Source organism: Blastococcus sp. TF02-09, assembly GCF_003319105.1.
Lineage (GTDB): Bacteria > Actinomycetota > Actinomycetes > Mycobacteriales > Geodermatophilaceae > Blastococcus.
This window is the reverse complement of sequence record NZ_QOHH01000005.1, coordinates 225,974-282,978: the sequence shown is the minus strand read 5'-3', so window position 1 is coordinate 282,978 and position 57,005 is coordinate 225,974. Positions and strand designations below refer to the sequence as shown.

General features: G+C 73.9%; 51 protein-coding genes and 1 tRNA gene (2 of these 52 running past the window's edge). 22 read left to right on the top strand and 30 right to left on the bottom strand.

What is annotated here, in order from left to right:
• From fliN to DQ239_RS10150, 10 genes are all read left to right on the top strand, one after another.
• Positions 1-685, top strand: the 3' portion of a protein-coding gene (fliN, locus tag DQ239_RS10195; RefSeq protein ID WP_113834283.1) for a flagellar motor switch protein FliN. The gene continues 47 nt to the left of window position 1, outside the view; only the last 685 of its 732 coding nucleotides appear in the window; its start codon lies beyond the left edge, outside the window; its stop codon occupies positions 683-685.
• 82 nt (positions 686-767) lie between these two features.
• Complete coding sequence (locus tag DQ239_RS10190) at positions 768-1,265, top strand: flagellar biosynthetic protein FliO (RefSeq protein ID WP_113834339.1); 498 nt, start codon at positions 768-770, stop codon at positions 1,263-1,265.
• Positions 1,262-2,080 (top strand): flagellar type III secretion system pore protein FliP, encoded by an 819-nt coding sequence (fliP, locus tag DQ239_RS10185; protein WP_113834282.1) that lies wholly within the window; start codon positions 1,262-1,264, stop codon positions 2,078-2,080. The genes DQ239_RS10190 and fliP overlap by 4 nt, the downstream gene beginning before the upstream one ends.
• A gap of 3 nt (positions 2,081-2,083) precedes the next feature.
• Positions 2,084-2,359, top strand: coding sequence for a flagellar biosynthesis protein FliQ (gene fliQ / locus DQ239_RS10180; RefSeq protein WP_091764650.1), 276 nt, complete (start codon positions 2,084-2,086; stop codon positions 2,357-2,359).
• Positions 2,360-2,362: 3 nt separating this feature from the next.
• Positions 2,363-3,127 (top strand): flagellar biosynthetic protein FliR, encoded by a 765-nt coding sequence (gene fliR, locus DQ239_RS10175; RefSeq protein WP_113834281.1) that lies wholly within the window; start codon positions 2,363-2,365, stop codon positions 3,125-3,127.
• Between the two features lie 16 nt (positions 3,128-3,143).
• Entirely contained in the window at positions 3,144-4,295 is a 1,152-nt protein-coding gene (locus DQ239_RS10170; RefSeq protein WP_113834280.1) for an EscU/YscU/HrcU family type III secretion system export apparatus switch protein, read from the top strand.
• A 91-nt stretch (positions 4,296-4,386) separates the two neighbouring features.
• Positions 4,387-6,432, top strand: a complete 2,046-nt coding sequence (gene flhA, locus DQ239_RS10165) for a flagellar biosynthesis protein FlhA (RefSeq protein ID WP_113834279.1) — start codon at positions 4,387-4,389, stop codon at positions 6,430-6,432.
• Complete coding sequence (locus DQ239_RS10160) at positions 6,419-9,208, top strand: hypothetical protein (RefSeq protein WP_147252068.1); 2,790 nt, start codon at positions 6,419-6,421, stop codon at positions 9,206-9,208. Before flhA ends, DQ239_RS10160 begins: the two co-directional genes overlap by 14 nt.
• Positions 9,205-9,453 (top strand): hypothetical protein, encoded by a 249-nt coding sequence (locus DQ239_RS10155; protein ID WP_113834277.1) that lies wholly within the window; start codon positions 9,205-9,207, stop codon positions 9,451-9,453. The genes DQ239_RS10160 and DQ239_RS10155 overlap by 4 nt, the downstream gene beginning before the upstream one ends.
• A 177-nt stretch (positions 9,454-9,630) precedes the next feature.
• Positions 9,631-10,560, top strand: a complete 930-nt coding sequence (locus tag DQ239_RS10150) for a type IV toxin-antitoxin system AbiEi family antitoxin domain-containing protein (protein ID WP_113834276.1) — start codon at positions 9,631-9,633, stop codon at positions 10,558-10,560.
• Positions 10,561-10,638: 78 nt separating this feature from the next.
• Here the strand turns inward: DQ239_RS10150 and DQ239_RS10145 are convergent, their stop codons facing one another.
• From DQ239_RS10145 to DQ239_RS10130, 4 genes are all read right to left on the bottom strand, one after another.
• Positions 10,639-11,934: a PhoH family protein gene (locus DQ239_RS10145; protein ID WP_113834275.1), complete on the bottom strand. Its 1,296-nt coding sequence runs from the start codon at positions 11,932-11,934 to the stop codon at positions 10,639-10,641.
• A 271-nt stretch (positions 11,935-12,205) separates the two neighbouring features.
• Complete coding sequence (locus DQ239_RS10140; RefSeq protein WP_113834274.1) at positions 12,206-12,562, bottom strand: hypothetical protein; 357 nt, start codon at positions 12,560-12,562, stop codon at positions 12,206-12,208.
• 5 nt (positions 12,563-12,567) lie between these two features.
• Entirely contained in the window at positions 12,568-13,785 is a 1,218-nt protein-coding gene (locus tag DQ239_RS10135) for a DUF885 domain-containing protein (protein WP_113834273.1), read from the bottom strand.
• A 23-nt stretch (positions 13,786-13,808) separates the two neighbouring features.
• On the bottom strand, positions 13,809-14,582 hold the full coding sequence (locus tag DQ239_RS10130) for an isoprenyl transferase (protein ID WP_255411211.1): 774 nt from the start codon (positions 14,580-14,582) through the stop codon (positions 13,809-13,811).
• 121 nt (positions 14,583-14,703) lie between these two features.
• Here DQ239_RS10130 and DQ239_RS10125 point away from each other — a divergent pair, with 121 nt between their 5' ends.
• Positions 14,704-15,519, top strand: a complete 816-nt coding sequence (locus DQ239_RS10125; RefSeq protein WP_113834272.1) for a hemolysin III family protein — start codon at positions 14,704-14,706, stop codon at positions 15,517-15,519.
• A 10-nt stretch (positions 15,520-15,529) separates the two neighbouring features.
• Here DQ239_RS10125 and DQ239_RS10120 read toward each other — a convergent pair whose 3' ends face one another.
• From DQ239_RS10120 to DQ239_RS10100, 5 genes are all read right to left on the bottom strand, one after another.
• A complete protein-coding gene (locus tag DQ239_RS10120; protein ID WP_113834271.1) occupies positions 15,530-16,546 on the bottom strand; it encodes a hypothetical protein in 1,017 nt (338 codons plus the stop codon).
• A complete protein-coding gene (locus DQ239_RS10115) occupies positions 16,543-16,878 on the bottom strand; it encodes a PadR family transcriptional regulator (protein WP_113834270.1) in 336 nt (111 codons plus the stop codon). Before DQ239_RS10115 ends, DQ239_RS10120 begins: the two co-directional genes overlap by 4 nt.
• 90 nt (positions 16,879-16,968) lie before the next feature.
• On the bottom strand, positions 16,969-18,219 hold the full coding sequence (locus DQ239_RS10110) for a geranylgeranyl reductase family protein (RefSeq protein ID WP_113834269.1): 1,251 nt from the start codon (positions 18,217-18,219) through the stop codon (positions 16,969-16,971).
• A 42-nt stretch (positions 18,220-18,261) separates the two neighbouring features.
• Positions 18,262-18,927 (bottom strand): maleylpyruvate isomerase N-terminal domain-containing protein, encoded by a 666-nt coding sequence (locus tag DQ239_RS21285; protein WP_199582847.1) that lies wholly within the window; start codon positions 18,925-18,927, stop codon positions 18,262-18,264.
• A gap of 17 nt (positions 18,928-18,944) precedes the next feature.
• Positions 18,945-19,445 carry a hypothetical protein gene (locus DQ239_RS10100; RefSeq protein ID WP_304542633.1) on the bottom strand — a complete coding sequence of 167 codons (501 nt, stop codon included), beginning with the start codon at positions 19,443-19,445 and terminating at the stop codon, positions 18,945-18,947.
• A gap of 385 nt (positions 19,446-19,830) precedes the next feature.
• On the opposite strand from DQ239_RS10100, the gene DQ239_RS10095 reads away from it, so the two are divergent.
• Complete coding sequence (locus DQ239_RS10095) at positions 19,831-20,397, top strand: hypothetical protein (RefSeq protein ID WP_113834267.1); 567 nt, start codon at positions 19,831-19,833, stop codon at positions 20,395-20,397.
• Between the two features lie 22 nt (positions 20,398-20,419).
• Here the strand turns inward: DQ239_RS10095 and DQ239_RS10090 are convergent, their stop codons facing one another.
• Both DQ239_RS10090 and mca read right to left on the bottom strand, forming a co-directional pair.
• Positions 20,420-20,746, bottom strand: a complete 327-nt coding sequence (locus DQ239_RS10090) for a hypothetical protein (protein ID WP_113834266.1) — start codon at positions 20,744-20,746, stop codon at positions 20,420-20,422.
• On the bottom strand, positions 20,743-21,630 hold the full coding sequence (mca, locus tag DQ239_RS10085; RefSeq protein WP_113834265.1) for a mycothiol conjugate amidase Mca: 888 nt from the start codon (positions 21,628-21,630) through the stop codon (positions 20,743-20,745). Before mca ends, DQ239_RS10090 begins: the two co-directional genes overlap by 4 nt.
• A gap of 243 nt (positions 21,631-21,873) precedes the next feature.
• Between mca and greA the strand changes: the two genes are divergently transcribed.
• Positions 21,874-22,377 carry a transcription elongation factor GreA gene (gene greA, locus DQ239_RS10080; protein WP_113834264.1) on the top strand — a complete coding sequence of 168 codons (504 nt, stop codon included), beginning with the start codon at positions 21,874-21,876 and terminating at the stop codon, positions 22,375-22,377.
• Between the two features lie 7 nt (positions 22,378-22,384).
• A complete protein-coding gene (locus DQ239_RS10075; RefSeq protein WP_113834263.1) occupies positions 22,385-22,705 on the top strand; it encodes an RNHCP domain-containing protein in 321 nt (106 codons plus the stop codon).
• Positions 22,706-22,715: 10 nt separating this feature from the next.
• Here the strand turns inward: DQ239_RS10075 and DQ239_RS10070 are convergent, their stop codons facing one another.
• The 3 genes from DQ239_RS10070 to DQ239_RS10060 are packed head-to-tail and all read right to left on the bottom strand — an operon-like array spanning position 22,716 to position 26,624.
• Positions 22,716-24,776 carry a M3 family metallopeptidase gene (locus DQ239_RS10070; protein ID WP_113834336.1) on the bottom strand — a complete coding sequence of 687 codons (2,061 nt, stop codon included), beginning with the start codon at positions 24,774-24,776 and terminating at the stop codon, positions 22,716-22,718.
• A 43-nt stretch (positions 24,777-24,819) separates the two neighbouring features.
• Entirely contained in the window at positions 24,820-25,626 is an 807-nt protein-coding gene (locus tag DQ239_RS10065; protein WP_113834262.1) for an ABC transporter permease, read from the bottom strand.
• On the bottom strand, positions 25,623-26,624 hold the full coding sequence (locus tag DQ239_RS10060) for an ATP-binding cassette domain-containing protein (RefSeq protein WP_113834261.1): 1,002 nt from the start codon (positions 26,622-26,624) through the stop codon (positions 25,623-25,625). The genes DQ239_RS10065 and DQ239_RS10060 overlap by 4 nt, the downstream gene beginning before the upstream one ends.
• Positions 26,625-26,806: 182 nt before the next feature.
• On the opposite strand from DQ239_RS10060, the gene DQ239_RS10055 reads away from it, so the two are divergent.
• From DQ239_RS10055 to DQ239_RS10045, 3 genes are read left to right on the top strand one after another with little or no spacing between them, the layout of a single operon-like run.
• The gene (locus tag DQ239_RS10055; RefSeq protein ID WP_113834260.1) at positions 26,807-28,273 is read left to right on the top strand and encodes a sigma 54-interacting transcriptional regulator; all 1,467 of its coding nucleotides are present in this window, start codon (positions 26,807-26,809) and stop codon (positions 28,271-28,273) included.
• A 2-nt stretch (positions 28,274-28,275) separates the two neighbouring features.
• The gene (locus DQ239_RS10050; protein ID WP_113834259.1) at positions 28,276-30,264 is read left to right on the top strand and encodes a VWA domain-containing protein; all 1,989 of its coding nucleotides are present in this window, start codon (positions 28,276-28,278) and stop codon (positions 30,262-30,264) included.
• Between the two features lie 29 nt (positions 30,265-30,293).
• Entirely contained in the window at positions 30,294-31,115 is an 822-nt protein-coding gene (locus DQ239_RS10045) for an alpha/beta hydrolase (protein ID WP_113834258.1), read from the top strand.
• Here DQ239_RS10045 and DQ239_RS10040 read toward each other — a convergent pair.
• Positions 31,081-32,424 (bottom strand): DUF2252 family protein, encoded by a 1,344-nt coding sequence (locus DQ239_RS10040; protein ID WP_233489028.1) that lies wholly within the window; start codon positions 32,422-32,424, stop codon positions 31,081-31,083. The genes DQ239_RS10045 and DQ239_RS10040 overlap by 35 nt on opposite strands.
• A gap of 94 nt (positions 32,425-32,518) precedes the next feature.
• On the opposite strand from DQ239_RS10040, the gene DQ239_RS10035 reads away from it, so the two are divergent.
• Together DQ239_RS10035 and DQ239_RS10030 are read left to right on the top strand one after the other, a co-directional pair.
• Positions 32,519-33,538, top strand: a complete 1,020-nt coding sequence (locus DQ239_RS10035; protein WP_113834257.1) for an SGNH/GDSL hydrolase family protein — start codon at positions 32,519-32,521, stop codon at positions 33,536-33,538.
• Between the two features lie 134 nt (positions 33,539-33,672).
• Positions 33,673-34,893 (top strand): acetyl-CoA C-acetyltransferase, encoded by a 1,221-nt coding sequence (locus tag DQ239_RS10030; RefSeq protein ID WP_113834256.1) that lies wholly within the window; start codon positions 33,673-33,675, stop codon positions 34,891-34,893.
• Between the two features lie 187 nt (positions 34,894-35,080).
• Here the strand turns inward: DQ239_RS10030 and DQ239_RS10025 are convergent, their stop codons facing one another.
• The 8 genes from DQ239_RS10025 to eno all read right to left on the bottom strand — a co-directional run bounded on the left by DQ239_RS10025 (position 35,081) and on the right by eno (position 42,107).
• Positions 35,081-35,908: a Bax inhibitor-1/YccA family protein gene (locus tag DQ239_RS10025; protein ID WP_113834334.1), complete on the bottom strand. Its 828-nt coding sequence runs from the start codon at positions 35,906-35,908 to the stop codon at positions 35,081-35,083.
• A gap of 196 nt (positions 35,909-36,104) precedes the next feature.
• Complete coding sequence (locus tag DQ239_RS10020) at positions 36,105-37,703, bottom strand: M28 family metallopeptidase (protein ID WP_233489026.1); 1,599 nt, start codon at positions 37,701-37,703, stop codon at positions 36,105-36,107.
• A 209-nt stretch (positions 37,704-37,912) separates the two neighbouring features.
• Positions 37,913-37,989: transfer RNA gene (locus tag DQ239_RS10015), tRNA-Leu, on the bottom strand.
• Positions 37,980-38,720 (bottom strand): uracil-DNA glycosylase, encoded by a 741-nt coding sequence (locus tag DQ239_RS10010; protein WP_233489024.1) that lies wholly within the window; start codon positions 38,718-38,720, stop codon positions 37,980-37,982. Before DQ239_RS10010 ends, DQ239_RS10015 begins: the two co-directional genes overlap by 10 nt.
• A gap of 55 nt (positions 38,721-38,775) precedes the next feature.
• Positions 38,776-39,726, bottom strand: coding sequence for a Ppx/GppA phosphatase family protein (locus DQ239_RS10005; protein ID WP_113834253.1), 951 nt, complete (start codon positions 39,724-39,726; stop codon positions 38,776-38,778).
• Positions 39,723-40,223: a DUF501 domain-containing protein gene (locus tag DQ239_RS10000; protein ID WP_113834252.1), complete on the bottom strand. Its 501-nt coding sequence runs from the start codon at positions 40,221-40,223 to the stop codon at positions 39,723-39,725. The genes DQ239_RS10005 and DQ239_RS10000 overlap by 4 nt, the downstream gene beginning before the upstream one ends.
• Positions 40,220-40,816, bottom strand: coding sequence for a septum formation initiator family protein (locus DQ239_RS09995; protein ID WP_113834251.1), 597 nt, complete (start codon positions 40,814-40,816; stop codon positions 40,220-40,222). The genes DQ239_RS10000 and DQ239_RS09995 overlap by 4 nt, the downstream gene beginning before the upstream one ends.
• 10 nt (positions 40,817-40,826) lie before the next feature.
• The gene (gene eno / locus DQ239_RS09990; protein WP_113834250.1) at positions 40,827-42,107 is read right to left on the bottom strand and encodes a phosphopyruvate hydratase; all 1,281 of its coding nucleotides are present in this window, start codon (positions 42,105-42,107) and stop codon (positions 40,827-40,829) included.
• A gap of 128 nt (positions 42,108-42,235) precedes the next feature.
• Here eno and DQ239_RS09985 point away from each other — a divergent pair, with 128 nt between their 5' ends.
• Complete coding sequence (locus DQ239_RS09985) at positions 42,236-42,967, top strand: hypothetical protein (protein WP_113834249.1); 732 nt, start codon at positions 42,236-42,238, stop codon at positions 42,965-42,967.
• Between the two features lie 35 nt (positions 42,968-43,002).
• Here the strand turns inward: DQ239_RS09985 and DQ239_RS09980 are convergent, their stop codons facing one another.
• The 5 genes from DQ239_RS09980 to mfd form a co-directional block, all read right to left on the bottom strand.
• Entirely contained in the window at positions 43,003-43,191 is a 189-nt protein-coding gene (locus tag DQ239_RS09980) for a hypothetical protein (protein ID WP_113834248.1), read from the bottom strand.
• A gap of 168 nt (positions 43,192-43,359) precedes the next feature.
• On the bottom strand, positions 43,360-45,369 hold the full coding sequence (locus DQ239_RS09975) for an HNH endonuclease signature motif containing protein (RefSeq protein WP_113834247.1): 2,010 nt from the start codon (positions 45,367-45,369) through the stop codon (positions 43,360-43,362).
• Positions 45,370-45,447: 78 nt separating this feature from the next.
• The gene (locus tag DQ239_RS09970) at positions 45,448-46,362 is read right to left on the bottom strand and encodes a MazG family protein (RefSeq protein ID WP_113834246.1); all 915 of its coding nucleotides are present in this window, start codon (positions 46,360-46,362) and stop codon (positions 45,448-45,450) included.
• Positions 46,363-46,366: 4 nt separating this feature from the next.
• Positions 46,367-47,344 (bottom strand): peptidylprolyl isomerase, encoded by a 978-nt coding sequence (locus DQ239_RS09965; protein ID WP_233489042.1) that lies wholly within the window; start codon positions 47,342-47,344, stop codon positions 46,367-46,369.
• Between the two features lie 42 nt (positions 47,345-47,386).
• Entirely contained in the window at positions 47,387-50,935 is a 3,549-nt protein-coding gene (mfd, locus tag DQ239_RS09960) for a transcription-repair coupling factor (RefSeq protein WP_113834244.1), read from the bottom strand.
• 409 nt (positions 50,936-51,344) lie between these two features.
• On the opposite strand from mfd, the gene DQ239_RS09955 reads away from it, so the two are divergent.
• Positions 51,345-52,289, top strand: coding sequence for a WecB/TagA/CpsF family glycosyltransferase (locus DQ239_RS09955; RefSeq protein WP_199582843.1), 945 nt, complete (start codon positions 51,345-51,347; stop codon positions 52,287-52,289).
• Between the two features lie 3 nt (positions 52,290-52,292).
• Positions 52,293-54,389 carry a glycosyltransferase gene (locus tag DQ239_RS09950; protein WP_113834242.1) on the top strand — a complete coding sequence of 699 codons (2,097 nt, stop codon included), beginning with the start codon at positions 52,293-52,295 and terminating at the stop codon, positions 54,387-54,389.
• Positions 54,390-54,421: 32 nt separating this feature from the next.
• Here DQ239_RS09950 and DQ239_RS09945 read toward each other — a convergent pair whose 3' ends face one another.
• Together DQ239_RS09945 and DQ239_RS09940 are read right to left on the bottom strand one after the other, a co-directional pair.
• Complete coding sequence (locus tag DQ239_RS09945) at positions 54,422-56,356, bottom strand: O-antigen ligase family protein (protein ID WP_113834241.1); 1,935 nt, start codon at positions 56,354-56,356, stop codon at positions 54,422-54,424.
• Positions 56,353-57,005, bottom strand: partial view of a hypothetical protein gene (locus tag DQ239_RS09940; protein ID WP_113834240.1) — the 3' portion only. Its footprint extends 100 nt past the window's final position; the window shows 653 of its 753 coding nt (coding positions 101-753); its start codon lies off the right edge, out of view; its stop codon occupies positions 56,353-56,355. Before DQ239_RS09940 ends, DQ239_RS09945 begins: the two co-directional genes overlap by 4 nt.

Below are 57,005 nucleotides of genomic sequence, written 5' to 3'. Positions count from 1 at the left end.
GGCCGCCGCGGCCCGCGCCGCCGCGACCCTGGTCCCCGCCACGACCCAGCTGGTCGCCGGCGCACCGGTCAGCGACCCCGACACCGTCCCGCTGCCTCCGGGTGCGGCCTCGGCCGTCGCGGCCGGCCTGTCCGGCGAGGTCACCGGCGACGTCGTGCTGGTCGTCTCGGCCGACGTCGTCGAGGCGCTGAGCAACTCCCCCGTCGGCAAGATGGACGTCGCCGCGGCGCTGCGCCCGGCCCTGGAGGCCGCCGCGGCCACCCTCGGGCGGGTCCGCGTCGCGTCCGAGCGGCTCGAGGAGCCGGTCGCCGCCCTCGACGGGCTGCGCGACAAGGGCATGTTCGTCGCCGTCCCCCTCATGGCCGACGGCGAGCACCAGGCCACCTTCGCGCTGCAGGTGAACCTGCCCGCCGCCCGCGGCCAGGGCGGCAGCCTGGAGCTGCTGCGGCACGTGGCCATGGAGGTCACGGTCGAGATCGGCCGGACCCGGATGACCGTGCAGGAGCTGCTCTCGCTGCACCCCGGCGAGGTCGTCGAGCTCGACCGCGCCGCCAGCGCGCCGGCCGACCTGCTGGTCAACGGCACCCTCATCGCCCGCGGCGAGGTCGTCGTCGTCGACGAGGACTTCGGCCTGCGCATCAGCGAGATCGTCAGCGACGCCGCCGAGCTGGGGGCTACAGCGTGAGCGAGCTTGCGAGCTCCGCCATGAACAGAGCACGTCTCGGCACGACGTCGCCGAGCGCCAGCGAGGTGTCGTCGTGACGTGGATGATCATCCGGCTGATCCTGTCGCTGGCCTTCATCGGCGGGGTGCTGCTGTTCGCGGCGCGGCTGGCCAAGAAGCGCGGCCTGGGTCAGGGCAACGGCCTGATCGAGGTCGTGGCCCGCCACCGGCTGGGGCGCGCGAGCACCCTCAACGTCGTCCGGATCGCCGACGTCGTCCTGGTCGTGGGCGCCACCGAGGAGCAGGTCACCCTGCTCGCCGAGCTCGACTCCGACAGCGTCGACGACGCGCTGCACGAGCGGACCCCGGCCCGGCAGCTGCCGGCCGCCACGTACGACGACGACCTGGAGCACGACGACCTCGGGCGCCACCACGACGCCGCGGGCCGGCACCACGACGACCTCGAGCCGCGCCACGAGCTCGACCGCGCCCCGCGGCGGGTCCGCCCCTCCGGCGGCGCGCTCGCCGGCTCGGTCCTGGACCGCCAGGGCTGGGGCACCCTCGTCGACCAGATGCGCGAGCGGACGGTCCGCCGGCCATGACCTCCCTGCTCCGGCGGCGCGCGACGGTGGTGCTGCTGCTGACCCTGCTGTCGGCCGTCGCCGCCGTCCTGCTGGCCGGCCCGGCCGCCGCCGCACCCACCGCCCCGACGGCGCCCACCGAGCCGGTCGTCCCCGGCATCGGCGGGGCCGACGGCGGCGTGGACATCTCCATCGGCGGCGGGTCCGCGAGCACCTCGATCACGCTCATCCTGGCGATCACCGTGCTGTCGGTGGCGCCGTCGGTGCTGCTGCTCGCCACGTCCTTCACCAAGATCATCGTCGTCCTGGGCATCACCCGGAACGCGCTGGGGCTGCCGACGTCGCCGCCGAACCAGGTGCTCACCGGCCTGGCGCTGTTCCTCACGCTGTTCGTGATGGGCCCGGTCCTCGGCGACATCAACGAGGTCGCGGTGCAGCCCTACATGGACGGCGCGATCACGACCTCCCAGGCCTACGACGCCGGCGTCGTCCCGCTGCGCGAGTTCCTGCTGGGCAACACCCGCGAGGACGAGCTGAAGCTGATGATCGGCCTCTCCGGCGAGGAGGCGCCCGCGAACGCCGAGGAGGTCAGCATGACCACGCTGATCCCGGCCTTCGTGCTCTCCGAGCTCAAGAGCGCCTTCATCATCGGGCTGGTCATCTTCATCCCGTTCCTGGTGCTCGACATGCTGATCAGCGCCTCGCTCATGTCGATGGGCATGATGATGGTCCCGCCGACCATCGTCTCGCTGCCCTTCAAGCTGCTGCTGTTCGTGGTGGTCGACGGCTGGTCGCTGATCACCACCGCGCTCGTCGGCTCGTACGGGGGTGGCTGATCGATGAGCGACGCCGACGTCACCGAGATCGCGACCGAGACCATGATGGTCGCGGCCAAGGTCGCCGCGCCGATCCTGCTGACGGCGCTGCTGGTGGGCTTCGTGATCTCGCTGTTCCAGGCAGCGACCCAGATCCAGGAGCCGACGCTGTCCTTCGTCCCCAAGATGATCGCCGTCGCCGTGGCGCTGCTGATCACCGGGAACTGGGTGCTGGCCTCGCTGGTGGACTTCACCCACCACCTGTTCGACCAGCTGCCCCGACTGCTCGACCGGACCTGAGCCATGGACCTCTCGGTCCCCGCCGTCACCCTGGCCGCCCTCCTGCTCGGCACCGCCCGGGCGGCCGGGTTCGTGTTCATGGCCCCGCCGTTCAACTCCCGGACCATCCCCGCGCCGGTCAAGGGTGCGCTGGCGATGGCGCTGTCGCTGCTGCTCTCGACGCAGATCGCGCCCACGCTGGCCGAGCCGACCGCCGGGTTCCTGGTCGTCGCCGCGGTCACCGAGGTGGTCATCGGCGCGGCCCTCGGCTTCGTCGTCCAGGTGCTGTTCACCGCCGTCCAGCTGGCCGGTGACCTGATCGACGTGACCGGCGGTTTCTCGCTGCAGCCGGCCTACGACCCGCTGGCGATGACCCAGAACGCCACGATCGGCCGGCTGCACTACCTGCTCGCGATCACCCTGCTGTTCACCAGCGGTGGGCACCTGCTCATGGTCAAGGGGTTCGCGACCTCGTACCAGGGGCTGCCCGTCGGCGGCGAGGTCCCGGCCGACCAGCTCGGTGCGGTGCTGCTCCAGGCGGTCTCGATGATGTTCCTGGCCGCGCTGCAGATCGCCGGGCCGATGGTCGCCGTGCTGCTGCTGGCCGACGTCGCCCTGGCGCTGCTCAGCCGGGCCGCGCCCGCGCTCAACATCTTCTCCTTCGGCTTCCCCGTGAAGATCATGCTGACGCTGGTCATGCTCGGGCTGACCTTCCCGCTGCTCCCCTCGGCCCTCGACGGGCTGATGGAGCACGGGTACCAGGCCATGACGTCGCTCCGGAGCGGCTGACCCGTGACGGTGACCCGTGGCTAAGGACGGTCCCGGCGGTGAGAAGACCGAGAAGCCCACTCCGCAGCGCCTGAAGAAGGCGCGCAAGGAGGGGCAGATCCCGCGGACCCAGGAGCTCGGCACCTGGCTCGGCATGGCGGCGGCCAGCGTGCTGCTGCCGATGATCGCCAGCCGCGGGTTCGCCGAGGTCCAGGAGCTGTTCCTGCAGATCAGGGCCGTGAGCGACGAGCCCGAGATCTCGGCGGTGATCGCGCTGCTCGGGCAGGCGCTGACCGCGTTCCTCACCACGCTGCTGCCGCTCGCCCTGGCGCTCATGGTCGTCGGCGTGCTGGGGTCGGCCGCCCAGGGTGGGGTCACCTTCGCGACCAAGGGCATGAAGCCGACGCTGAAGAAGTTCAACCCCGCGACCGGCCTCAAGCGCATGTTCGGCACCCAGGGTCTCTGGGAGGTGGTCAAGGCGCTGATCAAGACGGTGGCGCTCGGCACCGTCGTCGTCATCACCAGCGACCGGGCGCAGACGCTGGTCTCCGCGGCCGGGGCGATGCCGCTGTCGGGGGTGGTCGACGTCTTCGTCGACTCGGCGATCCTCATGTTCCGCGTGGTCGCGATGACCGGTCTGGTCATCGCCGTCGCCGACTACGTCGTCGTGCGCCAGAAGATGATGAAGCAGCTCAAGATGAGCCGGTACGAGATCACCCAGGAGCACAAGCAGTCCGACGGCGACCCGCACATGAAGGCCCACCGCCGGGGCGTGGCGCTGTCGATGTCGCGGAACCGGATGATGGCCGACGTCGCCGAGGCCGACGTGCTGCTGGTCAACCCCACCCACGTCGCCGTGGCGCTGAAGTACGAGGCCGCGAAGGGGGCACCGCGCGTCGTGGCCAAGGGCGCCGGCGAGGTCGCGGCCAGGCTGCGCGAGATCGCCGCCGAGAACCGGGTGCCGATGGTGCAGGACATCCCGCTGGCCCGTGCGCTGCACAGCTCCTGCGAGCTGGGGCAGGAGGTGCCGCCGCAGCTGTTCACCGCCGTCGCGCGGGTGCTGGCGTTCGTCATGCACCTGGGGGCGAAGGGGGTGCGCGGCGGCATGCACCGTCCCGGCTTCGAGGCCCCGGACATCACCGGCCTGCCCAAGGCGGGCCGCCGCCGCGTCGCCGCGCCCGCCGCCTGACGCGGCGGTACCGGCAGCGCCCGAGGCTGCCGATGAAGCAGAGCGTGAACCAGCCCGCGTCGTCCGCACCCGCTTCCCCGGTGGTGGGCGCGTGAAGGGCATCGGCAAGGCCGCGGTCCCGATCGGCGTCGTCGCGATCGTCCTGATGCTGGTCGTGCCCATGCCGGCCGCGCTGATGGACCTGCTGATCGGGCTTAACCTCGCGCTGTCGCTGCTCATCCTGCTGGTGGCCATGCAGATCCGGCGGCCGCTGGACTTCGCGGTCTTCCCGTCGCTGCTGCTGATCGCGACGCTGTTCCGGCTGGCGCTGAACGTCTCCTCGACGCGGCTGGTGCTCACCGACGGCTACGCGGGCAAGGTGATCGAGGCCTTCGGCCACATCGTCATCGCCGGCTCGCTGGTCGTCGGTCTGGTGATCTTCGTGATCCTCACCGTGGTGCAGTTCGTCGTCATCACCAACGGTGCCGGTCGCGTGGCCGAGGTGGGTGCCCGCTTCACCCTCGACGCGATGCCCGGCAAGCAGATGGCCATCGACGCCGACCTCAACGCCGGCCTCATCGACGAGGCCACGGCCCGCAAGCGCCGCCACGAGGTCACCGCCGAGGCCGACTTCTACGGCTCGATGGACGGCGCCTCGAAGTTCGTCAAGGGCGACGCGATCGCCGGCATCGTCGTGACGCTGGTGAACCTCATCGGCGGGTTCGCCATCGGCGTCATGCAGCGCGGCATGGCCCCCGCCGAGGCGGTCTCGACCTACTCGCTGCTGACCGTCGGCGACGCCCTGGTCTCGATGATCCCGGCGCTGCTGATGTCCACCGCGACCGGCATCATCGTCACCCGGTCCGCGACCGAGGGCGACATGGGCACCGACCTCATCGCCCAGCTCGGCCGGTTCAAGCAGCCGGTCCGGATCGCCGGCGGCGCCGCGCTCGCCTTGTGCCTGATCCCCGGCCTGCCCAAGCTGCCGTTCCTGCTCGTCGGCGGCCTGTTCCTGTTCATGGCCAGCCGCATGACCGACGCGCCGGAGGTCGACGAGGCCGCCGAGGCCGCGGCGGCCGCCGCCGACGCCGAGCCGCAGCCGGACAGCCACGAGGCGATCGTGGAGAAGATGCGGGTGGACCCGCTGGAGCTCGAGGTGGCCTACGACCTGGTGGAGCTCGTCGACACCGCCCGCGGCGGCGACCTGCTCGACCGCGTCAAGGCGCTGCGCCGCAAGGTCGCCATGGAGACCGGCCTGGTCATCCCGCTCGTGCGCACCCGCGACAACCTGGACCTCCAGGGCTCCCAGTACGTCATCTGGCTCAACGGCGTCCCCGCGGCCAAGGGCATCTCCCCCGCCGGCACCGTGCTCGCCATCGGTGACAACCTCGAGGGGCTGCCGGGCAAGGCCACCCGCGAGCCGGTGTTCGGGCTGGCCGCCAAGTGGGTGCCCGTCGAGCTGCAGCGCGCCGCCGAGATGGCCGGCGCCACCGTCGTCGACCGCTCCTCGGTCATCACTACGCACCTGGCCGAGGTGGTCCGCCAGAACGCCGCCGACCTGCTCGGGCGCGAGGACGTGCGCCTGCTCGTGGAGATGATCCGGCGCACGCACCCCGTCGTCGTCGAGGAACTGACCCCCGCGCTGCTGAGCCTGGGAGAGGTGCAACGCGTGTTGCACGCGTTGCTCGAGGAGGGTGTGTCGATCCGGGACCTGGTCCGCATCTTCGAGGCACTCTCTGTGCGTGCGAAGCAGTCGACCGACCTCGACGGACTGGTCGAGGCCGCGCGCGCCGCACTCGGCTCGGCGATCAGCCACCCGTACGTGACGCCCGACGAGCGGCTGCACGTGTTCACCCTCGAGCCCGGCTTCGAGCAGCGGCTCCTGGAGTCGGTCCGGCAGACCGAGGGCGGCGCTGTGCTGGCCCTGGACGCCGGCACCGTCGACGCCCTGGTCGTCGGGTGCAGCGGGCTGCTCGAGGACGCCGAGCGGCAGGGCCTGTCCCCCGTGCTGGTCTGCTCGCCGCAGGTCCGGCCCGCCCTGGCCCGGCTGATGCGCCAGGTCCTGCCCCGGCTGCCGGTGATCTCCTACTCCGAGGTCTCCCGTACAGCACAGATCGAGTCGCTGGGAGTGGTGAGCGGTGCCGTTGCGATCCGTTGAGGCTGCCACCCGCGACGACGCCATCGCGGCCGCGCGCGAGCAGTTCGGCCCGGCCGCCCGCGTCGTCGGGGTCCGTCGCGTCCGCTCGGGCGGGGTGCTCGGGTTCTTCGCGACCGAGCGCTACGTCGCCGAGGTGGCACCCGACCCCTTCGGCGCCCCGGTCCTGCCCGCGGCCGCCCCGGCGCGGCCGGCGGGTGCGCTGACCGAGGACCCCGACACGGGGAGGCTCGCCGCGTTCGGCTCCCCGCTGGCCTCGGCCGCGCCGGCCCGGGCGCGCACGGCTCCGTCGCGCAACGGCGCCGCCGCGTGGGCCGCCGAGGCCGCCCGGCCCGAGCGGCGCGCCGAGGTCCCGGCTCCCCGGCCCCGCCCCGCCGACGACGAGCGCGTCGACGAGCTCGCCGGGCTCCTGGGCCTGACGGCCGCACCGGCCGCCGCCCAGCAGCGCAGCACCCCGGCCACCGGGTCCCGGCCCGGGGTCGCACCGGCCACCTTCCCGCGAGCCACGCGGGAAGCCGCGCGGCCGTCGCCCGAGGTGCCCGGTGCGGACGACGCGGCGGACCTCGACGACGCCCCCTCCCCCTTCACCGCCGCGCTCGCGCGGATGGTGGCCGGCGACCGCGACGTGCAGCACGCGGTGCGCGAGGCGCTGGAGACAGCGGAGACGACCCGGCCGGGGGCCGAGCGCCCCCAGCCGGATCCCGACCCGGAATCAGAGCCCGAGCCCGAGCTCGGAGCCGGACGAACGATGAAGCCAGCGGTGTGGTCGCGCGCGACCCGCCAGAAGGAGGAAACGGTGGGAGACCAGGTCATCGCGCCGCCCTCCACGTCGGTCGACGAGCGGACGGAGTCGCCCTCCTGGGCCGACGAGCTGACGCTCTCCGACGAGGCGTTCGCGAGCGAGTTCGCCGCGGACGGGTTCGGCGCAGCCGAGGCTCCCGAGGCGGACGCCGTCGTGGCCGAGGCGCCGGTGGACGAGCTCCCCGGGGTCGAGGGATTCCTGGACGAGGTGGTCGTGGACGAGGAGCCCGCCGCGGCCCCCCTGCCGGTCTCCCGCGAGGAGGCGATCGCCGAGGTGCTGCGCGCGGCCCTGGCCGAGGGGCACTCGGACGACGCCCTGGCCGGCATCCTGCGCCGCGTGGTGGCCGGTGACGCACCCCAGGCCGATCCGGTCGAGCCCTCCGCGGTGAGCGTCGAGCCCACCGTCGAGGCGCCCGCGCTCCTCGTGGAGGAGGCCCCTGCGCCCGTCGTCCCCGAGGTGGCGGCACCCGTGGTCGCCGAGCGCTCCGTGAGCACGGACCTCTTCGGTCCCCTGCCTTTCACCCCGGCGCCCGTCCCGGCCGCGCCTGCCGCGGTCCCGTCGGCCTCCACCGGGCTCTGGGGCGAGGTGGTCACCGCCCCCGCGGCGACCGCCCCGGCCGAGACCCCCGACGAGCCGATCGCGCCGTCCGCCCCGGTCGAGGAGTTCCGCACCTCGCTGTTCGGCCCGGCCGCTCCCGAGGAGGAGCCCACCGACGAGGTGGCCGCCGACGAGGTGCCCGCCGCCGTGGAGGACGCCCCGGTCGCGGAGACCGCCATCGTCGAGGACGTCGTCGAAGACACCGTCGAGGACGCCACCACCGAGGACGCCGGCTCCGCCGCGGAGCTCGAGGTCGCGCCGCTGCTCGCCCGCACCGCCAGCGACCCCGCGCCCGTCGGGCGGTCGATGACGATGGACGAGACCTCGGTGATGCCGCCCCTGTCCCTGCTGCCCGGGTCGCCGTCCCGTGGCCGGGGGCTGCCGCCGGTCCCGCCGCGCACCGGCCGGCCGCCCGTGCCGCCGTCGCAGTCGCGCGTCCCCGCGGCGCCGTCGCCGGAGGCCGGTTCCCCGTCCGCCCGCGGTGCCGACGACGCCCCGGCGTCCCCTCGCACCACCGAGCTGCTCGCCACGGTGACCCGGCTGCCCGTCGGTCCGCTGATGGCCGACCCCGAGACGCCGGACATGCCCGAGCTGGCCGACCTCGCCGACCTCATCGAGGCCGACGGATCGGGTCTGCTGGACGCCCCCGAGCTGCCCGCCGCCGTCCCGGCACGACCCTCGCGGGTGCGCATCGCCCCGCCGAGCACGCCGGCCGAGGTGGTCTCGCGGCTGTCCGCGCTCGGTGTCCCGGCCGAGCTGCTCGGCCCGGCCTTCACCGCGGACGTCGCTGCCGACGGTATCTACGCCGCGCTCACCCGGGCGCTCGGGCAGCACCTGCCGGAGCCTCCCGAGCTGCCGACCGGTGCGGGTGACGTGCTGTTCGTCGTGGGTCCGGGCGTCGAGACCCTGCGCGCCGCCCGCTCGCTCGCCGCGACGATGCGCCTGGACCCCGACCGGGTGCAGTGGGCGACCCGCGGTGACCTGGTGGGCCTGTCCCCCGAGACCAGCCGGATGAGCACCGTCGACGCCGCGCTGCGCCGCCGGCAGGACGCCGCCACGTCGGGCAGCGTCACCATCGTCGCCGTCGACGCGCCGCTGCGCTCCGACGCGTACTGGATGGCGCAGATGCTGGCCATCTGGACGCCCGTCGCGGTCTGGGCGGTCGTGGAGGCCACCCGCAAGCCCGAGGACATCGAGCACTGGCTCGACGGCCTGGCCCGCGTGGACGCGCTCATCGTGCAGGACACCGACCTGTCGGCCGACCCGGCCGTCGTGCTGGCGGACCTCGCGACCCCGGTCGCCGTCGTCGACGGTCTGCGCGCCACCCCGCACCGGTGGGCCTCGGTCCTGTGCGAGCGGCTGGAGAGCGCGCCGGCATGAACCCGCTGCGCTGGGACGTGCTCCTCGTCGGGTTCGTGCTGGCGCTCCCGGTGCTCGCACTCGGGCTCCGGGGCGACCTCACCGCCGACGAGGTGATGATCCGGGTGCTGTGGTGCCTGGCCGCCGGCTGGGGTGCGGTGGCGCTGCTGCGGCTGGCCAGCGCTCCGCGCACTCCGGCCCGCGCGACAACGGACGCCCCCGAGGGTCCCGACACGCAGCCCACGGAGGCCGAACCCGCCGCCTGACCCGCGGGCGTTCGTCCCGCCCGCCCGCCCCCTCGGGTGTTCTTCCCGCTCCTGGGGTTCTGCAGCACCCCAGGAGCGGGAGAACCGCCCCAGAGGCAGCTGTCCACAGGTGCGCCCCGCATCCACCGGTTCTCTCGGCGGCGTCGTCGGTGCCCCGCCGCGGGCCAGCGTGTCGGGATGACGACCTCCCAGGACGGGCCTTCCTCCCTCCACCTCCGCCGCGACGCGGTCCGCGACGGGTGGTCCGACGACGAGCTCGGTCGGCTCGTCCGGTCGGGGGAGCTCACCCGGCTGCGTCGCGGGGCCTACGTCAACGCCGTCCTGCCCCCGGATCCGGCGGAGCGACACCGGCTGCTCGTCGTGGCGACGCTCGCCGGCCTCCGGCGGGACGCCGTGGTGAGCCACCAGTCGGCCGCCGTGCTGCACGGGCTGCCGCTGTGGGACGTGCCGCTGGACCGCGTACACGTCACCCGCCGCCCGCCCGCCTCGAACGACACCGGCCGGGTCCTGCGGTGCCACGTCGCCCGCCTCCGCGACGACGAGATCGGGGAGGTCGACGGCCTCCGGGTCACCTCGCTGGTGCGCACGGCCCTCGACCTGGCGCGGTCGCTGCCGCACGAGGCCGCGGTGGTCACCCTGGACGCGGTGCTCCGCCAGGGACGGCTGCACCGCGACGTACTGCGTGCCCGGCTGTTCGACCTCGCAGGTGCACCCGGCAGCCGGGCGGCGGCGCGGGCGGTCGACTTCGCGGACGGCCGCAGCGAGAGCGTCGGCGAGTCACGCAGCCGGGTCGTGCTGCACCGCTGGGGCGTCGGCCCCTCGACGCTGCAGTTCGAGGTCCGCGGCGAGGGCGGGCTGCTCGTCGCGCGGACCGACTTCGCCTGGGAGGAGCACGGCCTGGTCGGCGAGTTCGACGGGCGGGTGAAGTACGGCCGGCTCCTGCGACCGGGCCAGGACCCGGGGGAGGCCGTGTTCGAGGAGAAGCGCCGCGAGGACGCCGTCCGGGACGAGGGACTGGGCATGACGCGCTGGGTGTGGGCCGACCTGGCGGCGGGGCACCGGCTGGCCGCGCGGGTGCGCCGGGCGCAGGAACGGTCCCGGCGGTGAGGCGCTCCTCGGGTGTTCCTCGCGCTCAGGGGGCCCTGCCGGATCCCCTGAGCGCGAAGAACACCCCAGCAGTGCGGGTCAGAGCGGGAGGTCCTCCAGCATCTCCGTGACCAGGGCCGCGATCGGCGAGCGCTCCGAGCGGGTCAGGGTGACGTGCGCGAACAGCGGGTGCCCCTTGAGGTTCTCCACCACGGCCGCGATGCCGTCGTGCCGGCCCACCCGCAGGTTGTCCCGCTGGGCGACGTCGTGGGTGAGCACCACCCGCGACCCGGCACCCAGCCGCGACAGCACGGTCAGCAGCACGCCGCGCTCCAGCGACTGGGCCTCGTCCACGATGACGAAAGAGTCGTGCAGCGAGCGCCCGCGGATGTGCGTCAGCGGCAGCACCTCGATGAGCCCGCGGTCGGCGATCTCGTCCAGCACCGCCGACGAGACCAGCGCGCCGAGGGTGTCGTAGACCGCCTGCGCCCAGGGCGACATCTTCTCGTTCTCGCTGCCCGGCAGGTAGCCCAGCTCCTGGCCACCGACGGCGTACAGCGGCCGGAAGATGACCACCTTCTTGTGCGCCCGGCGCTCCATCACCGACTCCAGCCCCGCGCACAGCGCCAGCGCCGACTTGCCGGTGCCCGCCCGCCCGCCGAGGGAGACGATGCCGATCTCCGGGTCCAGCAGCAGGTCGAGGGCCACCCGCTGCTCGGCGGAGCGGCCGTGCAGCCCGAACGCCTCGCGGTCGCCGCGCACCAGCCGCACGTGCTTGTCCGGCAGCACCCGCCCCAGCGCCGACCCGCGCGAGGAGAGCAGCACCAGCCCGGTGTGCGTGGGCAGCTCCGCGGCCGCCGGCAGGAACGCCTGGCCGCTCTCGTACAGCTCGTCGATCTCGGCGTCGTCCACCGGGATCTCGGCCATGCCGGTCCAGCCGGTGTCGACGGCGTCCTGCGCGCGGTACTCGTCGGTCGCCAGACCCACCGCGGCCGCCTTGACCCGCAGCGGCACGTCCTTGGTGATCAGGCAGACGTCGCGGCCCTCGGCGCGCAGGTTGAGCGCGACGACCATGATCCGGCTGTCGTTGCTGTCGTTGCGGAAACCGGCCGGGAGGACCGACGGGTCGCTGTGGTTGAGCTCCACGTGCAGGGTTCCGCCGGACTCCCCCACCGGCACCGGCGCGTCGAGCCGGCCGTGACGGACGCGCAGGTCGTCGAGCATCCGCAGCGACTGGCGGGCGAACCAGCCCAGCTCGGGGTGGTCGCGCTTGCCCTCGAGCTCACCGATGACGACGAGCGGGAGCACCACGTCGGAGTCGCCGAACCGCAGCAGGGCCCCGGGGTCGGCGAGCAGGACGGAGGTGTCGAGGACGTACGTGCGGCGAGTATTCACGTGTCGGCTCCCCAGGGGCGCACAGCGCGCCCCGTTCAGTGGCGGCCGGGCCCCGGCTCGGAGGCCGGGTGCCGGCCCCCCTGGTCGACGAAGTCGTTCGACACCTGCCGGGCCTCCCGTGCACGACCCGGGACGCTCCGGGCCGAGCACCTGCGACGGTAGGACCGACCACCGACGAAAGCGCCGTGACCACCCCGAAGGGAACACAACGTTCACCTGGGCGGGTCACATCTGCCACGCCCATCCCACCCTCCGCGACGGGGTGGACGGCTCAGCGGGGCCGGCGCCGTCCCCACTCGTCGAACTCGGACGGGCGGCGCAGCGCCGGGCGCTCCACGGTGTCGGTGCGTTCCGCCGGGCGCAGTCCGGGCGGCGCGTCCCAGTAGGACGGCGCGTCGTCGTCCCACGGGTCGTCGTCCCAGGAGTCGGGCTCGTCGCCGTACCGGTCGTCGGCCGCCCGGCGCCGGGGACGCGACGCGACCAGCGCCCACAGCAGCGGCACGGCCAGCACCGGCCACTGCACCGACGGCTCCCCCAGCCACAGCATCCCGGCGACGAGGAAGACCGCCAGCCAGCCCGCCGTCCACAGGCCGAGCACCCGGGCGCGCTGCGGGTCGCGACGGGACACGGCGCTCAGGCCGCCACGAGCTCGCCGGCGACGGCGGCCGGGGTCAGTGGCTCGTCGAGCAGCCGGAGGAAGCGGTCGGCGGCCGGCTGGTCGGCCGGGCGGGCGTCCAGCCACCGCGACAGGAGCCCGTAGCCCTCGACGTAGGTGGAGATGTAGGCGCGCCACAGCGGGTCGGTGAGGAAGCGGATCTGCTGGCGGGCCCGGTCCCCGGCGACCAGCGACCAGCGCTGGAGGTAGGCCGCCACCTCGTCGACGTCGGCGCCGCGGTCGTGCAGCAGGATCGCCGCGTCCTGCCGCACCCGGTTCAGCGGCGCCGCCGCGGCGGCGATCCGCTCGGCGAGGTGCCCGTCGAAGCGCAGGCCGAGGTCGCCGAGGATCTCCGCTCCCCACGGTCCCCACCCGTCGCCGATGGCCGCCTCGACGCCGAGATCGGCCAGGCCCTCGGCCATGAGGCACTCGGGGGTGTTGACGAGGAAGACGGTGTGCTCGGCCCGGCCCGACCGCTCGACCAGCCCGCGCTCCTTGCGGCAGTGCTCGGTGTGGTGGCCCGGATAGGACTCGTGGGCGACGAGGTGCGCCAGCTGGGAGAGCCGGTGCGGCAGGTCGGCGTTGATCGCCACGCGCGAGCGGTAGCCGCCCTCGTAGTAGTTGAAGCCCGACCACGGCTTGTCGGTGACCACCTCGTACCGCACGGTCTCGGCCTCCGGCAGGCCGTACTGCCCGCGAACCCGGTCGCGCAGCGCGCTGGACAGCGCGTGGACGGCGGCCTCCAGCAACGCCTTCGGGCACTCCTCGCGACGGCGGTGCGCGGCGTACCGGTCGGTGAGCGATCCCCCGCCGGGCAGCAGCCCGTCCAGCTCGGCGTGCGCCGCGGCGTAGTCGGCCTCGTCCCCCAGGGTCACGTCCACCTGGAAGTAGCGCGACACCTCCTCCACGAAGCCCACCGGTTCGCCGCTCAGCTTCCGGGCGCTGCACTCCAGGCCGGTCAGCTGACCGCGCAGGAACTCGGTCCGGTCGGCGGCCAGGTCGGCGGACTCGAGCTCGCGGAGGAGCTGGCGGGCGCGGTCGCGCAGCTGCTGCGGGGTGGGCGCCGGCTCGTCCTCCACCTGCGCCCGGATGCGCGGGTCTCCGGTGTAGGCGTCGACGAAGCCGGGCTCGAGGCGGTCGAAGCGCAGCCCCAGCCGCACGTACTCGGCGGGCAGGTCGAGCGCTCCTCCGGTCATGCGGGCAGTCTTGCAGCCGCCGGCTACTCGCCGAAGCGGCGGTGCCGGGCGGAGTAGTCGCGCAGGGCGCGCAGGAAGTCCACCCGGCGGAAGTCGGGCCAGTAGACGTCGGTGAAGTGGAACTCGGCGTTCGCGGTCTGCCACAGCAGGAAGCCGGAGATGCGTTGCTCGCCGCTGGTGCGGATGACCAGGTCGCAGTCGGGCTGGCCGCGCGTGTAGAGGTGCTCGGCGATGTGCTCGACCTCGAGCACGTCGACCAGGTCCTCCAGGGAGGTGCCCCGGGCGGCGTGCTCGGCCAGCAGCGAGCGGACCGCGTCGGCGATCTCCCGCCGTCCGCCGTACCCGACGGCCAGGTTCACCGTCGCCCCCGGCCGGTCCCGGGTGTCCTCCTCGGCCTGCTTGAGGACGGCGACGGTCTCCGGCGGCAGCACCTCGGGCGCGCCCACGGCGTTGACCTTCCACCGGCGGCCCGGGCCGGACAGGTCGACGGCGACGTCCTCGATGATCCGCAGCAGCGCGCTGAGCTCGGGCTCGGGACGGCGCAGGTTGTCCGTGGAGAGCATGAACAGGGTGACCACCTGCACGCCGGCGTCGTCGCACCAGCCCAGCAGGTCGACGATCTTGCTGGCACCGCGGCGGTGGCCGTGGGCCACGTCCTCCAGCCCGATCGAGCGGGCCCAGCGGCGGTTGCCGTCCATGATCACGCCGACGTGGCGGGGGATGTCGGCCCCGACCAGGGCACGGGCCAGGCGGCGCTCGTAGACGCGGGTCAGGGCGTCCCGGACACTGCGCCGCACCCCCACGAGCGTCACCCTAGGCCCCCCCGATCCACCCGGCAGGAGCCGGGACCGCATGCCTGGCAGGAAGCTCACAGGGTGTCCGGGTGCCGCCGAAGCTACGGCTCCGTAACCTCGGAGCATGAGCCTTCCCGACCGCCCCGCACGCGAGACCGTCCGGGTGGAGGCCGACAGCGCGGAGATCGAGGCACCGCGCCAGGAGGCGGTCACCGCCGTCCTCGACGAGGGCGAGCGGGTCGAGCGGGCGTGGACCGCCGAGGACTTCGCCGACAAGGACTGGACCCACCCCGACACCCGGCCCCGCATGCGTGGCTGGCTGCACCTGTTCTCGTTCTTCGGCGCGATCGTCGCGGGGGCCGTGCTCATCCCGCTGGCCTACGTCGAGAGCGTGCGCGCGGGCCTCTCGGTCACCCTCTACTGTCTGACGATCTGCGGGCTCTTCGGCGTGAGCGCCCTGTATCACCGCCGCCGCTGGTCACCGCGCGGCTGGCGGATCATGAAGCGGCTCGACCACTCGATGATCTTCCTGTTCATCGCCGGGACGTACACGCCCTTCGCGCTGCTCGCCGTCGACGAGGTCACCGGCTTCTGGGTGCTGGCGGTCGTGTGGATCGGCGCGCTGGCCGGGGTGACGCTGAAGATGACCTGGCCGACGGCGCCGCGCTGGGTGGGGGTGCCGCTCTACATCGCCCTGGGCTGGGTGGCGGTCTTCGTGCTGACCGACATCCTGCACTTCGCCGGGGTCGCCTCGCTCGTGCTGCTGGCGGCCGGCGGCGTGCTCTACACCCTCGGTGGGCTCGCCTACGCCCTCAAGAAGCCCAACCCGTGGCCCGGCACGTTCGGCTACCACGAGGTGTTCCACGCGATGACCGTCGTGGCGGCGATCTGCCACTACATCGCGGTCTACTTCGCGATGTACAAGTCCCCGCTCACCTGAGCCGCACCCCTCAGGGGGTCGGCTCCGGCGCAGGAGCAGGGAGCGGCTGCACCGGCGTCGGGCTCGACGGCGACGACGGAGCGGCCGGGGTCGGCGCGGCAGGAGTCGGCGAGTCGGTGCCGGGCGTCGTCCACACCGGGTTGCCGAACTCGTCGTACTCGAGCACCCGCTGCTGCTGGGGGAAGGAGTTGGCCGGCGCCGGCGGGTCGGTCTCCAGCCGTTGCACCTCCACGCCGTCGAAGGTGTAGGTCCCCACGTTGTCGATCGGGCGACCGTCCTGGTCGTAGAGCAGCACCCCGCTCAGCGGCTCACCCGTCGAGGAGTACGGGTGGATGTTGGTGATCGGCGTCCCGTCGTCGTGGGCGAGCGCGGTCGGGCCCGGGTCGGGGGCGGAGTACGCCATGGCGGGCTCCGGCTCGTCGGCCACCGCCATCAGGGCCACCAGGGTGCACAGCGCCAGCGCGCCGTTCACCAGCACCCCCACCCGCTGGTCACCGTGCTCCGGTGACCGCCGGGCCCGCAGCCCGAGGCGGACCGACCAGGTGATCGCCGCGCCGGTCACCACCAGGCCGACCAGCGGGTTCAGCCCCAGCGACGGCACCGGGAACGAGGTGGACCCGAAGAGGACGGCGTCCAGGGCGATCAGCGGGGCCCACGCGCGCAGCACCCACCAGGCCGGCCGGAGCTCGGGCAGGAAGTTCCGGACCGCCGCGTACTGGGGCGAAGCCGTCAGCCGGTCGAAGCGGGCGGAGACACCGGCGCGCCAGGGCGCGTCCGCCGGGACCGCGGGGTCGCCGGCATCGGCCAGACCGGCCGCCCGGCGCAGCTCCGCCGCGTACTCGGCAGGCGGACCCAGACGGACAGCCAGCGGTTCGCCGCCCTCTGCCGCCACCTCGACGAGGTGCCCCTCGAGGTCCTCGAGCAGCTCGGCCAGCCGCTCCGCCGGGACGTCGGCCAGCGCCGAGCGCACCTGCGCGGCGTAGGCGCGGACCTCGACGTCGGGCTCGACGTGCTCCGGAGCGGTCATGCCGCCACCTCCGTCCGCGCGGCCAGCAGGGCCGCCATCGTGTCGGCGAACCCGGACCAGGTCTTCGCCGAGCTCTCGAGCTCGGCGCGCCCCGACGCGTTCAGGCCGTAGTACTTGCGCTGCGGGCCCTCCACCGAGGGGACGACGTAGGAGGTCAGGTGCCCGGCCGCGAACAGCCGCCGCAGCGTGCCGTAGACCGAGGCGTCGGCGACGTCGTCCAGACCAGCGGCGCGCAGCCGCCGGACGACGTCGTAGCCGTAGCCGTCCTCGTCGTCGAGGACGGCGAGGACCGCGAGGTCCAGCACCCCTTTGAGCAGTTGCGTGGTGTCCATGGCGCACCTCCCGGGTTGGTGCAGCGCACGGTACTGCTCAGTGCGGAGTAGTGCACGTACGGGAGGACCCGCCGTGTCGCGCGAGGCGGCTCAGCTGAAGGGCGGGCGGTCGTCCAGGCGCACCGAGAGCCGGCCGGCGGTCCGCCAGAGCCGGGCGGTGAGGTCGCGGTCGGCGTCGGTGACCAGGTTCCCCATGACGCGCAGCGCCACGGTCATGAGCGGGCGCGACCGCATGCCCACGGGACCGGCGGCGGGCAGGAACCTCGGGATGGTGAGCAGCCCGGCCAGCCGGCGGGCGATGGAGAACGCCTCGCCGTAGTGCCGCCGCAGGGTCGTCGGCCAGGCCGCCGACCAGTCGGGCTCGTCGAGGAGCGCCGCGATCGAGCGCCCGGTCTCCAGCCCGTAGTCGATCCCCTCGCCGTTGAGCGGGTTCACGCAGCCGGCGGCGTCGCCGATCAGCGCCCAGTTGCGCCCGGCCACACCCGACACCGCGCCGCCCATGGGGAGCAGTGCCGAAGCCGGCAGCCGGACGTCGCCCTCGATCCCCCACTCGGCGCGGCGGGCGTCGGTGTACTTCTCGAGCAGCGGTTTGAGCTGCACCCCGGCGGGACGGCGGGCGGTCGCCAGCGTGCCGACGCCGATGTTCACCTCACCGGCGTCCGCGCCCAGCGGGAAGATCCACCCGTAGCCGGAGAGCAGCTCGCCGTCGACGCCGCGCAGCTCCAGGTGCGAGGAGATCCACTCGTCGTCGCTGCGACTGGAGCGCACGTACCCGCGCGCGGCCACCCCGTAGGCGGTGTCGCGGTGCCACGCGCGGCCGAGCACCCGGCCCAGCGGAGAGCGCACGCCGTCGGCGACGACGAGCCGCTGGCAGGCGACGGTCGACCGCTCGCCGTCGGAGTGCTCGAACACCACGGCCCGCACCCGGTCACCGTCCCGCTCGACGTCGACGGCACGGGCGCCGTCCACCGCGGTCGCGCCGGAGTCCGTGGCGACCTGGCGGATGCGCGCGTCCAGCTCGGTGCGCGGCACCGCGCTGCCGTGGTCGGGGAGGTCTCCCCCGGGCCAGGGCAGCTGCCACTCCCGCCCGAAGCCGGCCGCCCGCAGGCCGCGGTTGCGGGCGCGGCTGCACGACCAGTCGCCCAGCCCGAGCCGGTCGAGCTCGGCGACGGCGCGGGGCGTCAGGCCGTCGCCACAGGTCTTGTCGCGGGGGAAGACGGCGGCGTCGGCGAGGACGACGTCGCGACCGGCCCGGGCCGCCCAGGCCGCGGCCGCGGAGCCGGCCGGCCCGGCTCCGACCACGAGGACGTCGGTCGAGGCGGGGACGGCGCTGGCTGGCACGACCCCAGTGTCCCTGGTCGCCCGGATCGGCCCGACACCCGCTCAGCCGAACAGGGGAAACGCCTCCGCCCGCACGCCCAGCTCGGCGCGGTCCTCGTCGCTCAGCGGCTCCCGCCCGGTGCTCCGGCGGGCCGCGGTGGCGTCGTCCCAGCGGGCCGACAGGGGCCCGCCGGCCAGCCCCTCCAGCACCCGGCGCACCTCCGCCAGGACGTCGGCAGCCGGGCCCGGGCGGTCCAGGTGCGCGACCAGGTCGAGGTGGTGCACGGCGGCCTCGACCACGAGCGTGGACAGCAGCTGGTCCACCTCCAGCACCCAGCCCTGGGTGCGGACCCGCTCCCCCGCCGGGACCCGCCCGGCCGCCACCAGGACGGCGGCGGTGGTCTCGGCGTAGTCCTCGACTAGGTCGGCGAATGCGACGGCGGTGCTCGCGACGGCCCGGCTGCGGCGCAGCGCCTCGTCGTTGCCCGGCTCCGGCGGCTCCCAGGCCCGCCAGTACGTGACGGCGTCCCGATCGGCCGGCCCGGGCGCCGGGGTGGCGAGGCCGACGAGGGCCCGCCGCGCGTCGCCGAGCAGGTGGAAGGCCAGGTCGTGCACCGCCCACCCCCGGCAGCCGGTCGGCGCCCACTCCTCGCCGTCCGTGGCCAGGGCCTGGAACAGCTCGGAGAGATCGGCGTAGACGGTGCGGAGCAGCTGCTGGGGGGCGGTCACCGGCGCAGCCTGGCAGATCAGCCCGCCTGCGGACCCCGGGCGCGGACCTCCTCCACCGAAGCCATCGCCTGGCGGAGCTCGGCCAGCCACTCCTCGGCGTTGCGGCCCACGAGTCGAACCGCCCAGACCAGCGCCTCGGACCGGGACCGGGCGACCCCGGCGTCCACGAGGGTGTCCAGCACCAGCCGCTCGGGCTGCCGGAGCCGGGTCATGACCGGCATGGACAGCGTGGTGAACAGCTCGCGAGTGTCCCCGCAGGCCGCCCCCCAGGCGACCGACCGGCCGTAGCGCTGCTGGGCGGCGTCCGCGACGGCCATCCGCTCGCGGCGGGTGTCCTCGCGGAAGCGCGCGATGCGCCCGGCCTGCGCGGCGGCGGCGTCGCCCTCCCCCGCGGCGGGCTCGGGCAGCGTGCCCACCACGGTGATCTCGTCTCGGTCGATGATCAGCTCGACCGGCTCGGTGAACCAGCCGTCGGGCAGCCGCCCGGCGAACCAGCCGGCGACCTCGCCGCGCTCCACGGGGGGTGGGGCGTCCTGTCCACGGCCCCCGGGACCGCGACCCCGGCCGCGACGGAAGCCGGCTCCGAAGTCGGCATCGGCGAATCGATGTGCGTGCATGACAGCCTCCGATGGAGTGGTGATTACACGCTTACACAGTAGCCCGCCGGTGTGAGCCAGGCCACGTCGAGGTTGCGCCGACAGCGGACAGCTCACCGTTCGTGAGATCACCATTGCGTTGGCGACAAGCGCCAAAGGACGCGCCGGGGCACCGCCTCCGATGGTCGAACTCTTGCCGACCGACACGCCGACGTTTCGACAATGCTTGTGGCTTTGCACCCATGGTGCTATTGGGTGTGTCGGCGGGACTCTTCAGGCGGCCACACACCCCACGAGGAGGCCTGTCATGTCCCACTGGATCCGTCGACTCACCCTCACCGCGACCGTGGCGCTCGCCGCCACCGTCCTCCCCGCCACCGCCCAGGCTGCGCCGTACTGCGGCCAGGCATGGGGATCGCTGCCCGAAGTCGGCACGGGGGCCGACGACACGGACATGGTCGTGAACGTCCGCTCCGGCCGGCACGCCTGCTGCGACCGGCTCGTGGTGGACCTGCTCGGCCAGGACACCACCTTCGGCACCTACGACGTCCGGTACGTGCCGGTCGTGGTCGAGGACGGCTCCGGCCGCCCGGTGCCCGTCCGCGGTGCCGCCGACCTGCAGGTGACGCTGCAGGCGCCGGCCTACGACGGTGACGGCAACGCCACCTTCACCCCGGCCAACCGCCGCGAGGTGGTCCGGGTGGGCGGCTACTCGACCTTCCGGCAGGTCGCGTGGGCCGGGTCCTTCGAGGGCTACACCACGCTGGCCCTCGGCGTCCGGGCGCGGCTGCCCTTCCGGGTGTTCGTGCTGCCGGGCGTCCCGCAGTCCGACGTCGGACCGCGGCTGGTCGTCGACGTGGCGCACCGCTGGTAGGCGCACCACCGGCCGGCCGGGGTCAGCTCTGCGACGCAGGGCTCCCCGGCCGGTCGTCGTCGTCCCGCCGGGCCTCGATCGCCCGGGGCTGCCGGCGCAGGGTGTCGAGCAGCTCCGCCCCGGGTGCCGGCTCCACCAGCTCGGCCGGGGTGTCGGGCACCTCGGGCACCGCGTCGTCGGGGTCGAAGCTGCGGGGCACCTTCCGCAGGTGCCGCGACATGGACCGCACGAGCGCCGCCACGGCGATGAGCAGGACCACGATGAGCAGCAGGCCCAGCGGCCCGGCCTTGCCGATGTCCTCGGGCAGCTGCTGCTCGGCCGCGAGGACGGCGCCGACCGCGGTCCTCATCGGACGCCCACCTCGCTGCGCAGCCCGGCGAACAGGTCGTCCTCGGGCGTCGGGGCGTCGATGAGCGAGCGGGCGAGCTCGTAGTCCTCCGTCGGCCAGATCTCCCGCTGCGTGTCGATCGGGCAGGCGAACCAGCGACCCAGGGGATCGATCTGGGTGGCGTGCGCGATGAGAGCGGCGTCGCGGACCTCGAAGTACTCGCCGCACGGCACCCGCGTGGTCACGCGGTGGCTCAGGTCGCGGGCGGGGTCCCAGTTGGCCAGCCACTCCGTGTACGGCGACTCGGCGCCCGTGGCCAGGATCGCCTCGTGCAGCGCCTTCGTCCGGGGCAGCGTGAAGCTCATGTGGTAGTAGAGCTTGCTCGGCTGCCACGGCTCGCCCAGCTCCGGATAGCGGTCCGGATCACCCGCGGCCTCGAAGGCGTGCACCGAGATGTCGTGGGTCTTGATGTGGTCGGGGTGGGGGTAGCCGCCGCGCTCGTCGTAGGTGGTGATCACCTGCGGCCGGAACCGGCGGATGAGCGCCACGAGCGGTGCGGCGGCCTCCTCGACCGGCACGAGCGCGAAGCACCCCTCGGGCAGCGGGGGCAGCGGGTCGCCCTCGGGCAGCCCGGAGTCGACGAAGCCGAGGAACTCCTGCTCGACCCCGAGGATCTCGCGAGCCCTGGCCATCTCCTCCCGGCGGATCTGGGGCAGTCGCTCCCAGACCTCGGGGCGGTCCATCGCGGGGTTGAGCACGGAGCCGCGCTCGCCGCCGGTGCAGGTGGCCACCATGACCTGCACGCCTTCCGCGACGTACTTGGCCATGGTGGCGGCGCCCTTGCTCGACTCGTCGTCCGGATGGGCGTGGACGGCGAGCAGGCGCAGCTGGTCGGGTCGGGTCACCGGTGCATTGTCCCCCGTCCGACGCGGGAACCGGTGGGGCCCACCGACGTCCCTGATGTGATGCCGCAGGTCGGTGCCCCGTACGGGGGACATGTGTGCCGCGTCACTCCCGGGCCAGTACGGTTCCGTGTCCCTGGCGGCGCGTCCGGCTCGTGCATCGGGCCCCGTGGCGGTGTTAGCTTGGCCGTTCGACCAGCGGCCGTCCCCGATCGGGGGCGGCCTCCCGAATTTTCAGGAGTAGTCGTGTCCACCCCCACTGACCAGCAGGACCAGAGCGTCTGGCTGACCCAGGACGCCTACGACCGGCTCAAGGCCGAGCTCGACCAGCTGGTGGCGAACCGCCCCGCGATGTCCGCCGAGATCAACGCCCGCCGCGAGGAGGGCGACCTCAAGGAGAACGGCGGCTACCACGCCGCCAAGGACGAGCAGGGCAAGCAGGAGGGGCGGATCCGCCAGCTCACCGATCTGCTGCGCAAGGCGCAGGTCGGCGAGCCGCCGGCGACGGCGACGAACGCGGCGCTGGGCACCGTCATCACCATCAAGTTCGCCGGCGACGACGAGACCGAGAAGTTCCTGCTGGGCTCGCGGGAGATCGCCGGCACCACGGACCTGGCCGTCTACTCCCCCGAGTCGGCGCTGGGCGCGGCGATCATGGGCGCTGCTCCGGGCGCCACGGTCACCTACCAGGCGCCCAACGGCCGCGACATGACCGTCGAGGTCGTGGGCGTCGAGCCGTTCGTCCCCTGACCGCTCGGTGACCCGCTCGCGCCGAGCAGAGAACACCGGGTTCGCCTGCGTGCACTGCACCCGGCCGGTGCCCGCCAACACCGACGGGCACTACCGCAACCACTGCCCGTACTGCCTGTGGTCGCTGCACGTGGACGAGCTCCCGGGCGACCGGGCCAGCGGGTGCCGGCAGCCCATGGAGCCCATCGGCCTGGTGGAGAAGTCGGGCAAGGGCTGGCAGGTGGTGCACCGCTGCACGGCGTGCGGCCACCGCCAGCCCAACCGGCTGGTCCGCGAGGGCCACGCCCCGGACGACCTGGATCTGGTCCTCTCGCTGCCCTGGTTGTGAGCCGGGCTGCTCAGGCCGGGGCGAGGCCGCGACGGCGGAGCAGCGGGGCCGGGTCGGCGTCCCGGCCCCGGACCGCGCGGAAGGCCGACAGCGGATCGACCGAGCCGCCGACGGCGAGCAGCTTCTGCCGGAACGCGTCGCCGTTGGCCCGGCGCAGCCCGCCGTTCTCCTTGAACCACTCCACCGTGTCGGCGTCGAGGACCTCCGACCAGATGTAGGAGTAGTAGCCGGCCGAGTAGCCACCGGCGAAGACGTGGTTGAAGTACGTCGTCCGGTAGCGGGGCGGCACGAGCTCCGAGGCGACGCCGGCCGCCTCCAGCGCCGCCCGCTCGAACTCCACCGGGTCGCCGATCGCGGCGTCCGGCGCGACCCGGTGCCAGGCCTGGTCGAGCAGGGTGGCGGCCAGGTACTCCAGGGTGGCGAACCCCTCGCCCCACAGGCGGGCGGCGTCGACCGCCTCGACGACCGACGCCGGGAGCAGTTCCCCGGTGTCGACGTGCCGCGCGTAGTGGGCCAGGACCTCGGGCCACATCGCCCACATCTCGTTGACCTGGCTCGGGAACTCGACGAAGTCGCGCGGCACGCTGGTGCCGGCGAAGCGCGGGTAGGTGACCGACGAGCTCAGCCCGTGCAGCGCGTGCCCGAACTCGTGGAACAGCGTGTCGACCTCGTCCAGCGTCAGCAGCGCCGGCCGACCGTCCGGCGGGCGCGAGACGTTGAGGTTGTTGACCACGACCGGCGAGGTGCCGAGCAGCCGCGACTGCGTCACGAAGGAGTTCATCCAGGCGCCGCCGCGCTTGCCCTCGCGGGCGAAGTAGTCACCCAGGTACAGCCCCAGGGCCGTCCCGTCCGCGTCGGTCACCTCCCACACCCGCACCTCCGGGTGGTAGCCCACCAGGTCGGGGCGCGGGGTGAACCGGAACCCGTAGAGCAGCTCGGCGGCGTGGAAGACCCCGTCGACCAGCACCCGGTCCAGCTCGAACCAGGGCCGCAGGGCCGCGGTGTCGACGGCGTAGCGCTCGGCCCGGACCTGCTCGCTGTAGAAGGACCAGTCCCACGGCGCCAGCTCGATGCCGTCCCGCGCGGCGGCCTCGGCCAGCACCGCCGCCTCCGCCCGGGCGTTGGCCACCGACGCCGGGACCATCGAGGCGAGCATCGCGTCGACGGCCTCGGTGGTGCGGGCGGTCTGGTCGGCGAGCACGAGGTCGGCGTGGGTGTCGAACCCGAGCAGGCGCGCCCGCTCGGCACGCAGCGTGGCGATGCGCACCGCCACCGGACCGTTGTCGTGCTCGCCGGCGGACGCGCGGTGCACCGACGCCTCGTGCACCCGGCGGCGCAGGTCCCGGTTGCGCAGCTTGGCGAGCACCGGCTGGCGGGTGGGCAGCAGGAGGGGCAGCAGCCAGCCGTCCAGCCCGCGATCGGCCGCGGCGGTCCGCGCCGCGGCGAGCTCCTCGGCGCTCAGCCCGTCGAGCTCCGCGACGTCGTCGACGTGCACGGCGGCGGCCTCCATGGCCAGCTGCACGTTCTGCCCGAACGTCGTGGTGAGCGCCGACAGCTCCTGGTTGAGCTCGGTCAGGCGGGCGCGCCCGGCGTCGTCGAGCTGGGCGCCGGAGAGCCGGAAGTCCAGGTGGTAGCGCTCCACCAGCCGCACCGACTCCTCGTCCAGGCCCAGGTCGTGGCGCCGGGCGTGCACGTCGGCGATGCGCCCGAAGAGGACGGGGTCCAGCCGCAGGGCGTCGGAGTGGGCGGCTGCCAGCGGCGCGATCTCCCGCTCGATCTCGCGCACCCGCGGCGAGGAGACCGACGAGGTCAGGTTGCCGAAGACGCTCCACGCCCGCGCCAGCAGGCGGCCGGAGCGCTCGAGGGCGACCACGGTGTTGTCGAAGCCCGGCGGTTCCTCCGAGCCCACGATGGCCGCCACCTCGGCGCGCTGCTCGGACATCCCCGCCAGCAGCGCCTCGCGGCAGTGCTCGGGCGTGATGTCGTCGAACGGCGGCAGCCCGAACGGCAGCGGCGAGGGCACGAACAGCGGGTTGGCGGGGGTCACCGGCGAGCTCTCTGCAGCACTCATCGTCGTCATTACATCGCGATCCACCGCACCGCACCGCACCCGCTCAGCGCGAGGCGGTCCGGCGGTAGGCACGGACCGACAGCGGCACGAAGACCACGAGGATGATCGCGGTCCACAGCAGCGTGTAGAGCACGGGGTTCTGCAGCGGCCAGGCGTCGGGGACCGGCGCCCCGGGGACGGTGTTGCCGAACAGCTCCCGGGCTCCCTGGACGACGGTGGACACCGGGTTCCACTCGGCGAACGTCTGCAGCACCGACGGGAAGGACTCCAGCGGCACGAAGGCGTTCGACGCGAACGTCAGCGGGAAGATCACCATGAAGCTGGCGTTGTTGACCACCTCCGGCGTGCGCACCAGCAGGCCGACCAGCGCCATCAGCCAGCTGATCGCGTAGGCGAAGACCAACAGCAGCAGGAAGCCGCCGGCCGCCTCGAGCACCGACGAGTTGATCCGCCAGCCGACCGCCAGCCCGGTCAGGGCCATGACGGTGATCGAGATGACGTTCAGCCCGGCGTCCGCGACCGTGCGGCCGATGAGCACCGCGGCCCGCGACATCGGCAGCGACCGGAAGCGGTCGATGAGCCCCTTCTGCAGGTCCTCGGCGATCGAGGCGCCGGTGACCGTGGACCCGAAGACGACCGTCTGCGCTAAGATGCCCGGCAGCAAGAACTCGGCGTAGTTGATGCCCGGCGGCAGGTCGATCGCGCCCCCGAAGACGTACCGGCACAGCAGCACGAACATGATCGGCGACAGCGTCGCGAACACGATCAGGTCGGGCACCCGCTTGACCTTGATCAGGTTGCGCTTGGTGATGACGACGCTGTCGGACAGCGTCGCGCCCAGGCTGCTCATCGGACTCCTCCGGTCGGGACGGCCTCGGCCTCGGGGGCGTCGTCGTCGGTGGTGGCCACCTCGGCCGCGTGGCCGGTGAGCGCGAGGAACACGTCGTCCAGATCGGGCCGGCGCAGGCCGACGTCGACGATCTGCGCGAGGCCGCCGTCGAACCGGTTCAGGGCCTCGGCCAGCACCTCGGCGCCGCCGCTGACCGGCATCGACAGCCGCCGGCCGGCGAGGTCGACCTGCGGCTCGTCGACGGCCAGCGGCCGCAGCACCTCCGCCATGCCCGGCAGGGCGGTGGCGTCCGTGACGGTGAGCTCCAGCCGCTCCCCGCCCACCTGCGCCTTGAGCTCGTCCGCGGTGCCGCGCGCGATGACCCGCCCGCGGTCGATGACGACCATGCGGTCGGCCAGCCGGTCGGCCTCCTCCAGGTACTGGGTGGTGAGCAGGATCGTCGTCCCGCCGTCGGCCAGCTCGGCGATGAAGTCCCACATCGCCAGCCGGCTGCGCGGGTCGAGCCCGGTGGTCGGCTCGTCCAGGAAGAGCACCCGGGGCCGGTTGATCAGCGAGGCGGCGATGTCCAGCCGCCGGCGCATGCCACCGGAGTACGTCTTCGCCGGACGGGCGGCGGCGCCGGTGAGGTCGAACCGCTCCAGCAGCTCACCCGCCCGCGTCCGGGCCTCGGCCCGGGACAGCCGGTAGAGCCGGCCGACCATCTCCAGGTTCTCGAAGCCGGTCAGGTACTCGTCCACGGCGGCGTACTGCCCGGTGAGCCCGATCGCCGCCCGGACGGCGTCGGCGTCCCGCGCGACATCGAGCCCGGCGACCTCCGCCCGCCCGCCGTCGGCGACCAGCAGCGTCGTCAGGATCCGCACCACCGTCGTCTTCCCGGCGCCGTTGGGGCCGAGGAGCCCCAGCACGGACCCCTCGGTCACGGTCAGGTCCACTCCGTCCAGGGCCGTCGTGGCGCCGAAGCGCTTCACCAGGCCCTCGACGACGATCGCGTCGCTCATGAGCGCACGCTAGAGCCGGGTACCGACGGTTCCCGAGGGCGTTTCGCCGACGGCCGAGCACGTTCTGCGTCTCCATGCCGGGATGGACCGCCCCGCGGCCCCGAACTCACCGGTGCGGAGCCGCCCGGGAGCGAAGCGCTCCGGGGCCCCCTTCCCGCCGTCCGCGTCGTACCGTTCCTGGGGTGACGGACACCGCCGGCGTCTCCGCCGGACCGACCACCCCTGCCCCTGCTGCCACGACGGTGGGTGAGCTGCGCGCGAGCGGCGCCGTGGCCCGCCCCGTCAAGGCCGAGATCCGTGCCAACCTGCTCGCCCGCCTCGGCCGCGGCGAGCCCAGCCTGCCGGGCATGGTGGGCTTCGAGGACACCGTGGTGCCCGAGGTGGAGCGGGCCCTCATCGCCGGCCACGACCTCGTGCTGCTCGGTGAGCGCGGTCAGGGCAAGACCCGCCTGATCCGCACCCTCGTCGGGCTGCTCGACGAGTGGACCCCCGTGCTCACCGGCAGCGAGCTCAACGAGCACCCGCTGGCACCGATCAGCGTCTGGGCGCACCGGCAGCTCGCCGAGCACGGCGACGCGACCCCCGTGGGCTGGCTGCACCGCACCGAGCGCTTCGGGGAGAAGCTCGCCACCCCCGACACCAGCGTCGGCGACCTCATCGGCGACGTCGACCCCATCAAGGTGGCCGAGGGCCGCACGCTGGGCGACCCCGAGACCGTGCACTACGGCCTGGTGCCGCGCAGCAACCGCGGCATCTTCAGCGTCAACGAGCTGCCCGACCTCGCCGAGCGCATCCAGGTCGCGCTGCTCAACGTGCTGGAGGAGCGCGACATCCAGATCCGCGGCTACCGGGTGCGGCTCCCCCTGGACCTGCTGCTGGTGGCCAGCGCCAACCCCGAGGACTACACCAACCGCGGCCGCATCATCACCCCGCTCAAGGACCGCTTCGGCGCCGAGGTGCGCACCCACTACCCGATCGAGCTCGCCGACGAGATCCGGCTGCTGCACCAGGAGGCGCAGACCTCCGCGCTCGGCGGCGACGGCCACAGCGCGCCCCTGGTCCCCGAGCACCTGGCCGAGATCATCGCCCGGTTCACCCGGCTGGTCCGCGAGTCCACGCACGTCGACCAGCGCTCCGGCGTCAGCGCGCGGTTCGCCATCGCCGGGCTGGAGACGGTGGCCGCCTCCGCCGTCCGCCGCGCGGCCATCGCCGGGGAGACCCGGCCGGTGGCCCGCGTGGTCGACCTCCCGAGCATCGTCCCGGCCAGCCGCGGCAAGGTCGAGTTCTCCGACTCCGGCAGCGACAACGACGACGACCGCGAGCTGGAGATCCTCGACCACCTGCTCCGGCAGGCCACCGCGCAGACCTTCCGCGCGCGGTGCGCGGGCCTGGACCTCACCGGGCTGCAGGAGCACTTCACCGGCGGGGAGACCGTCGAGTCCGGCGAGCTGGTGAGCGCACCGGCCCTGCTCGGGCAGCTCGGCACGATCCCGAGGCTCGCCGAGCTGCTGGGCCGGCTCGGCGTCCCCGAGGGCGACCAGTCCGCCGAGCAGGCCGCGGCCGCGGTGGAGTTCGCGCTCGAGGGCCTGTACCTGACCCGGCGGCTGGCCAAGGACACCGACGGCGGCCGCACGGTCTACGGGGCCTGACGGTGTCCCGGAGCCGAACCCCCCGGGGCTACCGGTACGGGCGCTGGCGCGGCGGCCCCGACCCGCTGGCGCCGCCCTACGACCTGGGCAACGCCGTCGACGAGATCGGCGACTCGGTCCTGGGCGGCAGCGGCGTGCGCGAGGCGCTGCGCGAGCTGCTGCGGCGGGGCGCCGAGGGACGCCGCGGTCTCGACGAGCTGCGCCGCTCGGTGCGCGAGCGGCTCCGCCAGGCCCGGACCGCCGGCCGGATGGACGGCACGCTGCAGGAGGTCCGGGAGCTGCTGGACAAGGCGCTGGAGGCCGAGCGCCGGGCCCTGTTCCCCGACCCGGACGACGCCGCCCGGCTGGCCGAGGACGAGCTCGACGCGCTGCCCGAGGAGACCGCGGGCGCGGTGCGCGCGCTCAAGGACTGGCAGTGGCGGTCCGACGAGGCCCGGCAGGCCTACGACCAGATCCAAGACCTGCTCCGCAAGGAGGTGCTCGACAGCTCCTTCGCCTCGATGAAGCAGGCGCTGGAGAACGCCGGCCAGCAGGACATGCAGGCGATCAAGGACATGGTCGCCGACCTGTCGCAGCTCGTCGACGCGCACAACCGCGGCGAGGACACCGACGAGCGCTTCGCCGACTTCATGGAGAAGCACGGTCAGTTCTTCCCCGACGACCCGCAGACGGTCGAGGAGCTCATCGACTCGCTCGCCCGCCGAGCCGCCGCGCAGGAGCGGATGATGGCCGGCCTCTCGCCGGAGCAGCGGGCCGAGCTCGCCGACCTGATGGCCCAGACCATGGAGGACATGGGCCTGGCCAGCGAGATGGCCCACCTGGGCGATGCGCTGCGCCAGGCGCGCCCGGACCTCCCGTGGGGTCGGCGCGGCCAGGTGCCCGACGGCGAGCAGGCGCTGGGCATGGGGGACGCCACCTCCGCGGTGGCCGAGCTCGCCGACCTCGAGGCGCTGTCCAACCAGCTCTCCCAGGGCTATGCGGGCGCCTCGCTCGCCGACATCGACGAGGAGCTGCTCGAGCGGGCGCTGGGCCGGCCCGCGGTCGACGACCTCGCCGCGCTGCGGCAGATGGAGACCGAGCTCGAGCGGCAGGGCTACCTCAACCGCTCGGGCGGCAAGCTGGAGCTCTCCCCCAAGGCGGTGCGCCGCCTAGGGGCGACCGCGCTGCGCCGGGTGTTCGCCCAGTTGGAGTCCACCGGCCGCGGCGACCACGACGTCGCCGATGCGGGCGCGGCCGGCGAGCTGACCGGCAGCTCCCGCGAGTGGCGGTTCGGCGACGAGCAGCCGCTGGACGTCGTCCGCACGGTGAAGAACGCCGTCCTGCGCACGGCGCACGAGCCGCGCCGCGAGCACGACCGCCGCGTCCGCATCGCGGTCGAGGACTTCGAGGTCGTCGAGACCGAGCGGCGCACCGGGGCGGCCGTCGCGCTGCTGGTCGACCTTTCGTACTCCATGGCGCTGCGCGGCACCTGGGGTGCGGCGAAGTCGACGGCGATGGCGCTGCACTCGCTGGTCACCACCCGCTTCCCGCAGGACGCCATCGAGATCATCGGGTTCGCCTCGACCGCGCAGGTGCTGGCGCCCTCGACCCTCGCCGAGCTCTCGGTGGACACGCTGCAGGGCACCAACCTGCAGCACGGCCTCATCCTGGCGCGGCGGTTCCTGGCCCGGCACCACGACGCCGAGCCGGTCGTCCTGGTCGTCACCGACGGCGAACCGACGGCGCACCTGGAGGACGACGGAACGCCGTTCTTCTGCTGGCCGCCGATGCCCGAGACGATCGCCCGCACCGTCGCCGAGGTGGAGCGGGTCGCCCGCTCCGGCGCGACGGTGAACGTGTTCGCCCTCGACCCCGACCCGGGGCTGGTGCACTTCGTGCACGACCTCACCGAGCGGGCCGGCGGCCGGGTGTTCACGCCCGACAGCGACCGCCTCGGCGAGTTCGTCGTCGCCGACTACCTCCGGGCGCGGAGGGGGCGGCGCAGCCGCTGAGTTCCGGCGCCGCGCCCGGTCTGCAGCACATGACCGAGCACGTGCAGGCCCCCGACGGCACCCGCATCGCCTACGACCGGGTGGGTGAGGGTCAGCCGCTGGTGCTGATCGGCGGGGCCGGCCAGTTCCGGGCCGTCGATCCCGACACCTCCGCGCTGACCGGCGAGCTGGCCCGGCGCGGCTTCGACGTCGTCCACTACGACCGCCCGGGCCGGGGCGACAGCGAGGGCGAGCCGCCCTTCGGCCTGGCCCGGGAGGTCGCCGCCGTCGGGACGCTGGTCGAGGCCGTCGGCGGGCGGGCGTGGCTGCACGGGAGCTCGTCCGGCGGGGCGATCGCGCTGGCCGCCGCCGCGGCACTGCCGGGGGTGGAGCGGCTGTCGCTGTGGGAGGTGCCGCTCGGCGAGGAGTGCGGGACCGACGGCGCGGCGTACCTGGCCGCCGTCCGGGCGTGCGTGGCCGCGGGTGACCCGGAGGCGGTCTGGCGGCTCTACACCGACGGCATGCCGCCGGAGTGGTTCGCGTCCATGCGCAGCGGCCCGCGCTGGCCGCTGTACGCGCGCATGGCCGCGACGCTGGAGGCCGACGCCGAGGCGCTGGCGTGGACGCAGTCGGCGCCCCGGGCGGAGCTGTGGGCGGCGGTCGCCGTCCCGGTCCTCGTCCTGCTGGGCACCGACACCTTCCCGTTCATGGCCGACGCCGCTGACGCGCTGGTCACCGCCCTCCCGAACGCGGAGCAGGCGCGGATCCCCGGGAGCGGGCACCGGTGCGAGCCCGGCGACCTCGCCGTCCGGCTCGCCGCCGACCTCCCGGGCCCGGTCAGCGGCCCGCCGGGTGCTCCCCGCTCGAGCTGATGCCCGGGATGGCGCCGGCGCGGAAGGCGTCGACGAAGCGGCGGTGGTCCTCCTGGGTGCGCCGCGCGTAGGCGTGCGCGAACTCGACCAGGTCGGCGACGAACTCCTCCCGGCGGCCCGCGATCATGGTCACGATCGCCTCCTCGGTCTGGAACGGGACCAGCGTGTGGTCGCTGTCGGCGTCCCCGACGCAGTGCAGCTTCGCCGTCGCCCGGCCCAGCTGCTCGAGCACCGGCCGGACGTCGGCGGGCTCGGTGAGGTCCTCCCAGTCGAGGTCCAGCTCGTAGGGCGACAGCTCGGCGACGACGAAGCCGCTCCCCCGGATCTCCGTGTACCCGAGGAACTGGGAGGCGTGCGACTGCAGCGCGCGGCGGCTCACCGCCGTCCGGTGGCCCTCGTGCTCGAAGTACGCGCTGATCTCCGGGTCGTCCACGATCCTGCTGGGCGCGGCGACGCCACCCTGCTTGATCGACAGGACCACGTCGTTCTCCAGCGCCTGGTCGTAGCCCTCGAGCAGCACATTGTAGGCGGGCAGCCCGGCGCTGCCGATCCCGAAGCCGCCCGTGCCGATGACGTCCTTGACGTCGTAGGTGACCTCCCGTCGCCAGGGCCGGGGCGGCAGCGTCGCCTTGTAGCGCTCCAGGGCGTCGAGCACCTCGGCGCGCTCGTCGTCCTCCAGCCGGCGGTTCCGGGCGTTGTCGGCGAAGCGCCGCTCGGAGTTCTCCACGACGGTCATCCGCTGCAGCAGCCCGAGGCGGGTGCGCAGGGCCGTGGCGCGGATGAGCTCGTGCACGGCCCCTTCGGTGTTGCCGGCCACCAGGGCGAAGTCGCGGTCGGCGTCGGAGTGGGTGAAGGCCTCCACCTGGTCCAGCCAGGCGTGCAGGTAGACGGTGATCAGCTCGCCGATCACCTCGTCGGAGAACGCCTTGCGCCAGGCCAGCAGGGCGAAGCTGGCGACGAACCGGCGCAGGTCCCAGCTGACGTGGCCCAGGTAGGCCTCGTCGAAGTCGTTGACGTCGAACACGATGCGGCCGGTCGCGTCCATGTACGTGCCGAAGTTCTCCGCGTGCAGGTCACCGTGGATCCACACCCTCGACGTCCGCTCGTCGGTCCAGCGGTCCTCGGTCGTCGCCATGTCCGCGTAGAAGAGGACGGCGCTGCCCCGGTAGAAGGCGAAGGGGTCGGCGGCCATCTTGCGGAACTTCGTCCGGAAGGCGTCGGCGTCGGCCTCCATCAGGTCCGCGAACGCCTCGACCAGGACGCCGACGATCGTCTCCGTCCGCTCGTCGGGGCCTGTGGGCTGGGTCACACCTTGGGGGGAGAGGGCCACAGCTCGCACCGTAGGCGGTCGATAACCTCGACGGGAGGGTGCGCGGACGGCCCGACGACCGGAGGGAGGAACCGTGATCCGAGCGAGCACAGCACGCCGGCTGGTGACCGGTGCCGCCTACGGTGGCGGCGGGGTGGGCCTCGCCGGTGCCGCATTCGTCGCGCTGCTGCACGAGGAGGCCCGCGCCGCACGCCGCCGCGTGGACGCCCGCCGACAGCCCGACCCGCCCTCCGGCGACGGCGTCTACGGCCGACGCCGCGGGACGCCGATCTCCTTCACCGTGCTCGGTGACTCCAGCGCCGTCGGCCTGGGCGTCGACCGCGCCGACCAGACCCCCGGGGTGCTCATCGCCTCGGCCCTCGCCGAGCTCGCCGAGCGCCCGGTCCGGCTCACCCGGCTCGCCGTCTCCGGCGCCAAGTCGCCGCAGCTCGACGCCCAGGTCGACGCAGCACTGCTCGAGCACCCCGACATCGCGCTGATCATGATCGGCGCCAACGACGTCACCAGCCGCACCCGGCCGGCCATCTCCGTCCGCCACCTCGGGGACGCCGTCCGCCGGCTCACCGCCGCGGGCGCGGAGGTCGTCGTCGGCACCTGCCCGGACCTGGGCACGATCCGCCCGATCGGTCAGCCGCTGCGCACGCTGGCCCGGCGCTGGAGCCGGCAGATGGCCGCCGCGCAGACCATCGCCGTGGTCGAGGCCGGGGGGCGCACCGTCTCCCTGGGCTCGGCCCTGGGGCCCAGCTTCGCCACCGACCTCACCCTCTTCAGCCGCGACCAGTTCCACCCCAGCGCCGCGGGCTACGCGCACGCCGCCGCGGTGCTCCTCCCGTCGGTCGCCGACGCGCTGGGGGTGTGGCCGGCCGCCGCGGACCGCCGCCGCGGCACGATCCGCCGCGACACCGTGCGCCCGGTGGCCACCGCCGCCGCGCGCGCGGCGAGCCGCACCGGCAGCGAGGTCCAGCCCGCCGAGGTACCCGGCCCGGGGGCCGAGCCGTGGGGTGGCTGGGCGCTGCTGCGTCGTCGCCGTCCCCCGGAGATCACCGCCGCCGAGCTCGCCGCGCCCGCGCAGCAGGAGTCCGCGACCACCTGATCCCCGACGGTGACGCGGGCCACAGAGCCTCGGGGCCGTGTGCCGCGGCTCATAGGGCCGCGGGACGCGGGGGTAGTTTCAGGGGCGACCCGACGTCCGGCGACCGCGGCCGGACCCCTCATCGTGGAGGATCAATGCCCGAAGCAGTCATCGTCGCCACCGCCCGCTCCCCCATCGGCCGCGCCTTCAAGGGCTCGCTGAAGGACATGCGCCCCGACGACCTCGCCGCCACCATCGTCAAGGCCGCGCTGGACAAGGTGCCCGCCCTCGACCCCCGGGACGTCGACGACCTGATGCTGGGCGTCGGCCTCCCCGGCGGCGAGCAGGGCTACAACATGGGCCGCGTCGTCAGCGTGCTCATGGGCATGGACCACCTGCCCGGCACGACGATCACCCGCTACTGCTCCTCGTCGCTGCAGACCACCCGCATGGCGCTGCACGCCATCAAGGCCGGCGAGGGCGACGTCTTCATCTCCGCCGGTGTCGAGATGGTGTCCCGGTTCGTCAAGGGCAACAGCGACGGCCTGCCGGACACCAAGAACCCGATCTTCGACGAGGCCCAGGCCAAGGCCGCGAAGGCTGCCGAGAGCGGCGCCGACACGTGGGTCGACCCGCGCGAGAGCGGCGACATCCCGGACGTCTACATCGCCATGGGCCAGACGGCCGAGAACCTGGCGCTGATCAAGGACGTCTCCCGCCAGGAGATGGACGAGTTCGCGGCCCGCAGCCAGCAGCTGGCCGTCGAGTCGATCGACAACGGCTTCTGGGCGCGCGAGATCACCCCCGTCACGACGCCGGACGGCACCGTGGTCAGCCAGGACGACGGCCCCCGCCGCGGCACCACCGTCGAGGCCCTGTCCGGCCTGAAGCCGGCCTTCCGCCCCGACGGCCGGGCCACCGCCGGCAACGCCTGTCCGCTGAACGACGGCGCCGCTGCCGTGGTCGTCATGAGCGACACCAAGGCCGCCGAGCTGGGCCTGACCCCGCTGGCCCGCATCGTCTCCACCGCGGTGACCGGCCTCTCCCCGGAGATCATGGGCTACGGCCCGGTCGACGCCTCGAAGCTGGCGCTCCAGCGCGCGGGCATGACCATCGACGACATCGACCTCGTCGAGATCAACGAGGCCTTCGCCGCGCAGGTCATCCCGAGCTACCGCGACCTGGGCGTCGACATCGACAAGCTGAACGTGCACGGTGGCGCCATCGCCGTCGGCCACCCGTTCGGCATGACCGGTGCCCGCATCACCGGCACGCTGATCAACGGCCTGCAGACCAAGGACAAGACCTTCGGCCTGGAGACCATGTGCGTCGGTGGCGGCATGGGCATGGCGATGGTCATCGAGCGCCTCTCCTGATCCAGCGCTGACCCGACAGCGGCCCGGCCCCCCACGGGGGCCGGGCCGCTGTGCTTCCAGGCGCCGACGGTGTGCGCGGATGCGCCACACAGAGCCCCGGGACGACGCATCCGCGCACCCGGTTGCCCCCACACGACAGTGGCCCGGCCCCCTCGCGGGGACCGGGCCACTGTCAGCTGGTGCTGGGTCAGTCGTTCTGCAGGTAGGACAGCAGACGCAGGATCTCCAGGTACAGCCAGACGACCGTGACGAGCAGGCCGAAGGCGATGTACCAGGCGAACTTCGCCGGGGCGCCACGGCGGATCGCCTCGTCGGCCATGTCGAAGTCGAGCAGCAGCGAGAACGCCGCGACGCCGATCACGACCAGGCTGAAGACGATGGCCAGCGGTCCGCCGTCACGCAGGCCCAGGCCGCCGTCGACGAAGAAGCTCGCGACGAGGTTGACGATGACGAGGGCGAGCACGCCGAACAGCGCGCCCACGATCCAGCGGGTCAGCTTCGGGGTGACCCGGATGGCGCCGGTCTTGTAGACCACCAGCATCCCGAAGAAGACACCGAAGGTGCCGATCACCGCCTGCGTGACGAGGTTGCCGCCGAAGTTGTCGTTGTAGAACTCGCTGACCGCCCCGACCAGGACACCCTGGGTCGCGGCGTACGCCAGCGTGGCGACCGGGTTGGTGATCTGCTTGAACGAGATCACCAGGCCGAGGACCAGCCCGACGATGACCGCCGGGAACATGAGGGCGATCGCCGTCGTGTCCGGCACGGCCATCCAGGTCGCCGCGGCGGCCAGGACGGTCACCAGGAAGGTGAGGCCGGTCTTGGTGACGACGTCGTCCATCGTCATGTACTGCGTGCCCGTGGCCGCGTAGGGCGAGGGGGCCGCGTACGGGTCGTGCGGGGCAGGCGCGCCGTACTGGCCGGGCGCACCGTACTGGGGGGCACCCCAGGCTGCGCTCTGCTGGCCGTAGCCGGCGTTGCCGAGGCCCTTGAACGCCGGGTTGCTGCTGGGCATCGTCATCTCCTCGAGGTGACCGCTTGGATCGTGGCGTACACGGTGGTGCACCCCACTCGGTCTGGTCAACGCTCCGGCGGGCCCGGTAGTTCCGGCGTGTCGTGCGGTTCCACGGCGGAGTCGTTCGCGCCGTCCCCGACGCCGACGACGCCGCCCCTCCGGTCCGGAGGGGCGGCGTCGCGTCGGCGGTGCCAGGTCAGGCGGTCTCGCCGCCGTGGTCGTGGTCGTGGCCTGGCGTCAGACCACCACCACCGGCCGGGCCACCCGAGGGGATCCGGTAGTCCCGGGCGGTCGGGTCGCCCTCGAACGTGCCCCCGGGGACCGGCGTCCCGCGGTCGCCGTTGACCCGCTCCGTCGTGTACGCCAGCGTCAGCACCGCGTAGGCGATGGCGTCGGAGTTCTGGTCGAGCGCGGTCAGGTCGAGGTTGTCGATGGTGTCACCGGCCTGGTGGTAGTTCGGGTCGTACGCGAGGCCCGCGGTGCCGCCGTAGGCCTCGGCCTGGTACGCCTGCTTGATGCCCTCCGCCCCGGTGAACAGGCCGCCGGAGGGGATGCCGTTGTTGATGAAGGCCTGGTAGTCGCTGCGGCCGCTGAACTCGGTGCCCTCGTAGAACAACCCCCGCTGCTCGTAGAAGTCCTCGAGGACGTACTCGATCTGCTCGGAGCCGTCAGGGACCGGTGCGGTGGCCTCGAAGTCCGACTGGTCGCCGTCGTAGATGAAGCGGGCGAAGTTCGGCGAGCCGACCATGTCGAAGTTCAGGTAGAGGGCGATGTCCGACAACTGCTCGGGGGTCAGCGACTCGACGTACTCCGTCGAACCGAGCAGGCCGAGTTCCTCCGCGCCCCACCATGCGAACCGGACGGTGTTGTCGGGCTTGACCTTGGCCATGCTCTCGGCGACGTCGAGGATCGCCGCGCTACCGCTGCCGTTGTCATTGATCCCGGGCCCCGCGAGCACCGAATCCAGGTGCGCGCCGGCCATCACGACGTTGTCCGACGTCCGGCCGGGCAGTTCGGCCAGGACGTTCTCGGTCGTGCGCGTCTCACTCGTCGCGTCGACGGCCAGGTCGACCGTGGTGCCCGCCACGCCGAGCTCCTGGCCGAGCGCCGTGGGCACGCCGATGACGGGGATCCGGATCCCGGGAGCGCCCAGGGTCCCGTTGAGCGGCCCCTCCACGTTGTTGGCGACCACCACGGCCGTGGCGCCGGCCGCCTCGGCGTTCGTCGCCTTGATGGCGAATGCGCAGGTACCTCGCTGGACGAGCGCGACGCTTCCTGCCGGGAAGGCCACGAAGTCAGCAGCCTCGCACCCGCTGGTGCCGGAGCCCAGGTCGACCGGCGTGACGACGCCGTCGTCGACGGTGCCTCCGCCGGTGTAGGTCATCGGGACGTAGTCCGTGCCCTCCTCGTAGGTCGTCGCCGTGGGGGTCACCCGGCTGAAGGAGCTGTCCCGCAGTTCGAAGAAGGGGAAGTCGAACGCCTGCCGGATGACCTCGTAGCCGGCTGCCTCCAGTCGCTGCTGGACGTAGTCCGCCGACGCGTCGTAGCCCGGAGTGCCCGAGGCCCGGTTGTCCCCGTTGGCGTCGGCGATGGCCTGGAACGCCTTCTGGTGCTCCAGGACGCCGTCGACGGTGACGCATTCGGTGAGCTTGGCGACGGTGTTGTTGTTCCGGTTGTCGCAGGACGGGCCGGCAGCGGCCGGCGAGGCGGTGAGTACGGCACCGGCGACGGCCAGCGCTCCGGCGGTGGACCCGGCGATCAGCCGGGTCCTGCGGTTCGGGGTCGTAGAGGTCACGTGTTGCCCGATTCTGTGCAGGCGCGGACGGTGTGTCCGCGCATGGGATCGAGCCTGCAAATGGGTAACGCCACGTGTCAAGTCCTTGACTTTGCGTGAACATTCGATTATCGGCCGATCGAGTCTCGGCATGTCGCGCCTCACGCGCCGAGACCGTCAGCGGCCTGAGCGACGCCGCGGGACCGTCGGCCTGCGACGGCTCGCGGTCGTGGTACCCCCGGTCGGGATCGAACCGACACTGGGACCCTTTTAAGGGGCCTGCCTCTGCCGATTGGGCTACGGGGGCGTCCCGGGAACGCTAGCCGTTCCGGCGGCGAGCTCGGTCGCCCGCGAGAGGACGGCGTCGAGCATCGGCTCGGTCAGCTTGCCGGTGAAGGTGTTCTGCTGGCTCACGTGGTAGCTGCCCAGCACGGTGAGAAAGCCCCGAGTGCCGGTCACCTGCACCTCTACCCCGTGGCCGAATACCGGGCGCGGGCGCGGGACCGCGTAGCCGGCCGCGGCGAGCACCGGCCACAGCGCCGTCCACCCGAACCCGCCGAGCACCACGATCACCCGGAGCCGCGGGAGGAGGTCCAGCTCGCGCGCGAGCCACGGCGAGCAGGTGTCGCGCTCCTCCGGGGTGGGGGCGTTGGCCGGTGGTGCGCAGCGCACCGCGGCGGCAACCCGCACGTCGGTGAGCTCCAGCCCGTCGCCGACGTGCGTGGACGTCGGCTGGTTGGCCAGCCCCGCCCGCCAGAGCGCGGCGAAGATCCAGTCGCCGCTGCGGTCGCCGGTGAAGACTCGGCCGGTGCGGTTGCCCCCGTGGGCGGCGGGCGCCAGGCCGACGACGGCGATGCGTGCGCCCGCGGGCCCCAGACCCGGGACCGGGCGGCCCCAGTAGTCCCAGTCGCGGAACGACGCGCGCTTCTCGCGGGCGACCTGTTCGCGCCAGGCGACCAGCCGGGGGCAGGCGTAGCAGCCGGAGATGCGCTCGTCGAGGACGGCGAGCTCGCGCGTGGCTCGAGCGCTCCGCACCACGCCCGCCGGCGTCCGAGTGACCGGGAACCCCCCGGCGTCCACTGCCACGGCGCCCTCAGCCGCGGGCGAGGCGGAGAGCGATGCCGTCGAGGATGTCGTGCTCGCTGACCACGACCTCGTCCAGGCCGAACTCGTCCATCAGCGTCCGCAGGATCAGCGCACCCGCACCGATGACGTCGACCCGCCCGGGGTGCATGACCGCGAGCGCCGCACGATCGGCCCGGGGCATGGCGAGCAGCGTCTCGCTGACCCGGCGGACGTCGGCGACCGGGATCCGCGAGCCGTGGATCGCGTCCGCGTCGTAGGCGGGCAGGTCGAGGGCGAGCGCGGCGACGGTGGTGACCGAGCCGGCCAACCCGACCAGGCTCGCCGCCTCCGCCACCGGCACGTCCTCGATGACCAGCGCCAGCGCCGCGCGGATGTCGGCGACGGTGGCCTGCACCTCGGCGGCCGACGGCGGGTCGCCGTGCAGCCGGCGCTCGGTCAGCCGCACGCAGCCGATGTCCACCGACCGCGCCGCCCGCAGCCCCGCCGCGTCGCCGAGCACGAACTCCGTCGAGCCCCCGCCGATGTCGACGACGAGGAACGGCGCGCGGGGCGCAGGCGTGCCGTGGGCCGCCGCGGCTGCGTCCAGGGACGCCGTCGCACCGAGGAAGGACAGCTCGGCCTCCTCCCGCCCCGGGACGACGTCGGGGAGCCGGCCGAGCGTGGTCAGCACTATCTGCTCGAAGTCGGCCCGGTTGGCGGCGTCGCGGGTGGCGCTCGTGGCGACCATGCGGACCTGCTCGGCGCCGAGCTCGCGGGCGGTCGCGGCGTACTCGGCCAGCACGACCCTGGTGCGCTCGATGGCCTCGGGAGCCAGCCGGCCGGTGGCGTCGACGCCCTGGCCCAGGCGGACGACCTCCATCCGGCGCACCAGGTCGGTCGCCGCGCCGGTGGGCGGGACGACGGCGACGAGCAGCCGGATGGAGTTGGTGCCGCAGTCGATCGCAGCGACCCGGGTCACGCCGGTTCCTCGGGGAGAGCGCAGGGACCTTTGGCCCACCACTCCCCCATGCCCTCGACCGCGCGGTCGCCGATCGGGTTCACCCCGGGCCCGGCCGCCAGCGCGTGCCCGGCCAGCGCGTGCAGGCACTTGACGCGGTCGGGCATCCCGCCCGCGGTCGCACGGGTGGGCAGCACGTCCTTGGCGTCCCGTTCGGCGAGGTAGGCCTCGTGCGCCGCCCGGTAGGCGGCCGCCAGGTCCTCGTCGGTGCCCAGCTCGTCCTGCCACTCGCGCATCCGGCCGGCGGACTCCAGCCGGCTCGCGGCGGCCGAGGCCCGGGGGCAGGTCAGGTAGTAGAGCGTCGGGAACGGGGTGCCGTCCTCGAGCCGGGGCGCGGTCTCGACGACGTCGGGCTGCCCGCACGGGCACCGGTGGGCGACCCCTTCGAGCGCGCGCGGGGGCCGGCCCAGCTGCCGCTCGACGACGTCGCGGTCGGCCGGGGTGATCGGTTCGTTCACTCCTCGGGCTCCTCGGGGACGTCGCCGTCGGCCCGGGCCACCGACTCCATCAGCCCCTGGAACCACGGCGTCGGCTCCTCGGGCGCGGCCGCCTCGTCCAGCGTTCCGGCGTCGCCCTCGACCGCCTCGCCGTCGACGACGCGCAGCAGCCGGTCACCGGGCAGCACGTAGGTGAGCCGCTCCCGGGCCTGGCGTTGCGTCCACTCCGGGTCGCCCTGCTGCTCCAGCTCGGCCTCGAGCTCGGTGGCCCGCCGGTCGAGGGCCTGCCCCTCGGCGGTGAGCTCGGCCAGTTCCTGCTGCCCGGCCTGGTATTGGCGGAGCGGGCCGGCCAGGGTCAGGGCGAGCAGCAGGACGAGCGCGCCGAGGAGCACCGCGCGGCCGGTGAACAGCGGACGCCGCCGGGTGGCCGGCGCCGTCGCGGTCCGGGCCGGCCGCCGGGGTGCCCGGCGCTCGCCGGGCCGTCGCGTCGGAGGGGTCCCGCTACTCCGCAGCCCGGTGCGCACCGGTCGGGTCGTGTGGACCCGCGGGACGCGACCGGTGCTGCGGGAGCCGGACGGCGGTGACCCGCCGCGCCGGCCGCGGACGCTGCTCATGATCGACCGGTCAGCCCCGGCTCAGACGGGGGAAGGCGGCGGCGCCGGCGTAGCGCGCCGCGTCGTCGAGCTCCTCCTCGATGCGCAGCAGCTGGTTGTACTTGGCCACCCGCTCGCTGCGGGCCGGGGCACCGGTCTTGATCTGCCCGCAGTCGGTGGCGACGGCGAGGTCGGCGATCGTGGTGTCCTCGGTCTCGCCGGAGCGGTGGCTCATCATCGAGCGGTAGCTGCTGCGGTGGGCCAGGTTGACCGCGTCGAGGGTCTCGGTGAGCGTCCCGATCTGGTTCACCTTGACCAGCAGCGCGTTGGCCGCGCCGCGGGAGATGCCGTCGGCCAGGCGGGCGGGGTTGGTGACGAACAGGTCGTCGCCGACCAGCTGCACCCGGTCGCCGAGGGCCTGGGTGAGCGAGATCCAGCCGTCCCAGTCCTCCTCGTCGAGCGGGTCCTCGATGGAGACGATCGGGTAGGCGTCGACCAGGCCGGTGTAGTACTCGGCCATGTCGGCCGCGGACAGCTGCTTGCCCTCGAAGGCGTAGGCGCCCTCGGAGTGGAACTCGGTGGCGGCGACGTCGAGGGCGAAGGCGATGTCGTCGCCGACGGTGTAGCCGGCCTGCTCGACGGCGCGGGCGATCAGGTCGAGGGCCGCGCGGTTGCTCGAGAGGTTCGGCGCGAAGCCACCCTCGTCGCCGAGCCCGGTGGACAGGCCCTCCTTCTTCAGGACGGCCTTGAGCGCGTGGTAGGTCTCGGTGCCCATGGCCAGCGCCTCGGCGAAGGTCGAGGCGCCGATCGGGGCGATCATGAACTCCTGCACGTCGACGTTGCTGTCGGCGTGCGCGCCCCCGTTGAGGATGTTCATCATCGGCACGGGCAGCAGGTGCGCCGACGGGCCGCCGACGTAGCGGAACAGCGGCAGGCCGGCGGAGTCCGCGGCGGCGCGGGCGACGGCGAGGCTCGCGCCCAGGATCGCGTTGGCGCCCAGGCGCGACTTGTCCGGCGTGCCGTCGAGGTCGATCAGCCGCTGGTCGACCAGCCGCTGCTCGCTGGCCTCGTAGCCCACCAGCTCCGGGCCGATGACGTCGAGGACGCCGTCGACGGCCTTGGTGACGCCCTTGCCGCCGTAGCGGCTCCCGCCGTCACGCAGCTCCACCGCCTCGAAGGCGCCGGTGGAGGCGCCGCTGGGGACCGCCGCGCGGGCGATCGTCCCGTCGTCGAGGGCGACCTCGACCTCCACGGTGGGGTTTCCGCGCGAGTCGAGGATCTCCCGCGCGCCTACGGCATCGATGCTCGGCACGGGGGCAGCCTAACCAGCCATCCGCCGGCGACCGGGACACCTCGCGCCGCGGTCTCCCGAAGGTGCCCTCCCACCGGGCACCCGGGGGCGTCGATCCCCGCCCGTCGGCCTGCGGAAAGGTGTGCCGAATGACCCGCGCAGAGACCAGCGCCGGTGGACGCTCCGGCGGCCGGCTGTCGCTCGCCTTCGCCGTGCTGCTCGCCGCCGACCTGCTGCTGATCGCCGCGTCGGTCGAGGCGGAGCGCCGCGGGTGGTCCGACGGCCGGCACCGGCAGTGGCTGCTGGGTGCCGAGGGCGGGTGGCCCGAGCAGTTCGGGTACGCCAAGGAGGCCGGCTGCGCAGCTCTGCTGCTCCTCCTGTGGCGGCGGACCCGCAGCGGTGTGTTCGCCGCCTGGGCCGCGGTGTTCGCGTGCGCCCTGGTGGACGACCGCCTGCGGGTGCACGAACAGGTGGGCGGCTGGGTGGCCCGGCAGCTGGCACTCCCCGACGTGGGCGGCCTCCAGGGGCAGGACCTCGGCGAGCTGGTGGTGTGGGGGCTGGTGGGGGTGCTGCCGCTGGTCGCGGTGGTCGTGCTGCACCGTCGCAGCCCGCAGCCGGTCCGCGCGGTCAGCCGTGGCATGGCCGTGGTGGTGGCCGGTTACGCCTTCTTCGGCGTGGTCGTCGACCAGCTGCACGCCCTGGCGGGGAGCGGCCCGCTCGGGCGAGCGCTGGGCGTCCTGGAGGACGGCGGCGAGCTGGTGCTGCTCAGCGTCGCGGTCTGCTATGTCGGCGCGCTGGTCGCGGCCGTGCACCGGACGCCGACACCCCCGGATCGGGACCCGGCACGAACCTCGGCCGCCGCGAGCCTCTCCAAGGGCTGATCGCTGAGCCGGACTTTCCAACTCCTCACAGGTGGCTAGTCAGCGCCGCCAGTGAGGATGAGGACTCCCGCGACGATCGCCACGACGCCCGCCAACACGGCCTTGACCTGGTTGGGCTTTGTCCAGAGGTCGTGCCCTCGGGAACCGGGCGGCCCGATGAAGAGCAGCCCGCCGACGATCGCGAGCCCGGCGACGATGCACAGCAGACCGCCGACGACCTGCACGTCCGACCACCTACCTCGTCGCTCGTCGCTCGTCGGAGCATCGTCGCTCGAAGTGGCTCACGCCCGGTCCGGGTCGCCTTGGGTCGTCCCCCGACCGTGTCGGTCCGTGGGCCGCCCTGGAGCATCCCTGGTGGACGCCACCGCGTCCGTCGCCTGTGACTCTGCGGTTCAGAAGGGCGGGAGGTCCAGGTCGCTGCCGAATCGGGGCGGGTGACTGGTCATGACGTCGCCGCTGGGCATGGTGATCGCCAGAGCTCCGTCGTCGCCTTCGTCGAAGCGCCAGCCCGGCGCCTGGTGCTTGAGCCGGTGGTGATGCCTGCACAGCGAGATCAGGTTGTCGTGCGCGGTGGCACCATCCGGCCACGTGCGCCGATGGTCGAGATCGCCCGTGCGTGCGCGGGCTCGGCACCCCGGGAACCGGCAGCGCCGGTCGCGCAGCCGGACGAAGCGGTCGAGCTCCGCTCCCGGGCTGTAGCCGGCGGATTCGGGCGGTGGGCCGAGACTCGCACCCCGGCGGATGCCTGCGGCATCGGTCAGCGCGACCAGGCTGCCCCGCAGCTTGTCCACGATCGCGATGCGCGGTCGGTGCGCCAGCCCCGTTCCGTCCACGTGGCGCACTCCCATCAGCGCGCCCGCATCCAGCAGTGCGCGCTGCTCGCCGTCGCACCAGGTGCCGTCGCGGATCGCCTGCACCGCGCCGGTCAGCGCTTCCCGGGCCGCCACCTCGTCCCGCGCCCGGGCGAGCGCCAGCCACTCACCGAGCGTGCGGTTCTCCACCGGAGTCGGCCGAGGGTCGGACGCGTCGGGGGCCCTCTCGGGCGGCGTACCGGAGACCGTGGCGGCGGGGGCCTCCGCGGAATCGCTGCCCGTCACCGCGGCGTCGTCGGTCACCGCGGCGTCGTCGGCCTCCGCGGCGACGTCGGCCTCCGCGGCATCGGTGCCGATCACCGCGGCGTCGTGGGTCACGGGGGCAGCGTCGGTGTCGGGAACCGGGGCGGCAGGGGCCTCCGCAGGATCGGCACCTGTCTCTGGTGCGGTGTCGGCCTCGGACAGGTCGTCCAGGTCCGGTGCCGGGCGGGGCATCAGCCCGAAGGCGTACCCGAGCTCCCGGACCATCTCGGCCGGCACCAGCAGGCCCTCGACCTGACCGGGCTCCGCACCACCGAGCATCGTCTCCAGCGTCGCCACCAGGGTGAGCGCGATGGTGACCGGAGGCAGTCCATCCTCCCCCGACCGCAGGATCAGGGACTGGACGCAGTCGGCCATCCGCTGCAGCTTGGTCCGTTCGTCGCCGTCGACCCGGGCCGCCTCCGCGTACCGCTCGAGCGCCCGGTAGATCGCCGCTGCGGCCGGCAGCGGAAGGTCGATCGACACCGTGGCGGTGCCGTCGCGACGGTCGTGCAGCCGCACCCCCCGCTCGCGCACCGCCGCCACCAGCTTCCGGGCGGCGGCATCCGCGTCCTTGCGCAGCACGATGCGCCGCGCGCAGTCACCGAGCTGCGGCGGCGTCTTGCGGCCGAGGAGCCTCAGCACGTGCGCCTCGATGTCGGCACGCACCGCGTCGTCCGCCACCGGGCCGACCAGGTTGATCATCTGCCGCGCGTGCGCCGGGCTGAGCGCCCCCTCGGCCATCAGGGCGTGCGTACCGGGCAGCCGGTCCACCAGCGCCAGGGAGTCGGCCAGCTGCGCCTCGGCGGCCGACGACGTGATGCCCAGCGTCGGGGCCGCCTCGTCGACCGCCCACTCGCTCACCTCCGACAGCACGGCCGGGCGCGCGGACCGGGTCGCCGCCGACATGGCCGCCTGCTCCCCTGGCCCGCGGTCGAGCAGCGCCGACGGGCGACACCGGGCGAACTCGGCGAGCGACGTCGCCACCACGGCCGACAGCCGCGCGATCCCCCGGGAAGCCGCGGCGGCACGCTCGAGGTGGCCGATGCCGGCGTCGAGCGTCCGGCGCAGCTCCGACGCCCCGTCGCCGCCCTGGAGTGACCGGCCCGACGAACGCCCCGGGCAGCCGACCCCGGACCGCGGAGACCACTCCCACGCCCGTCGCGGAGAAGGCGGGACCACCTCGAACACGAGCCGTGCGGGCCGGTCCAGGAGGGCCGTCGACAACGCACCCTCGAACGAGGAGGAGGCCAGGGCATCGGCCCAGTCACCCTCGACTCGTTCGAACATGTGTTCGATAGTACCGGACGAGCGATCCGCTGACCAGCGTGAATCCACAGTGCGAGGACGCCACGAGCGTGTGGTGGATCAGGACCCGGCGCGGCCCTCCGCCGCCGCGTCCAGCTCCCCGGCGTAGCGGCGCACCGCCTCGCGCAGCGCGTCCTCGACGTCCCAGCCGCGCGCCTGCGCCGCGGTGACGACACCCAGCAGCTGCTCGCCGAGCGCCTCCGGGCTGTCGACGGCGAGGGCGGCCGCCTCCGGCGTGGGCAGCCCCGCGCGCCCGGCCCGCCGGACGAGGGCCGCGCCCCACGAGGCGGCCGGCTGCGACCGGGACACGCCCTCGGTCGGCGAGCGCCGCTGCTTCTCCTGCTGCTTGATCTCGTCCCAGCCCGCCTCGACCTCCGCGACGTCCCGCGGGCCGGCGTCGCCGAACACGTGCGGGTGCCGCCGCACCAGCTTGTCGACGAGGTCACCGGCCACGCCGTCGACGTCGAACCGGCGCTCGGGCGCGGCCTCGGCGGCCACCCGCGCGTGGAAGACGACCTGCAGCAGCACGTCGCCCAGCTCCTCGCGCATCGCCACCGGGTCGTCGTCGACGATCGCGTCGTAGGCCTCGTGCGCCTCCTCGAGCAGGTAGCCGCGCAGCGAGGAGTGGGTCTGCTCGGCGTCCCAGGGGCAGCCGCCGGGCGAGCGCAGCCGGTCCATCACGCGGACGACGTCGAGCAGGCGGGCGCCGACCGGCTCCGGGGCGCCCTGGACGACCTCGACGCCGGGCAGCTCCGCCGCCCCGTCGGTCAGCAGGACGACGGCGTCGGGGTGGGCCTGCGCGGCGGCGAGGTCGGCGACCTCGTCGACGTGCCACCCCTCGGCGCGGAGCACCGACGCCGTTCCGGCCGCACCGGGCAGGGCGACCACCGGCCGTTCCCCGATCGCCCGCCAGGCCGCGGGGCCGAGCAGTCCGGGCAGACGGGGGCTGACGACGACGGCGAGGGCGACGGGCACCTGCTCAGTCTCCGGGAGCGCTCCCGGACGCGTCCTCCGGGCCGTCGAGGAGCTCGACCACCCCGTCCCCACCGGGCACCAGCTGCCCGTCGTCGTCGAGGACGCCGTAGCGCGGGTTCACCCTGACGTCGACGTCGTCACGGACCTCGGCCACCCGGGCGGCGACCTCCTCCTGCGCGTCGGCCTCCGCCTGCGCCTCGAGCTCGGGGCGGGCCTGCTCGAAGCTCGGCGTCACCTCACCGTTGCTGAAGCCGACCACGACGCCGCCGGCCGCCTCGAGCGGCTGCACGAACCCGCTGCCCGGGGGTGCCGCCTCGAGCTGCTCGGCCAGCACCGGCACGATCTCGCCGGGGTCGCCGCGGACGAGCTCCGGCAGCGTGGCGGAACCCTCGTACCGGGCCGCCACCGCCGGGTACGCCGCCGGGTCCGCGGTGAGCTCCGCGAGCACCGCCTCCGCCTGGGCCTGGTCGGGCGCGGTGATGACGCCGAACTCCAGTCCGGCGAGGTCGTCGCGCATCTCGTCGTAGCGCTCGCGCAGCTCCTCCTCGTCCGGAGCCTCGATCTCCCCGAGCTCGGCCAGGACGAGCTGCTGGCGGATGTTCTCGGTGACGTCGGCCCGGCTGATGCCCTGCTGCGCGAGCTCGGCGTAGGCGTCGTCCGCGTCCTGGTCGCCGATGAGCTCCTCGATGCGGGCCTGCACCGCGTCGTCGCCCACGGCCACGTCGTACTTTTCGGCGACCGCCGCCACCAGCTCCCGGTCGACGAGGTAGCCCAGCACCTGCCGGGTGTAGCCGGCCGGGTCGGCTGCCGCGAACTGCGCGATGTCGTCGTCGCGCAGCCGCTCGTCGACCGCCCGCTCCAGCTCGGCGACGGTCACCCGGGCGTCGCCCACGTACGCGGCGACGTCCGGGGAGCTGCGGCACGCGGACAGCGCGAGGGCGAGCAGGATCGCGGCGGCCACCACCCGGGGAGCGCGAGTCATCAGCACGCCCGGAGACTCCCACACCCGGGCGGCCGGCCGCCCTCAGGAGGCGGCCGCCGCCACGGGCTGGTCGAGGACGGCGGTCAGCGTGGCCCGCAGGTTCTCCAGCAGCGCGATGTCGCGCAGCGGCGTCCGCCGGTCGGGGCCGACCGGCATCTTCAGCGCGATGGTCTCCACCGCCGCCTTGTAGGACGCCCCCTCGGCGAGCCGGGCCAGCCGCATCTGCTTGGACTCCGGCAGCACCACCGGGCTGATCCGGATGGCGCGGCCCTGCAGCGACACCTCGGTGATGCCGAGCGCGCGCATCGCCACCCGGAACCGGGCGACGGCCAGCAGGTTGAGGACCGGGGCCGGCGGGGCGCCGTACCGGTCGGTGAGCTCGTCGAGCACCGCCTGCGCCTGGTCCTCGTCCTGGACCGACGCGACCTTGCGGTAGGCCTCCATGCGCAGCCGCTCGCCGGGCACGTAGTCGTGCGGCAGGTGGGCGTCGATGGGCAGGTCGACGCGGACCTCGACCGGCTCGGCCGGGGCCTCCTCGCCGGTGACCTGCGCGCGGTAGTCGGCGACCGCCTCGCCGACCAGCCGGACGTAGAGGTCGAAGCCGACGCCGGCGATGTGCCCGGACTGCTCGCCGCCGAGCAGGTTGCCCGACCCGCGGATCTCCAGGTCCTTCATCGCCACCGCCATGCCGGCCCCGAGGTCGGTGTTATTGGCGATGGTGGTCAGCCGGTCGACCGAGGTCTCGGTGAGCGTCCTCGACGGGTCGTAGGTGAAGTAGGCGTAGGCCCGCTCCCGGCCACGGCCCACGCGCCCGCGGATCTGGTGCAGCTGGGAGAGGCCGAAGGTGTCGGCCCGGTCGACGATCAGGGTGTTGGCGTTCGGGATGTCCAGGCCGGATTCGACGATGGTCGTGGCGACCAGGACGTCGTACTCCTTCTCCCAGAAGCCGACCATGATCCGCTCGAGCTCGTGCTCCTTCATCTGCCCGTGGCCGACGGCGACGCGGGCCTCGGGCACGAGCGCCCGGATCTTCGCCGCGGCCTTGTCGATCGACTGCACCCGGTTGTGGATGACGAAGACCTGGCCGTCGCGCAGCAGCTCGCGGCGGATCGCGGCAGCCATCTGCTTGTCCGCCCAGGCGCCCACGTAGGTGAGCACCGGGTGCCGCTCCTCGGGCGGGGTGAGGATCGTCGACATCTCGCGGATGCCGGTCAGGCTCATCTCCAGCGTGCGCGGGATCGGGGTGGCCGACATCGACAGGACGTCGACCGCCGTCCGCATCGTCTTCAGGTACTCCTTGTGCTCGACCCCGAAGCGCTGCTCCTCGTCCACGATGACCAGGCCGAGGTCCTTCCACCGGGTCGTGGGCTGCAGCAGCCGGTGGGTGCCCACCAGGATGTCGATCTCCCCGGCGGCCAGCTCGCGCAGGATCTCGGTGGTCTCCCTGTCGGTCTGGAACCGGGAGAGCACCTTGACCGTCACCGGGAACTGCGCGACCCGCTCGGAGAAGGTCTTGAAGTGCTGGTTGGCCAGCAGCGTCGTCGGCACCAGGACGGCGACCTGCTTGCCGTCCTGCACCGCCTTGAACGCCGCCCGCACCGCGATCTCGGTCTTCCCGTAGCCGACGTCACCGCAGATGATCCGGTCCATCGGGACCGTCTGCTCCATGTCGGCCTTCACCTCGTCGATGGCGGCCAGCTGGTCGGGCGTCTCCTGGAACGGGAAGGCGTCCTCGAGCTCGCGCTGCCAGACGGTGTCGGGGCCGAAGGCGTGCCCCGTCGTCGCCATGCGGGCGGAATACAGCCGGATGAGCTCGCCGGCGATCTGCTTGACCGCCTTGCGGGCCTTGCTCTTGGTGTTCTTCCAGTCCGCGCCGCCGAGCTTGGACAGCGCCGGCGCCTCGCCCCCGACGTAGCGGGTGAGCTGGTCGAGGGAGTCCGTCGGCACGAACAGCCGGTCCGGCGGCTGGTTCCGGCGGGAGGCCGCGTACTCGACGATCAGGTAGTCGCGCTGCCCGCCGTTGACGGTGCGGCTGATCATCTCGATGTAGCGGCCGATGCCGTGCTGCTCGTGGACGACGAGGTCGCCGGGCTGCAGCTGCACCAGGTCGACGGCGTTGCGCCGGCGCGCGGGCATCTTCACCGCGTCGCGCATCGAGGTGCCGCGCTGGCCGGTCAGGTCGTGCTCGGTGAGCAGCGCCAGGCCGATGCCGGGGAACGCGAAGCCCGCCTCCAGGTTCCCCTGGGTGACCGAGGCGAGCCGCGGCTCCGGCGCCGTCTCGAGGCCCGGCACCAGCCTCGCCCCGAGCTGGGCTTGCGCGAACTGGTCGGCGGCGCGCTGCGCGGGTCCGGGACCGGCGAAGGTGACGACGACGCGCCACCCGTCGCGCTGCCAGCCGCGCATCGTCTCGATCGCCTTCGGCACGTCACCTGCGAACCGGTCGACGATCGTCGCGTCCAGGGTGACCTGCTGCTCGTCGTCCTCGGCCTGCACGGTGAACGACCCCGTGGTCCACCACGGGAGCCCGCGGCCCCGTGCGGCGGCCTTGACGTCGGCGAGGTCGCGGAAGGAGGAGGCGCCCAGGTCCAGGGGAGCCTCGCCGGCCTCCGCGGCGGTCGCCCACGAGGCGGCGAGGAACTCCTCGGCGGTGCGCACCAGGTCCGCCGAGCGGCTGCGCACGCGCTCGGGGTCGGCCACCAGCACGTGGGTGCCGGCGGGCAGCAGGTCGGTGAGCAACTGCATCGCCTCGTCGCCGATGAGCGCGGGCGTCAGCGACTCCATCCCCTCGACGGCGATGCCCTCGGCCAGCTTGCCCAGCACCTCGATGAGGCCCGGGTGCTCGACGGCGAGCGCGGCGGCGCGGGCGCGCACCTCGTCGGTGAGCAGCAGCTCGCGGCACGGCGGAGCCCACAGCCGGTCGGGGCGCTCGTCGAGGGAGCGCTGGTCGGCGGCGGAGAAGTAGCGCAGCTCGTCGACCTCGTCGCCCCAGAACTCCACGCGCACCGGGTGCGGCTCGGTGGGCGGGAAGACGTCGAGCAGGCCGCCGCGGACGGCGAACTCGCCGCGTTTCTCGACCAGCTCCACCCGGGTGTAGGCGGCGTCGGCGAGCGCGCGGGCGACGTCGTCGAGGTCGGCGGTGTCGCCGGGCCTCAGCTCCACCGGGACCAGGTCGCCCAGCCCCGGCGCCAGGGGCTGGAGGACGCTGCGCACCGGGGCGACCAGGACGTCGATGGTCCCGTTCTCGCCCGGGTGGGCCAGGTCGCGCAGCACCGCCAGGCGGCGGCCGACCGTGTCGGCGCGGGGGCTCAGCCGCTCGTGCGGCAGCGTCTCCCAGGCGGGGAACGTGGCGACGCGCTGCCCGGGCAGGAAGCAGCGCAGCAGGTCGGCCGCGACGTCGGCGTCCCGCTCCCCCGCCGTCACCAGCAGCACCGGCACGCCGGCGCCCGGGCGCGCAGCCGCGAGGACGGCGGCCACCAGGGGCTGCACGGGCGGCGACGCGGTGACGGCCAGCTCCGCACTCCCCGCCGCCGCCACGACGCGGGCCATGCCGGGATCGGTGAGGACGACGTCGAGCACGCCGCGCAGAGTCACGGGTCGAACACTCCTGGAGTCGGGTGGCCGCACGCGTCGCGCCGGGTGCGCGGGGGGCCCTCTCCAGGTTAGTCGTCACCCACGACGGTTGCCGGGGGCGGCGACCGACGTCACGGAGATCACTGTCCGTGAGGAGCCGGGCCCGCCCACCCCGTCCGCCGGACACGGCCTGCCCCCTTCGGGTAGTGCACGAGCCGATTCCCTCGACGCCCGTCCCCGCGGATCGCAGGCTCTACCTGCACCGATTCACGACGACCGGCACTGTCTCGGCGTCCGACGCCGACCCCGTGCCGCACCTCCCCGGACCCGGTCCGCGGGCGCACCTCATGACGTTGCGTGAGCAGCGACGGAGGTGACGTGGCTCGGCGCCGAAGACTGGGGGAAGTCGATGCGCAGCGCTGAGGAGTACGTGTCCGTCGGACCGTTCTCGGTGATGGCAGTCCGGGAAGAAGACGTCGCGGCACGCGTGCGCGAGGCCTGGCGGATGGGAGCCGGCGGCAGCATCGCCACGGTGAACATCGACATCCTCCGGGCGACCACCCGCGACAGCGCCCTGGCGGAACTGGTGTCCCACTCCGACATCGTCGTCGCCGACGGCATGCCGGTGGCCTGGGCCGCCCGGATGTCCGGCCACCCGCTGCCCGAGCGCGTGACCGGCGCCTCGCTCGTGTGGACGCTCGCCGAGGCGGCGGCTGCCTCCGGGCGCTCGGTCTACATCATCGGCGGTGATCCCGGCGTCCCGGAGGCGGCCGGTGCCGCGCTGAGCAACCGCTTCCCCGGGCTGCGGGTGGCCGGGACCGACTCCCCGCCCTTCGGCTTCGAGAAGGACCCCGAGCAGCTGGCCGAGGTCGTCCGGCGGGCGCGCCGGGCACGACCCGACCTCGTCCTCGTCGGTCTCGGGTTCCCCAAGCAGGAGCACCTGATCACCCGGCTGCGAAAGGTCCTCCCGGACGCGTGGATGCTGGGCTGCGGGGCCGGGATCCCGTTCGCCGCGGGGCAGTTCCGGCGCGCCCCCGTCGTCCTCCAGCGGACCGGCGCCGAGTGGCTGTTCCGGCTGGCCCAGGAGCCGCGCCGGCTCGCCCGCCGGTACCTGGCGCACGACCTGCCGTTCGCGCTCGCCCTGCTGGGCCGGGCCGCCCTGGGCCGGCTGGGCGGCGCGACGCAGGCCACCCGCCCCGCGCTCGTCCTGCGCGCCGGACTGCCGCCGGTTCCCGTCCAGACGAGCATCGAGCGCCTCGGCCCGGTCCGGCAGCCGAGCCCCGTGCGCGCCCTGGCCTCCGCGAAGCCGCGGCCGGTCACCGTCCGCGTCCCCGACGACGCGCCACCGCTGCCGCGGACCGCACAGGGAGCCTGACCGATGCTGCACGACCGGCCCACCCGGCCGCCGCTCGCCGTCGTCGTCGTGACGTTCAACAGCGCCGGCGTGCTGCCCGCCTGCCTGCGCTCGGTGGACGCCGCGCTGACGGAGGCGGGGCTCGGCGGCGCTCCCGTGGTCGTCGTCGACAACGCGTCCTCGGACGGCACGCTCGCCGTCGCGGAGAGCGCGCCGGGGGTCCGGGTCGTCGCCCTTCCCACCAACGGCGGCTTCGCCGCCGGCGTCAACGCCGGTCTAGGTGCGGTACCGGGCCACGACGTCCTGATCCTCAACCCCGACGTGCGTCTCGACGCCCGGGCGGTCGACCTGCTGCGCCGCCGGCTGGACGTTCCGGGCACCGGCATCGCCGTGCCGCGGCTGCTGGACACAGACGGGGAGCTGCAGCTGTCGCTGCGCCGCCGGCCCACCGCGTTGCGCGCCGTGGGCGAGGCGCTGCTGGGCGGGTTCCGCGCCGGCCGGTGGGCGCCTCTGGGCGAGCTGGTCTCCGACGAGTGCGCGTACGCGGTCGAGCAGCAGGTCGACTGGGCCACGGGTGCGGTCTGGCTGGTCTCGGCCGAGTGCATCGCGACCATCGGCCTGCTCGACGAGCGCTACTTCCTCTACAGCGAGGAGACCGAGTACATGCTCCGGGCGGGCGCGGCCGGCTTCGCCGTGCAGTACGAGCCGGAGGCGTCGGCGGTGCACGTCGGCGGGGAGCAGTCGACCTCGCCGTACCTGTGGGCGCTCTCGGTCACCAACCGCGTGCGCATGCAGCGCGAGCTGCACGGGCCCGCCGCGGCTGCCCGGATGTGGCTGGGCGTGCTGCTCAACGAGCTGTCGCGCGCCGCCCTGCGCGGGTCCGCCGGCGGGGCCACCCACCGGGCGGCCCTGCGCGAGCTCAGCCGGATGCGGCGCTGGCCGCGCCGTCCCGACGAGGGGTCCGGCCCCGCCTGGGTCTGCTTCGCCGCCCAGGACTGGTGGTACCACAACACCGCCCACTCGGACTTCCAGCTGATGCGCTCGATGGCGGAGACCCGCCGCGTCCTGGTCGTGAACAGCATCGGCATGCGCATGCCGACCCCGGGCCGCGGCAGCACGCACGTCACCCGCCGCGTGCTGCGCAAGCTGCGCAGCGTCGCGAAGCTGGTTCGGCGACCGCTCCCGGACCTGCCCGGCTTCCACGTGATGTCGCCCCTGCCGCTGCCCTTCTACGGCTCCTCGGTGACGCGGGCGATCAACGCCGCGTTCGTGCGGGCGCAGGTCCGGCTGGTCTGCCTGCTGCTCGGCATCCGCACGCCGGTGATCATGGTGACCATCCCCACGGCCTGGGACGTCGTCGCGCCGATGCGCCGGACGGCGCTGGTCTACAACCGCTCGGACCGGCACTCGGAGTTCCCCGAGGGCGACCGGGCGGCGCTGGAGGGCATGGAGGAGCAGCTCCTCGCCCACTCCGACTCCGTGCTGTACGTCAGCCGGGAGCTCATGGCGGAGGAGAGCGCGTCCACCGGCGACCGCGCGGCCTTCATCGACCACGGTGTGGACACCGACCACTTCCGCCCGCGGCCGAGGTCCGAGCAGCCGGCCGACGTCCTGGCGATCCCCGGCCCCCGGGTCGGGTTCTTCGGGGCGCTGGACGACTACCTCGTCGACTTCGACCTGCTCGAGGACCTCGCCGCCGAGCTCCCGGACGTCTCCCTGGTCCTGATCGGCGACGCCACGTACCCGATGGACCGGTTCGAGGCCTATCCCAACGTGCACTGGCTCGGCCGCAAGGCGTACGAGGAGATCCCCGCCTACGGCTCGGCCTTCGACGTGGCGATCATGCCGTGGATCGACTCGACCTGGATCCACCGCTCCAACCCGATCAAGCTCAAGGAGTACCTGGCCCTGGGGCTGCCGGTGGTGAGCACCTGGTTCGCCGAGCTCGACGGCTACCTGGACCGGGTGCGTCTGGCGAAGGGCGCCCCGGAGTTCGCCGCGGCCGTCCGGGACTCCCTGGAGCTCGGCCCGCTGCAGGCGCCCGACGAGCTGCGGGCGTCGGTGCTGCCGTACTCCTGGCACTCCCGGGCCGCGGTGCTGCGGGAGTCGGCGGAGGGCTGACCGGGCCCGTCCTCACGGGCCCGGGCGCGCCCTCAGCTGCGTCGGACGACGAGAGCGCGGGCCCCCGCGGCGGCCAGGCCGGCGAGCACCACGATCCCCGCCGCACCGAGCAGGGGGTGCACGGGGAGGGTCGTCACCGCGGGCGTCGTGAACGACTCGACGACCGCCACCTGCACGCCCGCGTCGATACCGCGGCCGGACTGCAGCTCGCGGAGCGTGTCCTCGATGGTCCGGAGCACCGCCAGCGCCGTCGCCGACGCCGCCTCCGCGTCGCTCGCGATCGCGCTGATCGAGATGACGTCGCCGGACCCGCGCACCTCGGTGAACGGCGCGAGGCTGCCGTTGCCCACGGCCAGGGTGAACTCGGCGTGGCCCTCGTCGCGCAGGCGCTGCCGGGTCTCTTCGCTCTCGACCACCCGGACGACGAGTTCGGCGACGCCCTCGGTCTCCAGCTTGCCCGAGTAGATGTTCTGCCCGGCCTGCCCGGGCACCGCGAGGACCACCGTCCCCCGGGCGTCGGCGTGCGGGTCCGCCCCGGCCAGGACGGCGCACCCCGCGACGAGCACGACGAGGGCCGACAGTCCTGCGGCCGCACGTGCCCGCCGTCGCGTGCCCGCGTCGGGTGCCGGCGCGGACGGCCGCGCCGGCTCCGGGGGCAGCACGCGCGCGGCCGCACCGAGGACGCCGAGCAGGAGGAAGAACAGGCCCATGGCCGTCGGGAAGCTGAAGGCGTCGAAGGTGAGCCAGAGGACCATCGCGACGGCGAACGACGCGGCCAGGCCGGCGCACAGACGCCGGTCCTCGGGCGAGGGCAGCCGTCGCGCCAGGCGGACGCCGATGACGACCGGGGCGACGACGAGCGCGATCACGGCGACGAGCCCGATGAGGCCGCCCTCCACGAGGGTGCCCACGTACTGGTTGTCCAGGGTGCGGTAGATCGACGGCAGGAACGTGAACGGACCGCGACCGAGCCACGGCGCCTGCTGGAAATAGCTCAGCGCCGCCGGGTAGTCGTCGGTCCGCGCCGAGATGCTGGTGTCGCTCTCCCCGGCGAGGAAGAGGTCGCGGATGGTGCCGAGGAGCCCCGGCGTCACCGCGACGAAGGCGGCCGCTCCGACCGGGAGCAGCCCGAGCAGCACGAGACGCAGCCGGCGGTCGGCGACGAGGAAGGTGAACGCCAGCCCGATCGCCAGGCCCAGCATGCCCGACCGCGACACGGTCAGCGGCAGCGCGCCGGCGATCAGGAGGGCCTGCGCGACCGACACCGGCGTCCGCCGCCGCATGGCCTCGCTGACCGCCACGGGCAGGGCCATGGCGAGCACGGTGGCGAACTCGATCGCGTGCATCGTGGTCGCGTTGACCCGGGCGAACCCCGCCCGCTCGTACACCGTGACCGCCGTGCTGTTCAGCGTCAGCCCGGGGATGCGCAGGTTGTTGACGATGTCGAAGCCGGTGGTGAACTGGAAGAAGCCCAGCAGCGCCAGGAAGGTCGCCAGCCCGACGATCAGCCGGACGACGGCGTAGAGCTGGGCGCGGCTGCGCAACCCCTCGGCGACGACGAGGGCGACGCCGAGCCAGCCGCAGACGATGACGATCCCGCGGAGGGCCGAGGCGTACTCGATCGCTGCCATCGGGCGCAGCGCCGCGGCCACCGCCGCGAGGGCGAACGCCACGGCGAAGACCAGCAGCAGCCGGTGGACGGCGCCGCCGCGGGCACCGGTCGGCGGGCCGAGGAACCTGCTGACGGCCCAGACGCCGAACATCAGGCAGCTGACGATGCCGGCGGGCGAGCCGACGGCGCCCAGCGGCCCGACGACGTAGACCGACGGGATGCACACGAGCGCGACGAGGTAGCAGCCGATGAGCACCGGGGTGCCCGTCGCCGCACGCCCGGCCTCGTCGACCCCGGTCGGCCGGCCGGCCGGGCCCGCGGACGTGGGGACCGGCGGGGCCTCGCTAAGGCTCACGGGAGCTGCTGCCCGCGACCGCGCCGGCGCGGACGACCTCCCGGCGCGGATCCGGTGCTCCGGCTCCACCTGCGACCGGAGCGACCGCCGTCGGGTCGCGGGGCGGCGAGGTCGTCCGCCGCGGCCGGCTGGACCGGAGCGGTGCGGTACCGCATGCGCGTGCGCCACAGCTCCAGGGCGGCCACGACCAGCAGCGCCAGGACCAGCACACCCGCCGTCCCCACCAGACCGGTGCGGAGCCCCTCCGACCGGGACATGAGCGGAGCCACGTCGCCGGCGAGCGGGCTGATCGTGACCCAGCTGATCTCCGGGGCGCCGGCCGCGTCCTGGAGGGCGGCGAGCTCCTCGGTGAGGGTGTCCTCGATCCGCTCGAGCGCCGACGTCACGGCGTCCGGGTCCGGGGCCTCGGCGGCCACCACGAGCACGGGCGCGGAGGTGGTCGGGTCGAGGCTGACCGTGTACCCGAGACCGGGCTCGGACCCGGTGATCGTCGCGGCGACCTCGCCGCCGGACACCCGCTTGCTCAGCACGGAGGCGGCCATGGCCACGCCGTTGCCCAGCTGCAGGAAGGGGTTCCCGCGTCCGGAGTCGGTGATGACCGGCGACAGCAGCAGGTAGGACTGGCTCTGCGAGTAGCTGGCCGGGGTCA

What these genes read in the sequence shown, in the direction of transcription:
- DQ239_RS10125 (WP_113834272.1), top strand. Translation starts at nt 14,704, where the DNA reads ATGAGCCTTCCCGACCGCCCCGCACGCGAGACCGTCCGGGTGGAGGCC.
- DQ239_RS09995 (WP_113834251.1), bottom strand. Translation starts at nt 40,816, where the DNA reads ATGAGCAGCGTCCGCGGCCGGCGCGGCGGGTCACCGCCGTCCGGCTCC.
- DQ239_RS10070 (WP_113834336.1), bottom strand. Translation starts at nt 24,776, where the DNA reads ATGAGTGCTGCAGAGAGCTCGCCGGTGACCCCCGCCAACCCGCTGTTC.
- DQ239_RS10120 (WP_113834271.1), bottom strand. Translation starts at nt 16,546, where the DNA reads ATGACCGCTCCGGAGCACGTCGAGCCCGACGTCGAGGTCCGCGCCTAC.
- DQ239_RS10150 (WP_113834276.1), top strand. Translation starts at nt 9,631, where the DNA reads ATGACGACCTCCCAGGACGGGCCTTCCTCCCTCCACCTCCGCCGCGAC.
- DQ239_RS10060 (WP_113834261.1), bottom strand. Translation starts at nt 26,624, where the DNA reads ATGAGCGACGCGATCGTCGTCGAGGGCCTGGTGAAGCGCTTCGGCGCC.
- DQ239_RS10065 (WP_113834262.1), bottom strand. Translation starts at nt 25,626, where the DNA reads ATGAGCAGCCTGGGCGCGACGCTGTCCGACAGCGTCGTCATCACCAAG.
- DQ239_RS09965 (WP_233489042.1), bottom strand. Translation starts at nt 47,344, where the DNA reads ATGACTCGCGCTCCCCGGGTGGTGGCCGCCGCGATCCTGCTCGCCCTC.
- DQ239_RS09950 (WP_113834242.1), top strand. Translation starts at nt 52,293, where the DNA reads ATGCTGCACGACCGGCCCACCCGGCCGCCGCTCGCCGTCGTCGTCGTG.
- DQ239_RS10090 (WP_113834266.1), bottom strand. Translation starts at nt 20,746, where the DNA reads ATGAGGACCGCGGTCGGCGCCGTCCTCGCGGCCGAGCAGCAGCTGCCC.
- DQ239_RS09975 (WP_113834247.1), bottom strand. Translation starts at nt 45,369, where the DNA reads ATGTTCGAACGAGTCGAGGGTGACTGGGCCGATGCCCTGGCCTCCTCC.
- DQ239_RS10045 (WP_113834258.1), top strand. Translation starts at nt 30,294, where the DNA reads ATGACCGAGCACGTGCAGGCCCCCGACGGCACCCGCATCGCCTACGAC.
- DQ239_RS10115 (WP_113834270.1), bottom strand. Translation starts at nt 16,878, where the DNA reads ATGGACACCACGCAACTGCTCAAAGGGGTGCTGGACCTCGCGGTCCTC.
- DQ239_RS10095 (WP_113834267.1), top strand. Translation starts at nt 19,831, where the DNA reads ATGTCCCACTGGATCCGTCGACTCACCCTCACCGCGACCGTGGCGCTC.
- DQ239_RS10030 (WP_113834256.1), top strand. Translation starts at nt 33,673, where the DNA reads ATGCCCGAAGCAGTCATCGTCGCCACCGCCCGCTCCCCCATCGGCCGC.
- DQ239_RS10190 (WP_113834339.1), top strand. Translation starts at nt 768, where the DNA reads ATGATCATCCGGCTGATCCTGTCGCTGGCCTTCATCGGCGGGGTGCTG.
- DQ239_RS10135 (WP_113834273.1), bottom strand. Translation starts at nt 13,785, where the DNA reads ATGACCGGAGGAGCGCTCGACCTGCCCGCCGAGTACGTGCGGCTGGGG.
- fliQ (WP_091764650.1), top strand. Translation starts at nt 2,084, where the DNA reads ATGAGCGACGCCGACGTCACCGAGATCGCGACCGAGACCATGATGGTC.
- fliR (WP_113834281.1), top strand. Translation starts at nt 2,363, where the DNA reads ATGGACCTCTCGGTCCCCGCCGTCACCCTGGCCGCCCTCCTGCTCGGC.
- DQ239_RS10025 (WP_113834334.1), bottom strand. Translation starts at nt 35,908, where the DNA reads ATGCCCAGCAGCAACCCGGCGTTCAAGGGCCTCGGCAACGCCGGCTAC.
- DQ239_RS10155 (WP_113834277.1), top strand. Translation starts at nt 9,205, where the DNA reads ATGAACCCGCTGCGCTGGGACGTGCTCCTCGTCGGGTTCGTGCTGGCG.
- DQ239_RS09985 (WP_113834249.1), top strand. Translation starts at nt 42,236, where the DNA reads ATGACCCGCGCAGAGACCAGCGCCGGTGGACGCTCCGGCGGCCGGCTG.
- fliP (WP_113834282.1), top strand. Translation starts at nt 1,262, where the DNA reads ATGACCTCCCTGCTCCGGCGGCGCGCGACGGTGGTGCTGCTGCTGACC.